Source organism: Mobiluncus holmesii ATCC 35242 (assembly GCF_000185445.1).
Classification (GTDB): domain Bacteria; phylum Actinomycetota; class Actinomycetes; order Actinomycetales; family Actinomycetaceae; genus Mobiluncus; species Mobiluncus curtisii.
On record NZ_GL622346.1, the window covers coordinates 369,388 to 427,058 of the forward strand.

General features: G+C 57.8%; 46 protein-coding genes (2 of these 46 only partly in view). 33 read left to right on the plus strand and 13 right to left on the minus strand.

Annotated features, from left to right (window positions below; genetic code table 11):
- On the plus strand, positions 1 to 3,068 hold the 3' portion of the coding sequence (locus tag HMPREF0576_RS01585) for an ATP-dependent helicase (RefSeq protein ID WP_004010436.1). 508 nt of this gene lie to the left of the window's left edge; 3,068 of the gene's 3,576 nt are visible here — the last part of the coding sequence; the start codon falls outside the window, past its left edge; its stop codon occupies positions 3,066 to 3,068.
- A gap of 316 nt (positions 3,069 to 3,384) precedes the next feature.
- Here the strand turns inward: HMPREF0576_RS01585 and HMPREF0576_RS01590 are convergent, their stop codons facing one another.
- Positions 3,385 to 4,482: a macrolide 2'-phosphotransferase gene (locus tag HMPREF0576_RS01590; RefSeq protein ID WP_004010437.1), complete on the minus strand. Its 1,098-nt coding sequence runs from the start codon at positions 4,480 to 4,482 to the stop codon at positions 3,385 to 3,387.
- A gap of 282 nt (positions 4,483 to 4,764) precedes the next feature.
- Here HMPREF0576_RS01590 and HMPREF0576_RS01595 point away from each other — a divergent pair, with 282 nt between their 5' ends.
- The 7 genes from HMPREF0576_RS01595 to HMPREF0576_RS01625 are packed head-to-tail and all read left to right on the plus strand — an operon-like array spanning position 4,765 to position 9,226.
- Positions 4,765 to 5,808: a TadA family conjugal transfer-associated ATPase gene (locus HMPREF0576_RS01595; RefSeq protein ID WP_425357317.1), complete on the plus strand. Its 1,044-nt coding sequence runs from the start codon at positions 4,765 to 4,767 to the stop codon at positions 5,806 to 5,808.
- Positions 5,801 to 6,688: a type II secretion system F family protein gene (locus HMPREF0576_RS01600; RefSeq protein ID WP_004010439.1), complete on the plus strand. Its 888-nt coding sequence runs from the start codon at positions 5,801 to 5,803 to the stop codon at positions 6,686 to 6,688. Before HMPREF0576_RS01595 ends, HMPREF0576_RS01600 begins: the two co-directional genes overlap by 8 nt.
- 3 nt (positions 6,689 to 6,691) lie before the next feature.
- Entirely contained in the window at positions 6,692 to 7,603 is a 912-nt protein-coding gene (locus HMPREF0576_RS01605) for a type II secretion system F family protein (protein ID WP_004010440.1), read from the plus strand.
- 32 nt (positions 7,604 to 7,635) lie between these two features.
- On the plus strand, positions 7,636 to 7,821 hold the full coding sequence (locus tag HMPREF0576_RS01610) for a hypothetical protein (protein ID WP_004010441.1): 186 nt from the start codon (positions 7,636 to 7,638) through the stop codon (positions 7,819 to 7,821).
- Positions 7,790 to 8,260: a TadE/TadG family type IV pilus assembly protein gene (locus tag HMPREF0576_RS01615; RefSeq protein WP_245527300.1), complete on the plus strand. Its 471-nt coding sequence runs from the start codon at positions 7,790 to 7,792 to the stop codon at positions 8,258 to 8,260. Before HMPREF0576_RS01610 ends, HMPREF0576_RS01615 begins: the two co-directional genes overlap by 32 nt.
- Positions 8,261 to 8,304: 44 nt before the next feature.
- Positions 8,305 to 8,721 carry a hypothetical protein gene (locus HMPREF0576_RS01620; RefSeq protein ID WP_004008150.1) on the plus strand — a complete coding sequence of 139 codons (417 nt, stop codon included), beginning with the start codon at positions 8,305 to 8,307 and terminating at the stop codon, positions 8,719 to 8,721.
- Positions 8,711 to 9,226, plus strand: a complete 516-nt coding sequence (locus HMPREF0576_RS01625; RefSeq protein ID WP_004010443.1) for a pilus assembly protein TadG-related protein — start codon at positions 8,711 to 8,713, stop codon at positions 9,224 to 9,226. Before HMPREF0576_RS01620 ends, HMPREF0576_RS01625 begins: the two co-directional genes overlap by 11 nt.
- 11 nt (positions 9,227 to 9,237) lie before the next feature.
- Here HMPREF0576_RS01625 and HMPREF0576_RS01630 read toward each other — a convergent pair whose 3' ends face one another.
- From HMPREF0576_RS01630 to HMPREF0576_RS01640, 3 genes are all read right to left on the minus strand, one after another.
- Complete coding sequence (locus HMPREF0576_RS01630) at positions 9,238 to 11,952, minus strand: FtsX-like permease family protein (RefSeq protein WP_004010444.1); 2,715 nt, start codon at positions 11,950 to 11,952, stop codon at positions 9,238 to 9,240.
- A 3-nt stretch (positions 11,953 to 11,955) separates the two neighbouring features.
- Complete coding sequence (locus HMPREF0576_RS01635) at positions 11,956 to 12,801, minus strand: ABC transporter ATP-binding protein (RefSeq protein WP_004010445.1); 846 nt, start codon at positions 12,799 to 12,801, stop codon at positions 11,956 to 11,958.
- A 190-nt stretch (positions 12,802 to 12,991) separates the two neighbouring features.
- Positions 12,992 to 13,972: a hypothetical protein gene (locus HMPREF0576_RS01640; protein ID WP_004010446.1), complete on the minus strand. Its 981-nt coding sequence runs from the start codon at positions 13,970 to 13,972 to the stop codon at positions 12,992 to 12,994.
- Positions 13,973 to 14,138: 166 nt separating this feature from the next.
- Here HMPREF0576_RS01640 and HMPREF0576_RS01645 point away from each other — a divergent pair, with 166 nt between their 5' ends.
- The 9 genes from HMPREF0576_RS01645 to HMPREF0576_RS01680 all read left to right on the plus strand — a co-directional run bounded on the left by HMPREF0576_RS01645 (position 14,139) and on the right by HMPREF0576_RS01680 (position 25,546).
- A complete protein-coding gene (locus HMPREF0576_RS01645; protein ID WP_004010447.1) occupies positions 14,139 to 14,618 on the plus strand; it encodes a ribosome maturation factor RimP in 480 nt (159 codons plus the stop codon).
- Between the two features lie 23 nt (positions 14,619 to 14,641).
- A complete protein-coding gene (gene nusA / locus HMPREF0576_RS01650; RefSeq protein ID WP_004010448.1) occupies positions 14,642 to 15,628 on the plus strand; it encodes a transcription termination factor NusA in 987 nt (328 codons plus the stop codon).
- Between the two features lie 286 nt (positions 15,629 to 15,914).
- The gene (locus HMPREF0576_RS01655; protein ID WP_004010449.1) at positions 15,915 to 17,174 is read left to right on the plus strand and encodes a cell wall-binding repeat-containing protein; all 1,260 of its coding nucleotides are present in this window, start codon (positions 15,915 to 15,917) and stop codon (positions 17,172 to 17,174) included.
- 341 nt (positions 17,175 to 17,515) lie between these two features.
- Complete coding sequence (infB, locus tag HMPREF0576_RS01660; protein ID WP_004010450.1) at positions 17,516 to 20,284, plus strand: translation initiation factor IF-2; 2,769 nt, start codon at positions 17,516 to 17,518, stop codon at positions 20,282 to 20,284.
- A 96-nt stretch (positions 20,285 to 20,380) separates the two neighbouring features.
- Positions 20,381 to 20,818 carry a 30S ribosome-binding factor RbfA gene (rbfA, locus tag HMPREF0576_RS01665; RefSeq protein WP_004008140.1) on the plus strand — a complete coding sequence of 146 codons (438 nt, stop codon included), beginning with the start codon at positions 20,381 to 20,383 and terminating at the stop codon, positions 20,816 to 20,818.
- Entirely contained in the window at positions 20,790 to 20,933 is a 144-nt protein-coding gene (locus tag HMPREF0576_RS09360) for a hypothetical protein (protein ID WP_169310016.1), read from the plus strand. The genes rbfA and HMPREF0576_RS09360 overlap by 29 nt, the downstream gene beginning before the upstream one ends.
- Positions 20,926 to 21,990 (plus strand): tRNA pseudouridine(55) synthase TruB, encoded by a 1,065-nt coding sequence (truB, locus tag HMPREF0576_RS01670; protein WP_004010452.1) that lies wholly within the window; start codon positions 20,926 to 20,928, stop codon positions 21,988 to 21,990. Before HMPREF0576_RS09360 ends, truB begins: the two co-directional genes overlap by 8 nt.
- Positions 21,991 to 22,044: 54 nt before the next feature.
- Positions 22,045 to 23,979, plus strand: coding sequence for a cell wall-binding repeat-containing protein (locus tag HMPREF0576_RS01675; RefSeq protein ID WP_004010453.1), 1,935 nt, complete (start codon positions 22,045 to 22,047; stop codon positions 23,977 to 23,979).
- 136 nt (positions 23,980 to 24,115) lie between these two features.
- Positions 24,116 to 25,546, plus strand: coding sequence for an alanine/glycine:cation symporter family protein (locus HMPREF0576_RS01680; RefSeq protein ID WP_004010454.1), 1,431 nt, complete (start codon positions 24,116 to 24,118; stop codon positions 25,544 to 25,546).
- Positions 25,547 to 25,590: 44 nt separating this feature from the next.
- On the opposite strand, the gene HMPREF0576_RS01685 is transcribed toward HMPREF0576_RS01680, so the two are convergent.
- Together HMPREF0576_RS01685 and HMPREF0576_RS01690 are read right to left on the minus strand one after the other, a co-directional pair.
- Positions 25,591 to 26,862, minus strand: a complete 1,272-nt coding sequence (locus HMPREF0576_RS01685) for a CapA family protein (protein ID WP_004010455.1) — start codon at positions 26,860 to 26,862, stop codon at positions 25,591 to 25,593.
- Positions 26,863 to 26,900: 38 nt separating this feature from the next.
- Positions 26,901 to 27,896: a bifunctional riboflavin kinase/FAD synthetase gene (locus HMPREF0576_RS01690; protein ID WP_004010456.1), complete on the minus strand. Its 996-nt coding sequence runs from the start codon at positions 27,894 to 27,896 to the stop codon at positions 26,901 to 26,903.
- Positions 27,897 to 28,017: 121 nt separating this feature from the next.
- Between HMPREF0576_RS01690 and HMPREF0576_RS01695 the strand changes: the two genes are divergently transcribed.
- The 4 genes from HMPREF0576_RS01695 (at position 28,018) to HMPREF0576_RS01710 (ending at position 33,539) form a co-directional block, all read left to right on the plus strand.
- A complete protein-coding gene (locus HMPREF0576_RS01695; RefSeq protein ID WP_004010457.1) occupies positions 28,018 to 29,016 on the plus strand; it encodes an NADH-quinone oxidoreductase in 999 nt (332 codons plus the stop codon).
- 240 nt (positions 29,017 to 29,256) lie between these two features.
- The gene (gene rpsO, locus HMPREF0576_RS01700) at positions 29,257 to 29,526 is read left to right on the plus strand and encodes a 30S ribosomal protein S15 (RefSeq protein WP_004008132.1); all 270 of its coding nucleotides are present in this window, start codon (positions 29,257 to 29,259) and stop codon (positions 29,524 to 29,526) included.
- Between the two features lie 208 nt (positions 29,527 to 29,734).
- The gene (locus HMPREF0576_RS01705; protein WP_169310017.1) at positions 29,735 to 32,113 is read left to right on the plus strand and encodes a polyribonucleotide nucleotidyltransferase; all 2,379 of its coding nucleotides are present in this window, start codon (positions 29,735 to 29,737) and stop codon (positions 32,111 to 32,113) included.
- 76 nt (positions 32,114 to 32,189) lie between these two features.
- Entirely contained in the window at positions 32,190 to 33,539 is a 1,350-nt protein-coding gene (locus HMPREF0576_RS01710; protein ID WP_004010459.1) for a carboxylate--amine ligase, read from the plus strand.
- Between the two features lie 12 nt (positions 33,540 to 33,551).
- On the opposite strand, the gene HMPREF0576_RS01715 is transcribed toward HMPREF0576_RS01710, so the two are convergent.
- Both HMPREF0576_RS01715 and HMPREF0576_RS01720 read right to left on the minus strand, forming a co-directional pair.
- Complete coding sequence (locus HMPREF0576_RS01715) at positions 33,552 to 33,821, minus strand: hypothetical protein (protein WP_004010460.1); 270 nt, start codon at positions 33,819 to 33,821, stop codon at positions 33,552 to 33,554.
- A 12-nt stretch (positions 33,822 to 33,833) separates the two neighbouring features.
- Positions 33,834 to 36,197, minus strand: coding sequence for a PspC domain-containing protein (locus HMPREF0576_RS01720; RefSeq protein WP_245527301.1), 2,364 nt, complete (start codon positions 36,195 to 36,197; stop codon positions 33,834 to 33,836).
- 113 nt (positions 36,198 to 36,310) lie between these two features.
- Here HMPREF0576_RS01720 and HMPREF0576_RS01725 point away from each other — a divergent pair, with 113 nt between their 5' ends.
- From HMPREF0576_RS01725 to HMPREF0576_RS01740, 4 genes are all read left to right on the plus strand, one after another.
- The gene (locus tag HMPREF0576_RS01725; RefSeq protein WP_245527302.1) at positions 36,311 to 37,570 is read left to right on the plus strand and encodes an ATP-binding protein; all 1,260 of its coding nucleotides are present in this window, start codon (positions 36,311 to 36,313) and stop codon (positions 37,568 to 37,570) included.
- Between the two features lie 28 nt (positions 37,571 to 37,598).
- On the plus strand, positions 37,599 to 38,300 hold the full coding sequence (locus HMPREF0576_RS01730; protein ID WP_004008126.1) for a LuxR C-terminal-related transcriptional regulator: 702 nt from the start codon (positions 37,599 to 37,601) through the stop codon (positions 38,298 to 38,300).
- A gap of 111 nt (positions 38,301 to 38,411) precedes the next feature.
- Positions 38,412 to 39,548 carry a sialidase family protein gene (locus tag HMPREF0576_RS01735; protein ID WP_004010464.1) on the plus strand — a complete coding sequence of 379 codons (1,137 nt, stop codon included), beginning with the start codon at positions 38,412 to 38,414 and terminating at the stop codon, positions 39,546 to 39,548.
- A complete protein-coding gene (locus HMPREF0576_RS01740; RefSeq protein WP_004010465.1) occupies positions 39,545 to 42,178 on the plus strand; it encodes an ATP-dependent helicase in 2,634 nt (877 codons plus the stop codon). Before HMPREF0576_RS01735 ends, HMPREF0576_RS01740 begins: the two co-directional genes overlap by 4 nt.
- 42 nt (positions 42,179 to 42,220) lie before the next feature.
- Here HMPREF0576_RS01740 and ppk2 read toward each other — a convergent pair whose 3' ends face one another.
- Complete coding sequence (gene ppk2 / locus HMPREF0576_RS01745; protein WP_004010466.1) at positions 42,221 to 43,255, minus strand: polyphosphate kinase 2; 1,035 nt, start codon at positions 43,253 to 43,255, stop codon at positions 42,221 to 42,223.
- 113 nt (positions 43,256 to 43,368) lie between these two features.
- Here ppk2 and sucC point away from each other — a divergent pair, with 113 nt between their 5' ends.
- From sucC to HMPREF0576_RS01785, 8 genes are all read left to right on the plus strand, one after another.
- Positions 43,369 to 44,529 (plus strand): ADP-forming succinate--CoA ligase subunit beta, encoded by a 1,161-nt coding sequence (gene sucC, locus HMPREF0576_RS01750; protein ID WP_004010467.1) that lies wholly within the window; start codon positions 43,369 to 43,371, stop codon positions 44,527 to 44,529.
- A gap of 15 nt (positions 44,530 to 44,544) precedes the next feature.
- Positions 44,545 to 45,468 carry a succinate--CoA ligase subunit alpha gene (gene sucD / locus HMPREF0576_RS01755; protein ID WP_004008121.1) on the plus strand — a complete coding sequence of 308 codons (924 nt, stop codon included), beginning with the start codon at positions 44,545 to 44,547 and terminating at the stop codon, positions 45,466 to 45,468.
- A 194-nt stretch (positions 45,469 to 45,662) separates the two neighbouring features.
- Positions 45,663 to 47,075 carry a cell division protein PerM gene (locus HMPREF0576_RS01760; RefSeq protein ID WP_245527303.1) on the plus strand — a complete coding sequence of 471 codons (1,413 nt, stop codon included), beginning with the start codon at positions 45,663 to 45,665 and terminating at the stop codon, positions 47,073 to 47,075.
- Complete coding sequence (gene purN, locus HMPREF0576_RS01765) at positions 47,072 to 47,716, plus strand: phosphoribosylglycinamide formyltransferase (protein WP_004008119.1); 645 nt, start codon at positions 47,072 to 47,074, stop codon at positions 47,714 to 47,716. Before HMPREF0576_RS01760 ends, purN begins: the two co-directional genes overlap by 4 nt.
- Before the next feature lie 111 nt (positions 47,717 to 47,827).
- Positions 47,828 to 49,672 carry a bifunctional phosphoribosylaminoimidazolecarboxamide formyltransferase/inosine monophosphate cyclohydrolase gene (locus HMPREF0576_RS01770; RefSeq protein ID WP_004010469.1) on the plus strand — a complete coding sequence of 615 codons (1,845 nt, stop codon included), beginning with the start codon at positions 47,828 to 47,830 and terminating at the stop codon, positions 49,670 to 49,672.
- A 90-nt stretch (positions 49,673 to 49,762) separates the two neighbouring features.
- A complete protein-coding gene (locus tag HMPREF0576_RS01775; RefSeq protein WP_004008117.1) occupies positions 49,763 to 50,122 on the plus strand; it encodes a hypothetical protein in 360 nt (119 codons plus the stop codon).
- Between the two features lie 51 nt (positions 50,123 to 50,173).
- Positions 50,174 to 52,075: an AMP-dependent synthetase/ligase gene (locus tag HMPREF0576_RS01780; RefSeq protein WP_004010470.1), complete on the plus strand. Its 1,902-nt coding sequence runs from the start codon at positions 50,174 to 50,176 to the stop codon at positions 52,073 to 52,075.
- A gap of 123 nt (positions 52,076 to 52,198) precedes the next feature.
- On the plus strand, positions 52,199 to 53,416 hold the full coding sequence (locus HMPREF0576_RS01785) for an NADP-dependent isocitrate dehydrogenase (RefSeq protein ID WP_004010471.1): 1,218 nt from the start codon (positions 52,199 to 52,201) through the stop codon (positions 53,414 to 53,416).
- Here the strand turns inward: HMPREF0576_RS01785 and HMPREF0576_RS01790 are convergent.
- The 4 genes in view from HMPREF0576_RS01790 to HMPREF0576_RS01805 are tightly spaced (at most 56 nt apart) and all read right to left on the minus strand, a layout consistent with a single transcriptional unit that may run on beyond the window.
- A complete protein-coding gene (locus HMPREF0576_RS01790) occupies positions 53,373 to 54,428 on the minus strand; it encodes an isopeptide-forming domain-containing protein (RefSeq protein WP_004010472.1) in 1,056 nt (351 codons plus the stop codon). The two genes, HMPREF0576_RS01785 and HMPREF0576_RS01790, sit on opposite strands and share 44 nt — an antisense overlap.
- Positions 54,413 to 55,384, minus strand: coding sequence for a class C sortase (locus tag HMPREF0576_RS01795; RefSeq protein ID WP_004010473.1), 972 nt, complete (start codon positions 55,382 to 55,384; stop codon positions 54,413 to 54,415). Before HMPREF0576_RS01795 ends, HMPREF0576_RS01790 begins: the two co-directional genes overlap by 16 nt.
- Before the next feature lie 56 nt (positions 55,385 to 55,440).
- Complete coding sequence (locus HMPREF0576_RS01800; RefSeq protein WP_004010474.1) at positions 55,441 to 56,940, minus strand: SpaH/EbpB family LPXTG-anchored major pilin; 1,500 nt, start codon at positions 56,938 to 56,940, stop codon at positions 55,441 to 55,443.
- A gap of 13 nt (positions 56,941 to 56,953) precedes the next feature.
- Positions 56,954 to 57,671: the end of a DUF5979 domain-containing protein gene (locus HMPREF0576_RS01805; protein ID WP_004010475.1), read on the minus strand. The gene runs 6,377 nt beyond the window's last position; 718 of the gene's 7,095 nt are visible here — the last part of the coding sequence; its start codon lies off the right edge, out of view — the gene reads right to left on this strand; its stop codon occupies positions 56,954 to 56,956.

The following is a 57,671-nucleotide window of genomic DNA, read 5'->3' on the forward strand; positions in this document are numbered from 1 at the left end:
AATCCGGTTTCACCACCATCACTGACGCCGCCAGGTATCAAATCATGACTGATGTGGTGCAAATCTGGACCGGAGCGTTAGGGACAAAACGTGAGGGGGAAAACGCTGAAAACCTGGTAAACATTCTGCTGTCTCTGGCTAACGACACGAATTCTCATCTCGTTGATTTGGCTGAGATGAAACAGACCTATCGTTCCTACCTCGCAGCTGCCAAACGCTTGCAAGATGCCGAAGGCGCCGACCTTAACAGCACGGCGTTACGTAATTTGGATACCATCATCGACACCATGGAATTCGGATGTAACGCTACTAACGTCATCCAGGCTTTCAACGAACGTAAACGGGAACTCCTGATGGCAGACTTTTCTGACCAAACTCGGGAAACGGTTCGTTTGGTGGAACAACTGTCGGCAGTCGGGGAAAGCCAGCGGGAACGATTCCAGCTGGTGTTCTTGGACGAATTCCAAGACACCTCAGTGGCGCAGATGCGTTTCCTGGCAGGAATTTTCCGCGATTGTGCGGTTACCGCAGTGGGGGATCCGAACCAAGCCATTTACGGTTGGCGGGGGGCTTCGGCAGCCTCAATGGAGGACTTTGGCTCGATATTTTGCACGGATCCCCACCAGTTACTCACCCGAACCTTGTCGACTTCATGGCGTAACGATGCCGTCATCCTCACAGTCTCGAACCGAATTTCTGCCGAATTGGCAGGAGCGCCGGCGGTGGCTGCGGAGAGGAACATACCCCGGAACCAGGACGTCCAGCCGGCAATCAGTAAACCCCTGCAAGCCCGGCCGGGGGCAAATCCCGGCATCGTTTACGGAATCCAGACGTTGACTGATTTACAGCAAAGTCAAGCGGTGGTGAACTTTTTCCGATTGTGGCAAGCCCAACGGGTGAAGCTGCAGAGTGAAGGGGTGCCTGCCGAAAAATTACCTACTGCCGCAGTACTGTGCCGTGCGAAAAATGCTATTCCTGGCTTGGTTGAGTCCCTGCGCCGTGCCGGAATCCCTTACCAGACCAGGGGTATGCAGGGAATTTTGGAAGATCCGGGAGTGCGCTTGGTGCGCGCCGCTCTGGAAATCACCGACAATCCCGAAAAAAGCGCCAGCCTGCTGCTTTTGCTCGATAGGTATCGGTTGGGATTGAGCGATTTACAGGCAGTGGGACAGAATCGGCACCGTTTCACCCCCTACCAGATAGTGATGGAGGGCGGGGCGCAAGTTTCAACTGAAGCTCAAACTCGACTGGAAAAACTACGCGGGATTCTGACGGAGCTAAAGGATAATGCCCCATTTGCGACCCCCCTGGTGTTGGCGCGGTTAGCACATCGACTGCTCGATTTAGATATTGAACAGCAGTTACCCGGTTCCCCCTGCCAAGCTGGGGCCTATGTGGAGTTCTTAAACCTGGTTCGTGATTTTGGACGGACTCCCGGAGCTACGCTGAGCGGATTTCTTAACTGGCTCAGCGCCGGTGAAGACGAAGAAGCCAGCTTTGCTGACCTAGACTTCGAGGTGGACAATGCGGCGGTGCAGATTATCACCATGCACGCCGCGAAGGGGCTCGAATGGGATTGGGTGGCGGTCCCAAACCTAAATAAGAGCACTTTTCCTTCTGTCAGAGGTGAAATTTGGGTAACGCAACGCGATGTGTTGCCCTATCCGCTGCGCAGTGATCGGGATCATCTTCCTGAGCTGGAACTGAAAACCCAGACCCTGCTGACTGCGACCGGAAGAGTATCAAAGAAAAAAGGGTTACTCGAAACGTTTAAGGAAGATGCCGAGCATTACGCACTCCGGGAAGAATCACGGTTGGCATATGTGGCTTTCACTCGCGCCAAGTCCCGGCTCCTGTTGGGACACTGCTGGTTCGAACGACAGACCAAGAAAGGTCGTCCGCCCAGCCAATTTTTCCTGGTAGAACAAGACCCGCAACAGCACATCTTTTCAGATGCTGATTCATTGGCGTCATCGGGCGGGGCAGACATTATCCAACCCGACCCGTCTACGGTGCCGGTGGTGGAATCCTCGGAGGAGGGTGCGGTCGGTGTAGCAAACCTGTTGACCCCGTTTAACGCGGAGACATTTGCGCAGGAGGTCGCCCGATTGGGGATTGAGACTCCCGACGTGGAATGGCCTGACACCGTAGTTACGTCCATTCCTGACAAAATTGAAAATCCGAATCAAGACCGGTTTGACGCTGGCATTTGGCCGGCGCTACCTCTCACTCAGACGCGCCCAGACTTTGCTCAGGCGGTGCAAGTCACTGAGGCTGCTTTGGATAGTGGCAAATTCTCTGGTGGAATCAGTCAAGACGCGGATGAAGAAACTGAGCGCCGCTTGAGCCAACTGCTGCATCAGCCACAAACACGTTTGGGCACCGGTGATTTGTTGGGACGAATTTCTGCTACCGGGATGGCACATTTGGCGCAAGATAGCGAGGGATACTTGCTCCAGCGTCTGCGTCCCCTGCCCCAACAGCCCAGTGTGGCGGCACGTTTGGGAACCTACATGCACGCTTGGATTGCCAGCCAGCTAGAAAATGAAGATACTTTCATTTTTGACGCCGGAACGGAAGACGGCTTCACGCCAGAACAGCGTGAACTGCTGCACAAGTGGCAGCAGCGTTACGAAGATTTAGAACTGCTGCGGCGACTGCGTGGTCCACAGGTCGAATTTGATGGTGAACTCTACGTTGCGGAAGCCGGCGGTGCCGTGATTCCATTGCGGATAGATGCGCAGTTTGAAGAGGTGCAAACTGGAAAAATCTGGATTATTGACTGGAAAACCGGTCGACGTCAGACTCCGGAAAACTACGCTCAGTGGCTGCACCAGCTGGGAATTTATCGGCTTTACTGGTTGCAGGAGCATCCCGAAACCCCGGCGGAGGATATTATCTGCGCCTATATATTCCTCAATGAGGACAATCCGGCGAAACAACTGCTCACCCTGCAGGACATCCTTGATGAGCTGGGCATAGCCGAATACAGTCGGAGCCTCTTGGTGAGTAACTTGACGGACCGGGGAGGGGAGGTTGACGCAGTTTTAGAAAAATTTGGATATTGAAGTTACCCCTAGGCGCTGCAGTCTGGTGCCGGGTGGTTTCGTGCAAGGGGTTTAGATCTGGCAGCGCTGCCCGTCCCGGCTTTATGCCCCTGCAGAAGCGGGAGAGGACGCGTTGTCATGGGTGAGAGCTTAGTGGCGCGACCCTCGTCTCAGCGCCGATACGGAGAGACAACAGCGGGTTGGGGCGGGACTGTGACTTTAGAAGACCCCGCGGGGTCTGTGTTTTGGGGTCGGTGTGTCGAGGAAACGTAAGGAACACCGAGAGATTCAGTGAGAACCCTTGTGCTCTCAGGGAAAACGCGAAATAATCCCGTCATTAGGAGGCGTCATCCGCAGGCGAGGAAGTGCTCTCGGAATCTGATTCGGTGGCAATTTCTGCAGCAATTTCTGCGGTAATTTCCGTGATGCCCTCGGTGGAGGTTTCACTCGTATCGGCGGTGTCGTCGGGAACATTTGCGCTCTGATCCTCATAGAGGGGGCGACCCGTTAACGACAGGTCTCCGTCCAATCGTTCCAGCTGTTCGTTCAACAGGTCCTGGGCATCGGCAATTATCGAGGCACTACCCTGGTTAACCCCCCAATTGAGCCAATTGACCAGCGCTAATTCAATATACAGGTCGGTACGTTGCCGCAAGAATGGGTCTGAGCCTTCCGCGCGTCCCAAATGGTAAGCGTCAAATACCAGGTCTACCGCCTCATCGGTCAGCTCAGACGCCACCCAGGATAAATCTTGGGAAGGGTCACCCACACTGACCTCGGCAAAACCAGAAATTCCCAAGATTCGGGAATCTGCGACCAGGACGTGCTCAGGATCCAGAGAGCCGTGGACAAACGTAGGATGGAAATGCCACCAGGCGTCTTCGTCGAGAGCTTGCTCCCAACGAGCTTGCAGCACCGGAGGCACCAATCCGGTAGCGACCGCTTGGGACAGATTTTTTCGCAAATCTGCACGGATATCATCTACGCTGGGAGTGGGGAAGCCAACATGAGCGACCAAGTTAGCGGGAATCTCGTGCAGTGCCGCGATGGCTTTACCCAGGGCGCGTAACAAATCCGGATTCTCTGCCAGTTCATTGAGATTCAAGGGATTGCCCGGCAGCTGACGATAAACAATCACCGAAGTTCCGTCTTTCGAAGTGGCGCTGCCTTCGACCCGGGGCACATCAAAAGGAAGCCGGTGCGCGTCGCGGTAGTTCGTCAGCATGGTTAAAATCTTTTGCTGCTTGTGCAGTGCCGTTTCCGCATCTGCATGCTTGGCACCAATGACGCTCCACCGGGCGGAGTGATTATCGAGGATTCCGGTCCAGCGGAAATCGCTGTCTTCGCCAACTGGCGGGCACAGAGACTCAACCTCAAGGTCTGGAATTGCCACGGTTGCCAAAGCCGCCAAGGTCAGAAAATCGGTATCGCTCATCTCTCAATTTTATGTCACCCTGGGAGGTAAACCGCCAGACCGCTCCGGAAAGCTGGAAATATCGCCATTAAATGTCTGCCTTGGACAGGGGGATGGATTTATCGAGAGGGGTCGGCACTGAACTTTGGCAAAACTATGGCAAAATCATAGAAGAACCTGAGAATTTCATGAACGTTAGATGGGAATTTTCCTTTCGGAGCCTACGGATTTGCACTGTAGCAGCAAAAAAGCGTTTAAACTAACCGTAATTTATTGGCTCTCAAGTACGAGGGAGTTATTGACTTGGGCCTAAGCTACGGGAAACTGCAGCCACTGATGGACGATCCAACGGTGGAAGAAATCTGGTTGAACAGTCCTTCCCAGGTGTTTTGTTCCCGTGACGGGCAAGCCCGCCTGACCAACCTGCTGCTGGCAGAAGACGAAGTAGAAGCCTTGGTAGAGCGGATGCTGCGAGCTTCGGGACGGCATTTGGATTTCGTCAACCCCTGCGTGGATGCCACCTTGGAAACCGGAGAACGTTTACATGTCGTCATCCCGCCCGTGACTGCTACCTGGTCCATCAACATCCGCAAGCACAGTGCGAAAGCCGTGAAAGTGCGGGATTTGGTCCGACTCAAGATGATGCCTGCCTGGCTGGCAAGTTTCTTGTCCGAAGCGGTGCGCATCGGCTTGAACATCGTGGTGGCAGGTCCGACCCAGTCTGGAAAAACGACTACGGTGCGGGCCCTGTGCGGGGAAATCCCTCCTGACCAACGTGTCATCACCTGCGAGGAGGTGTTGGAACTCAACCTGAAAGCCCCTGACACGGTGGCGATGCAGACTCGCAACGCCTCGATTGAAGGTCAAGGTGAGATTACCCTGCGCGACTTGGTTCGAGAAACTCTGCGGATGCGTCCCGACCGGCTAATCATCGGGGAGGTTCGCGGCGCTGAGAGCCTAGACATGCTCATTGCCCTGAATTGCGGGATTCCCGGTATGTCTACGATTCACGCGAACACCGCCCGGCAGGCGATTACGAAACTGTCGACCTTGCCGCTGCTGGCGGGAGAAAATGTGACCGCGGCATTTGTGATACCGACGGTAGCAGGTGCCATTGACCTGGTGGTGCAGCTGCGCGGAACGTGGCAGGGCAGCCGCGCGGTGACGGAAGTGTTGGCTTTGGACGGGACACTGCGCGACGGTCAAATCGTGGCACACCCGCTCTACAGCGTGCCGCCAGAAGGTACGCAACCTGTCAAGAACTCCGCGAATTTCGATTTCCTGTCCGCCTTTGGCTCACGGGCTGGTCAGTTGTCTGCCCTCTGGCGGGAGGCGCCCCATGAATAGCCTCTGGCTGACCTGGGCAGCGGCTCTCAGTGCCGCTTCCGGTATTTTCCTGGTGACGCTGAGCCCGAAACGGCGCTCGGTACATCGTGAAAGCTCCCTGAAACGCTATTGGTCACACAAATCTGCTCACTTCAACGACATCACCGCGGTAAGTGGAACGCGCCTCGGGTTGGGACAGTTCTTGGTGCTGTCCCTGTTGGCAGGGGTGTCAGCAGGGATCTGCCTCACCGTGGTGACGGGTTTGGTGATGGTCGGGTGGTTAGCAGGTCTGCTGGCTGCGTATCTGCCATTTTTGGGACTGCAGGGCAAACTGCATTCGGTGCAGGGGCAACGCGGCAAAGCCTGGCCAAACCTGGTAGATGACTTAGTTTCCGGGGTGCGTGCCGGGCTGAGCTTGGGAGAAACCCTCCTGGAGGTTGCCGCGAGAGCCCCGAAGTCTCTGCGGGTGCCTTTTGCGCACTTCGCAGCTGATTATCGGGCGGGTGGGAATCTCGACGCCTCCTTAAAAATCCTAAAACACGAATTGGCTGATCCAGTGGGGGATCGCATTGTGGAAGCGTTGCGCCTGGCTGCACAAGTGGGGGGCAACGACTTGGTAATTCTGTTGGAGGACTTGGGTGCGATGCTGCGCGCGGAGGAACGCACCCGCGGGGAAGTGCTGGCGCGCCAATCTTGGACCGTGACGGGGGCGCGTCTGGCGGCTGCCTCCCCGTGGATTATCCTGGCGCTGCTATTGAGCCGTCCGGGCACCTTAGAGATGTATTCCACCCCGGTAGGTTCCATGATTTTGCTGGTGGGGGCACTGGTGTCGGCGCTGGCTTACCTCATGATGCTGCGGCTGGGGCGCCTGGAAGTTAGTCCGCGCACGATGCGGGAGTAGACCGTGGAAAACGTGGCGCCCTGGATTGTTGGTGGTCTCGCTGTCTTGGTCGGGAGCGGGTTTATCGGGGTGTGTCTGGGGCCGTGGATTCGTCAAGGCGCCTTTCCAGCCTGGCGAATTACCCCTTATGTTCAGGCTGATCTCATTGGTATGGCGACTTACCGAGGCGCGGGCTTGCGGGATACTTCTTTTTCTCATAATGGCTTGACCAGGTTTCTTACGTTTATCAGTCCCTCCAAAGAATCTGTTGAGCGTCGGCTAGAACTGGCGGGTTTGCCCAGGGACCTGTGCGAATTTCGCCGCTCGCAGCTGCGGTGGGCAGCGTCTCTGGGCGTGCTGGCAGTGGTCTTGAGCATTATCGGATTCTGGGGGAGAACCTTGCCGATACCGGGAGCCTTCGTGATGCTGACCTGTTTTGTGTTGGCAGGACTGTTGGTTCCCGATTACCGGCTGACCGGTGCAGCACGGCGTCGCCAACTGCGTCTCAATCAAGAGTTGCCTGATGTCATTGAACTTTTGGCGCTGGCGGTGGGTGCCGGAGAACCTCTCTATGGAGCTTTGCATCGTGTCTCTGCCCGCTGCGCCGGTGTCGCCGGTCAAGAGCTGGAAAAAATCTTGGCAGCTGCAGATAATGGGGACTCTTTGGCTCCCAGTCTGACCGCGGCTCGAGCTCGCAATGATTCCGAAATTCTCGCGCACCTCATTGATGCCATTGTCTCCGCGTTGGAACGCGGCTCTCCCTTAGCGGGCGTGTTGCGGTCCCAAGTGGCGGATTCACGAGCGGTGGCGCGAACCCAGTTGCTCACGGAAGGTGGAAAGAAAGAAGTCCTCATGATGGTGCCAGTGGTGTTCTTGATTTTGCCGCTCACCGTGGTGTTTGCTCTGTATCCCGGTTTGGTGGCTCTGCAGCTGTAAATCGTTCGTATCGAAATCGAAAGGATAAAAACATGCAAAAATTCCGCACTTTGCGAAACTTTGTGTGCACCCTTCTGGGGGCTGAAGACGGTGACGTCCCCGGTTGGGTGATGGTGACTCTGATGACTGCGGGGTTGGTGGTGGCGCTTTCGGCAGTAGCTCTGCCCGCCCTCACGAATCTGTTTAATGACGCCATCACGCATGTCTCGGCTCTCTGAAATCCGTGCCTCGCTGCGTCATCGTCTCGGGCAGCGTTGGCGTGGAGAGTCGGGTTCGGAACCTGCCAGTTTCGCCCTCGTCATGCCACTGGTTCTAATTCTGGTGCTGGGGTTGCTGCAGCTGTCTTTGGCGCTGTGGGTGCACACGACTCTGATTGATGCGGCTGGGGCAGGGGCACATGCAGCAGCTCTGGCGGGGGCGCCGGAGAGCGCCGCCGATGAAACCGTGCGTGGCGTCCTCGCCTCGACTCTGGGTTCCGGCTATGTGCATACGGTCAGTGCCCAGCGGGTCGGCTTGGCGATGCTGCGGGGTCCCTTTGCCACCTCTGACCTGGAGGTTATGGAGGTACAGGTAAAGGCGCCGATGCCCATCATCGGACTGTTCGGAGTGGGGGATATGACCGCAGTGGGTCACGCGGTGATAGAGGAGGGACCGTGAAGTGCCCGTTGCGCCGAAATCGGTCGCGGTTCGTTTCTCGCTTGATGCGGGGGGAATCCGGGGAGGCTACGGTGGAGTTTGTGGGCATTACCATGCTGCTGCTGATTCCCCTGGTGTACTTGATTCTGGCTTTCTTTCAGATTCAATCCGGTCTGTATGCGGCAGAAGCGGGGGCGGCTGGGGCGGCGCGCATCCTCACGTTACATCCCGTCACCGGGGTTGACTCAGCCAGTTTGGCGGTGCAGCTGGCGGCCGCTGATCAGGGTTTACCGGCGGGGAAGGCGCAGTATTCTCTGGAATGTGTGACCGGACCGTGTCCTGCCGCGGGTTCGCGCGGTATCGTCCACGTTAGCCTGGAGGTTCCCCTGCCGCTGGTGGGAACCATTCTGCAGAGCTCTTTTCCGACGTCCTTGACGTTGCATGCGGATCATCCGATTCAGTGGGGTGATCATGGGGCTTAGGGGAGGGCACCAGGGCGGGGTGACGCCACACCGTTTTGCTGCCCGGTTCGAGCGTCTCGGTGACGAGGACGGGCGCATCATGCTGTTGGGACTCGCTGCTTGCGTGTTGCTTTGTGTGATTATCCTGATGAGTATGGCTCTATCCGGGGTGTATCTGGAGCAGCGGCGTTTGCAGCGCCTGGCAGATCAGACCGCCTCTATGGCGGCGGCAAACATGGCGGATACGGCGTATTACCAAAATGGCATCGTTGACGGTGTCCCCCTGGAAATCGAACCGTATCACGCCTCAGAGCGCGCTGCCGAATACCTATCAGGAGCGTCGATAAGCGCAAATTCCAGTCTGGATGGAATTGACCTGGTTGACGTAGATGTAGCTTCGACCCGGGTGCAGGTGACGCTGCGAGCAACCGGAAAAATTCCTTTGGTGCTCCCACTCGTCAGTTCCCTGACCCAGGTCGAACTCACCGCTACCGGGGCGGCTTCGCTGAAGTCCAGCTTCGGCTAGCCGCCCCACCTTTAGTCATGAGCCAGCGCCTCCACCGGCGTGACCCGCGCTGCGGCCCGCGCCGGACCAATGGATGCCAAGAGCGCCACCACGATGGTGAGTGCTGCGGCCACGATTGCTAACGGGGGTACCACAATGATTTGTGCGGACGCCAGTTCCGTCACAGGCAGGGCGTTGATGCCGGCTATCGCGTAACCTAAACCGGCTAATACGCCTACAATCAGCGCCCCGAGCGCCGTCAGCAGGGCTTCGAAGGCGAGCATTCCTTGCAAACGCCCCTTCGTCATGCCCAAGGCGCGCAGCATTCCATTTTCCCGCCGGCGTTCCATCACCGACAGCGCCAACGTATTCGCCACCCCAACCAGCGCAACCAGCACTGATACTCCCAGCATCGCGAAAGCGCCCCACATCAACCCTTGTGCAATCTGGGTAAACATGGCTCGATCGGGCGCGGAACCGGTGATGTGGGCATCCTGCTCGGAGGCAGCCGGAATATCCGAAGCGAGCTGCTCAATGTCAGAAAAGCTGCAATCCGAGGAAATCCGCATCAGCAAAACTCGGGGTGCCAGCACCGTGGCATTACGCTTGAGTTCCTGGTCGGAGTCGGTTTGTGCCGGACGGACCACCTGGGTAGAGCTGACCAGACCAGCCAAATCCTGAGGGTTCAGGGACACAAAATCCAGAGAAGTTTTCTCAGCCGTGAGTTTCAGCACCTTATCCCCGCTCCGGACGGCATAAGGCGTGCCAACTTCCTCCTCATTCAGCTGCGGGATTCCCACGTGACCGGGAGTAACCACGGGAATCCGGCTGTGCGAAACTGTCGAGAAATCTTTAGATTCCAACAGCAGTTCCTGAGTGTTCGCGTCGGGGTCACAAGGCTCGTTCGTTGCGGCAACGATACAGCCGCCGTTTTCGTCATGGGTCAGCTTTTCCGGCTGAGATAATAATTTCTGGGTTTTTTCGTATTCTCCCCAGGGGACAGCGCTTCCCAACAGCCCATTTACGGCGATGGTATGTTGCAAACCGGAAGTGGCTTTCACATTGGCAATGGTGGTTTGGCTCAGCGGTTCGCCCTCCGAAACGAGTTGCAGGTCTATCGGTGTGTGTTCGTCAATGACTTTTTTGCCGGTAGCGTCTACCGAGGCTGCCCCGACCAGCAGCAACACCAGCAGGGTAATACCGAGGGTCAAGGCTGCGCCGGTAGCTCCGGTACGCCGCGGGTTACGCCCCGTATTTTCCGCCGCTAAACGCCACGTCACCGCCGCGGGGGAACTAAACATGCCCAAAGCGGAAGTCACGTAGGGCAAGACGATGGAAGTCAGCAGGATTAGCCCCAGGAAGGAGATCATTCCGGCAAACATCGCTGTCAAGAAGTAGTTGGAGGTGTAGGCATCCATGCTCCACCGCTCCGAGATGTTCATCATCAACTGATGGTTCTTTAGGGTGGCGTAGACCATGGTGGCGGTGCCGCCAAAGAACAGAATGGAACCAAAAATGGCGCGAACCGTCCGGTGCTTGCGCCGCCGGCTGAGCTTGTCCTCCGTCGCCAGAGCCTCAATCGGGGTGACTTGGGCGACTCGGCGAGACGGGGCAAACCCTGCCAGGAAAGAAATCACGGTACCGGAGAGGAATCCCGCCAGCAGGCTTTGCCAGTTCAAAACGGTGAAAGCGTGACCCCAAGTGTCGGCGAGGTTGGCAATCCGGCACGCTATGGCTGAAAAAATCACGCCTGCCAAGACTCCAAGAATCGCCGAAACGGCACCAACCAGTAAGGTCTCGCGCGCCACCAGGGATCGGAGCTGACTGGAGGTGGCGCCGACCGCCCGTAGCAAAGCCAGTTGGCGTCGCCGGCGGGCAAACAGCACGTTGTAGGTCACGGACACCACAATAATCGCGGTAATGCCTGCGATAACCGGGAAAATCAGAGCTAAGACCAACAGAATGTCCTGTCCGCCCATCAGGTTATCCACGGCACGATTCAGGTATTGATCCGCGGTGAACACTTCATTGTAATCTCCGTCGGTAAGGTCGGAGGACAACTTTTGCAGTTCGGCGCGGGCCGCGTCCAGGTGTGTGGCGCTAACTCCCGAAATCAGCAAGATATCAGCCAAATAATCGTCCCCAGCCCAGGTTTTCACCAGGGAATCGGTAACGTAGCTGGTGGGGAACGCGCCGGGGCGCGCTTTGTAGATACCGCTGACCTTGAGTGGCACCGTCTTGGTGTCATCGGTGGCAGAATCGTAGATTCCCACGTTGAGGGTGTCCCCGACTTTAACCCCGAGGGTCTTGGCGTTGGACTGTTCGATACCGATTTCTGATTCAGAGCCGGGACGCTTTCCCTCCACGACCGAGCTGGGGTCGAACACCGGATCAGCCAGCCCTAATAGCGCAGCAGTCACCGTTTTACGATTTTTGGACAAATCCACGCTCATGGCGGACCGAGTCAGGATTTTCCACTCCGGGTGGACCTTATGGGTTTGATCCGCAATCTTTTGCAGGTAGTCAGGTTCGGGTCCCTCACCGTCGTAGGGAACCCCGTGCGGCGCCGTAACAATCAGGTCAGCGCCGGCGGCTTCCGCGGTAAGGTTACGGGCTAAAGTCAGCTTGAGCCCCTCTGCCAATCCCAGGCAGGTCAACAGGAACGCTACCGCGAGGGCAATCGCCAAGGCGGTGGCGGTGTAGCTTTTCAGATTTTTGCGCAAATCTGCGCGCAGAATTCCTTTCATCGCTCACGCCACCTTTGCGATATCTGCGGGTTCGGGGTGGTGCAAATCTTGCACAATCATCCCGTCGCGGACGATTAAGACCCGATCTCCGGTCGCGGCGGCGTGCTGATCGTGGGTCACCATCACCACGGTTTGCCCGAAGTTATCAACTGCCGCGCGCAGCAGATTCAGGACCTCGGCAGAAGACGCCGTGTCCAGGTTTCCAGTCGGCTCGTCAGCCACCAACAGGGCGGGGCGGGACAGCAGAGCCCGAGCGACCGCGACGCGCTGCATTTGGCCACCGGACAGTTCGTAAGGCTTGTGGTTTAGCCGGGTGGCGAGGTCCAGCCCGGTGACGATTTGGTCGAACCAGTGCCGGTCTATCGGCTTATTCGCCAGGCGCAGCGGCAGTTCGATATTGGCTTGCGCGTTCAAAGTGGGAACCAGGTTAAACGACTGGAACACGAACCCCACGTTGTCGCGGCGCCACAGGGTCAGGGGCTTGTCTTTCAGCTTGGTGATATCTATGCGGTTGACCGTGATGGAACCGGAAGTGACCGCGTCCAAACCGGCTAGGACGTGCAGCAGCGTGGATTTGCCGGAACCGGAGGGACCCATGATAACCGTGAATTCGCGGGCGTTAATGTCGACGTTAACTCCGCGCAGAGCCTCCACGCGCGTGCCTTTTTCGCCGTAAACCTTGGTGACTTCACGCAGCTCGGCGACGGGGGCGGTCGGCAGGTCCGTCTCTGCACTGGTCACAAGGGAGGAAGGGGAAGTTCCGGGGGCAGTTGCGTTTGGCGGGGTTGGGGGCGTTACGGGGGTAAACGGTGTTTCGTCTGAGGGAACGGAGCTATTTGGGGTAGACATGGCTAACCTTTCGCTAGATTTCTTACGTGTAATCCAGCGTAACCAGCCCGAAACTCACCGGCTATAGGGGTTTACCCTGAAAAAACCCCGAGCCATCCCTGAGCCGGTGAAAAAGTCTCTAGTGGTCCAGTTTTCCTGGTGACCGCGGCGTTAGACTGGGCAAACCTACCAGAACTTGTGTCTGATTCGGTTAGGGCCACAGTTGCGCGAAAATCTGGGAAGGCGGTATGCCGAAACGGTTTTGTGAAGTGACGTCATCTTTTACAGCCCTTATCCAGGGTTGGCGCAATGCTGACAGGGTCTGGTCTGGCGCTTGCTTCGATGCGGCATCGGGAGACGAAATCATCGCGACTATCTGGAGGTGTGCGGCGAATGCGTCAGCATCAGCCTGATTGATGAGGTGAATTGCGTCTGCAGCGGACTTAATTTGTGGAAAATCCAGGGCATATTGAGAGGCTCGCACATCCTCAACCCCCCCGTCTACCAGCGACTGTACGTCCCAAGCCAGGGAACTCGCCCTTTGCAAAGCCCACTTCCGGTTATCACCGTTGAGGTGCGCTGCTGCCACTTCCATCCGGAATCGCGCAAAATCCAGGGCGGTTTGCGCTGCGGTAAGGTCTTGCAGATTTTTCCGGTCGGCTATCGGTTCGGGGGAGCCTTCCGGGTTCGTTCCTGCCGGTGCGTCGACCGGCACTTTTGACTCGGGGAGTGGACTTCCCGAGGCTCCTGCTAGGTGGGATGCATCCAGCTGTTGTGCGGCACACAGTGCCGTGAGCAGTTGCGCGTCCTTAGCCTGGGGTGCCCGCGCTCCTGCTTGACAGGAAGTCGCCGCGGCATCCACCAGGAGTTGTAACAGATCCTCCATGTTGCCCGGAGCGGAGGAAGGCTGCGGACCGGGGTCCGCCCCCTCCGGCATACCCTGAGGCCACGGCTGCCAGACCCCGCCCATTGCGGCTAAACGGGTGGCGGAAAGGTCGCGTACCGTCCCTATGGCAGCGCGTAGCCCAGGGGCTAGCGAGGCATCGTCAGCCATCTTTTCACTGCCGGCATTGATAGCGGCTTCTGCCCGAGAAACAGCGGAAATTCCTGCTTGCCCGGCATCCAGTTTCGGCAGGGCATCGGGGGGCGTGTCCAGGCGCAGTCCACACCCGGTCAGCGCGAGACCCGCCATAAGCCATAGACTTAGTCTCAGGAAATGGGACGGGCGAAAAAACATAGACCCATTGTTTCATACCCCCGTTCCATTCACGCGCTCAGACAACTCTGAGAAAACGAAAAAGGGGAGACTATTGCAGATAACAACAGAGGCCCAACCGCATACCTCAACGGATCCGAGTGTGGAGGCAATTATCCAGGTCGTGAACCCGGTCGTGGAGGCAGCCGGTCTGTATCTGGAAAAAATTGCCGTGACCGGTCCGAAACACCAGCGGGTTGTGGCGATTAATTTAGATTTACCTGATGGCGTAGACAATCTGGGCAGCGCGCAACTAGAGGACGCCAGCCGCGCTATCGGCGCTGCCTTAGACGCCGCCGATCCGTTATCGGGAGCCTATACACTTGAGATTTCCACGCTTGGTGCCGAACACGAGCTGACGAACCTGCGGTTGGCACGTCGCGCCTTGGGCAAAGACGTAGAAGTGCGCACTGGCGGGCAGGTTCGTGCCGGAATCTTGACTGAAGTCACGGAAACCGGGTTGAGCGTAAATGATGACGGAGACGTTACGGTTTATCCCTTCGAGGACATAGAATCGGTACGTACCGTTATTTTGTTTGGGAAGCCTCGGGGGTCCCAGCGCAACGGGCGAAAAAATAAATAGCGACAAATCAATACGGAGGAATCATGCAAATTGACATGTCTGCATTGCGCCTGGTGGAAGCCGAAAAGGGCATGGATATGAACTCGCTTATCGACACGGTCGAGCAAGCGCTTTTGAAGGCATACCGCAACCAGTCGGGTGCTGAAAAGGAACATTCACGGGTTGAGGTTGATCGCAAGACCGGCGAGGTGCGGGTTTTGGTAAAGGAGCTGGACGAGGACGGCACTGAGCTGGGCGAGTCCGAGATAACTCCTAAAGATTTTGGGCGCACCGCCGCGGCTACGGTGAAATCTGTAATTATTCAACGTTTCCAAGAGGAAGAAGACAAAGCTGTTCTGGGCGATTTTAAAGATCGTGTCGGTCAAGTCGTTTCCGGGGTGGTGACTGCCGGGCGCGATCCGAAGCTGGTGACCGTGAACCTGGGAGATGTGGAAGGCATTATTCCGCCAGCAGAACAGGTCCCCGGCGAGAAATACCAGCACGGAGTGCGTCTGAGCGTTTATGTTCTGGCGGCATCGCGTGGTTTTAAAGGTCCGCACATTGAACTGTCTCGGACCCATCCCGGTTTGGTGCAGGGCTTGTTTAAACGCGAAGTTCCCGAAATTGACCGGGAAGAAGTCGTCATCGAATCCGTGGCTCGTGAACCGGGACATCGTACCAAGATAGCCGTGCGTCCGACTGAAAAAGGTATCAATGCCAAGGGAGCCTGTATCGGTCCGAATGGTTCCCGGGTCCGGGCAGTCATGAACGAGCTGAACGGAGAAAAGATTGACATCGTGGATTGGGCGGAAGACCCTACGGTTTACGTGGCAAATGCTTTGAGTCCTGCCAAAGTTATTTCGGTGCGAGTCATTGATGAAGCGAAGCGTTTGGCACGCGTGGTGGTCCCGGACTTCCAGCAGTCGCTGGCTATTGGCAAAGAAGGTCAAAATGCCCGCTTGGCTTCGCGTCTGACTGGTTGGGGGATTGATATCCATTCCGACACGGAAAATGGTGGCACTCCAGCCTAGATTGGCAGCTTTTACGAGGCGTGCGTGCAGCCCTCCGAGGTGCTTCCTCGGGGGGCTGCGTGTTTTTTGCACAAGGGGTGACCACGCGTTTCCGGGGTGGCACGGTAACGTCTGGGACCGCCCTTGTGAAAGTATGTCCGCAGGTCGTAGCTCTAAAAAGTGACCAAATGGACACGGTTGTTACCAAAACGTTATAATCAAGGGTCGCGGCGTAGGGTCGCGAATCGCTTGGAATAATGAGGAGGGCATTTGGCTGGGTCAAATGAGCCGGTCGAATATTTGAGTTATGCGTATTTCTAAACTGATGGCAAGTTCATTTGCAATTGCTGGAATCGGTGTAGCGGGCGTTGCTCCGATTGCCAATGCGGAAGATGGGGGTTCCGCAACCATTACAAATCAAACTGTCAGTGCCAAGGTTCGCTTGGCGGGTGTTGATCGTTACGAGACTTCTCAAGCTGTGTCCGCGGCAACTTCGTTGGACTCCGTGTTAGTCAGTGATAAGTCTCCTGATGGGCTCATTGCTTCCCTGCAGGCTGCTAATGATGACAAATCTGCGGTGATGAGTCCGAAGGCGCCCTCTCTGGGAGGCGTCAACCGTTACGAGTCTGCCGCAAATGTGGCTCTGGCAGGCGACGCGGATGCCCCCTTGGTCATCGCCAATGGTCGCTCAGATGTAGATATTTTGGCAGCTACATCCTATGCGGCGAATCTGGAGGCAAACCTCTTGCTGTCCGAGCCGAATCAGCTGGGTGAATACGCTGCAAAAGCTCTCTCCGAGTTGAATCCGGAGAATATCACGATTATCGGGGGGACCGGGGTCGTGAACGAACAAACTCAAACTCAGATTGAAGAACTGACTGGGAAAAAGGTTTCCCGGATTGCGGGAGATAACCGATACACCACCGCGCTGGCAGCCGCGCAGGTTATGGGTTCTCATAACTACCTGCTGGTTAATGGCAAGAATCCGGTCGATGCGCTGACTTTGGCTCCCTTGGCGAAACGGAATAACGCCTCGGTTGTGTTGATTCAGACTTCTTGCGTTCCGCAAACCGTGCTGGGGGCTCTGGCGGGCAAGCATCTCACCGCTATCGGCGGGACGGGCGCTATTGCCGACAATTTCGCGGCGAAGACCTGTGAACAGCAGGCGGCTGAGGAAGCTGCGGCAGCTGCGAAGGCTGCCGCAGAAAAGGCAGCGGCAGAACAAGCAGCACGGGAAGCCGCCGCGCGGGCAGCTAATCCGTGGGGAGCTGGCACTCCGCAGGGTATCGCCTACGACATGCTGGGCGAGTACGGCTGGGGACCCGATCAGATGCAGCCCCTGGTGAACTTGTGGAATCGGGAATCCGGATGGCGTACGAATGCCGGACGTCGCGGTGGTCCCTACGGTATCCCGCAGGCTAACCCCGGTCGCAAGATGGCTTCTGCCGGTGCGGACTGGGCCACGAACCCGGCTACCCAAATTCGCTGGGGTTTGAGCTACATTAAGGGACGCTACGGCAGTCCTGCTGGAGCTTGGGCGAAATTCTGCGCCCGCGGCTGGTATTGATTTTTGCCTATAACTTAGGGGTGGGGCTGTCACGGACGGCTCCACCCCTAAGTTTTGCCTGATGAGAGGGTTCGATTCAGGTGCATAGAGAAAAGTCGGGTATAATCAAAAGCGGTGCTTTTCGCGACTCCAACAGTCGCGCTTGGGCACAGGAACTTATCAGCTGAGGATACTTTGCGGCTTGCGGTTTTTCATTAATCCGGCGGCACTGTGTTCGCAATGACCTAGGAGCGGGTTGGAAGATGTTGGGCACCCGATGAGTACCCGATGAGTACCAACGATTAATCCATTCTCACCCTTCGCCGGGTGGAGTGGCGAAGGACAGGAGAAAAGTGGCACGAATGCGCGTGCACGAGCTTGCGAAAGAGCTCGGTATTGAATCCAAAGAAATGCTGGCGTATCTGAAAGACGCTGGAGAGTTCGTAAAATCTGCATCCTCCGTGGTGGAAAGCCCCGTAGTGAAGCGGATGATGGAACGCTTTGCAGAGGAAAAACTGGGCAAGTTCAGCCCGGAAGCCGCTGAGAAAGCCGAAAAAGCGACCGCGAAAGCGAAGAAGCCAGCTGTCAAGACGACTACAAAGAGTGAAACTGCGGATGCGTATCCTGCGGAAACAGAATCTTCATCACCCGCCAGTCCTGTTGAGCCAACGGCTCCAGAGACGGCGGTCACTCCGGATGACGCAACTCCAGAAACACCCGAAGCGCCGGAGACTCCCGCAGCCCCTCAACCGACCCCGGAGAAAACAGACTCGAGTCCCAGCCCTGCCAAACTGCAGGCGAAACCGAGTGCTCACCCTGATATTCCCAAGCCAGGAGCCGGGATTCCCAAGCCGGGCGCGCGTCCGGGTAACAACCCGTTCGCTTCTGCGCAGGGAATGCCACGTCCCGGTGGTACCAGTGGGATTAAAGCCAAGCCGGGTCCGCGCCGAGGGCGGCTGGGCAATAACCCGTTCGCTTCTGCGCAGGGAATGAGCCAAGGTATTCCCCGTCCCGGTCAGGGCGGCGGTCCGCGTCCCAAGCCGGGAGACCGCATGGGTTCCCCGCGCGGTGACTCCGGTCCCGCGGGTCGCGGTGGGCGTGGCGGGCGTGGTTCTCGCCCCAGCCCTGAAGCATTAGCAGGGGGCGGTTTTGGCGGCGCTCCGGCTTTTGGCGGTCCGCCTTCGCCACCTCGCGGTCGCGGTGGGCGCGGCTTTACCCAGGGCGCTTTCGGTCACGGCAAGTCCCGGAAAGGCAAGAGTCGTCGGGCTAAACGTCAGGAAATCGAAGAGCAAAATGCACCCGTCATTGGCGGTGTCACCGTCCCGAAAGGCAACGGTCAAGAGGTTCGGATTCGTTCCGGAGCGTCGGTTGCCGACTTTGCAGACAAGATTCACGTCAATCCTGCTGCGTTGGTGACGGTGCTGTTCCACATGGGCGAGATGGTCACTGCCAATCAGTCCTTGGACGAAGACACTTTCAAGCTGCTGGGAGCGGAACTCGGCTACGAGATTGAGGTGGTTTCACCGGAGGATGAGGACCGCGAACTGCTGGAATCCTTCGATATTGACCTAGAGGCAGAAGAACTCGATGACATCGAGGCAATGGAACCCCGACCCCCGGTGGTGACGGTGATGGGTCACGTCGACCACGGTAAGACCAAGCTGTTGGACGCCATCCGCAATACTGACGTGATTGATACCGAGTATGGCGGGATTACCCAGCACATTGGCGCTTACATGGTCACGTTGAAAAAGGCCGATAAGGGTCGCAAACTCACCTTTATTGATACGCCGGGTCACGAAGCCTTTACCGCGATGCGTGCCCGTGGTGCTCAGGTCACTGACATTGCGATTATTGTGGTCGCCGCTGATGACGGCGTGATGCCGCAGACCGTGGAGGCAATCAACCATGCCAAGGCTGCGAACGTGCCGATTGTGGTGGCAGTCAACAAGATTGATAAACCGACCGCTAACCCAGACAAGGTCAAAGCGCAGATGTCTGAATATGGGGTGCTGCCCGAAGAATACGGCGGTGACACCATGTTTGTGCCGATTTCGGCTAAGCAGCGGATGGGCATTGAGGACCTGCTGGATGCGGTGCTGTTGACTGCTGACGCAGTGCTGGATTTGCAAGCCAATCCGCACGCTCCCGCCCGCGGTGTCGCTATTGAAGCGAACTTGGACAAGGGACGCGGTACGGTTGCCACCATGCTGGTGCAGCGTGGTACTTTGCGCGTCGGTGACGCTATTGTGGCGGGAACTGCCTACGGTAGGGTGCGTGCCATGTTCAACGAACGTGGTCAAAATGTAGAAGAGGCCACCCCCTCCACACCGGTGCAGGTGCTGGGGCTAACCTCGGTGCCGCGAGCTGGTGATAACTTCCTGGTCGCTGAAGACGACCGGACAGCGCGCCAAATTGCGGACAAACGCGCTGCTGCGGAACGTGCAGCACTGCTGGCCAAGCGCCGCAAGCGCGTGACGCTGGAATCCTTCGACGAAGCCCTAAAGGCCGGCAAGGTCGACATGCTGAACTTGATTATCAAGGGCGACGTGTCCGGCTCGGTCGAAGCTCTGGAAGACTCCCTGCTAAAGATTGACGTGGGCGAGGAAGTCGGTTTGCGTATCATTCACCGCGGTGTCGGTGCGATTACCCAAAACGACGTCAACCTGGCCACCGTGGACAACGCCATCATTATCGGATTCAACGTACGTCCTGCCGAGCGCGTGGCGGAGTTGGCAGATAGCGAAGGCGTGGAGATGAAGTTCTATTCCGTCATCTACCAGGTCATTGAGGATGTCGAGAACTCCTTGAAGGGTATGCTAAAGCCGATTTATGAGGAACACGAACTCGGTACCGCCGAGATTCGCCAGGTCTTTAAGTCCTCCAAGTTCGGCAATATCGCGGGCTGCTTGATCAAGTCGGGCACCATCAAGCGTGGCGCCAAAGCCCGCTTGGTTCGCGATGGTGTGGTCGTCAACGGAGAGCTGGAGATTCATTCCTTGCGTCGCGAAAAGGACGATGTCACCGAGGTCCGCGAAGGCTTCGAGTGCGGTATCGGTCTGGAGTTTAAGGACATCCAGGTGGGCGACCGCATCGAGACGTGGGAAATGCGCGAAATCCCGCGCGACTAATATTCCTAATCAACCCGGTGTCCCGGTCGGGCTGCGGCGGTTTACCTCCGGGGCTCGGCTGGGGCGCCGTGATAACACAGCAGATTGAGAGAAACAATGGACGATACTCGGCGCGAAAAAGTCGCCGCAAACATTTTGACCACGGTGGCCAGCATGTTGGCCGGCAAGATTAAAGATCCGCGATTAGGCTTCGTCACCATTACTTCGGTCGAGGTCACGGGGGATTTGCAGCACGCCAAAGTTTATTACACGGCTTATGGTAGCGACACGGAACGCACCGCTTCGGGGGCGGCTTTGGAATCTGCCAAAGGATTGATTCGCTCCCGCGTCGGCAAGAATTTGGGCACCCGCCTGACTCCTACCTTGGAATTTGTCTCCGATCCGGTGCCTCAGCAAGCCGCGGCTTTGGAATCAGCCCTCGCGGAGGCTCGCGCGGCAGACGCCGAGTTGGCAGCGCGCAAAGGCACCCAGTATGCCGGAGAGGCTAATCCTTATAAGACTCCTCGTGAAACTGAAGATGACCAGGACTCCTAACCTGGCGGGGCAGGGGACTGTCCGCGGGGAAACTTTCGTCGGGCGCGGTCCGGAGGACACCTTTGGTGGGGGACGGCTGGTTCACAAGGGTTCCGGGGCAGGTTACGATGTTTGACGCGCCAGACTTTTTGCCTGACTGCCCTGAGGATTTACCTCGGGGTGAAACTTGCCCGCCCGGACTGGTCATTGTGGATAAGCCACGGGGGTTGAGTTCTAACGCGGTAGCGTCACGGATTCGCCGGTTGGCAGGTCAAAAGAAAGTCGGTTACGCCGGCACCCTTGACCCGCTGGCCACGGGAATCCTGATCTGTGCCATCGGCAAAGCCACCCGCCTGCTGCAATACCTGACGGCTCATGACAAGGTCTATACCGCGCGGGTGCGATTCGGTATCTCTACAGATACCGATGACGCGCTGGGACAGGTTCTATCCCGTGCGGGAGCCGCCTTATCCACGGCGGAAATCACGGCAGCGCTGGAACCGTGGCGCGGAGCAGTCGACCAAATTCCAGCCAAGTTTTCTGCCATAAAAATTGGTGGAAAACGTGCCTATGACTTGGCACGTGCCGGAAAAAACGTGGAAATACAGCCCCGTCCGGTGACCATTCACCGGCTCGAGCTGCGCGGTGCACCAGTTCTCGAAACGGTGGCAGGAGACGACTCTAACCCTCCAGTGCAGGTCACCGATGCGGACATCGTAGTGGGCTGCTCGGCAGGAACCTACGTGCGTTCCCTGGCTCGAGATCTCGGCGCGGACCTGGGCGTGGGGGCGCATTTGACTGCATTGCGACGTATTTCGGTCGGGTCATACGGACTGGACCAAGCACACAGTCTATCCGAGTTCGAGACCGAAGTTCGCCGTTACGGAGTGCTGCGCCCCTTGGGTTTGGACGCCGCGATATTGGGAATCTTCCCTGAATTTCTCGGAGACGAAACCCAGGTGCGGGCGTTGTCTTTCGGACAATCCCCAGCGCTGCGGGACTCGACCCATGCTGCCCCAAACATCCCCCTTGAGACAGCAAATTCGTGCCCCAATGCGTCCGACGGTGCGCTGGTTGCAGTAACCGAACCAGTAACTGAGACAAAAGCTGGGGATAAACGCGTCGTGGCGCTGGCGGAGCGAAATCGTGACAGGCTGAAACCAATCTGGGTGCTGAGACCTGCAAAATCTTGAGTTGTCGAGACATAAAATAGTTAAGAGCTGATTTTATTTTGGGAAAGTGAAGAAATGAAACAAAACGCGTCTCTCAAATCATGGTGGCCGATGGTTACACTCGGTTTGTTGGGATTTGTAGGTCTGCTCGCCGGACCCGCGGAAATGAGTCTCGCCAGTCCGGTTGCACCAGCGGATACTCCCGCAATTTCCAGCACGGCGGCGGCGACAGTTCCGGCTGCGGATGAAACCGGTGAATTTCCTGAACTTCCGGAGAACTTCACTTCTCTCACCGATTCCGAACTGCCTGCCGGTAGTGAGCCCTCCGGGGGTTCTGACTACGGTGATTTGATGATTGGAGGGGGAACCCCCGCCAGCGCGGCACAGGCCGATTGGGTCGCATATATCAGTATCAGCAATCGGGACAACACCGGCGCTATCTGTACCGGTATGCTCATTGACCCCTCCTGGGTTTTGACCGCGGGTCACTGCGTCGCCAACGGTCCTAAATACATCAACGTGACTTTTGGACCGACCCGGCAGGCAAATACTGCCGTGAATGACTACAAGATCAATCCCCAGTACGATGCGACGCTGTTGCATCTAAAAGACCCGGTATATGGAATCACCCCCATCACCCTAGCCTCTGGTCAAGCCAAAGTTGGCGATGTGGCAGTGGAATATGGTTGGGGTGGCACCTCGAAGGCTCTCATGTCATCGTCGCAGCGGATTGTGGCGACCTGTTTCACCGTGGTACAGGGAGCTAGACAGGGTGAATTCTCTGCGAACTGCGGTGTCGCAAACGCCCCCGGTCAGCTCAGCTACAAGACTTCTTGGCCGGGAGTGAAAACTGAACACGGTGACTCCGGCGGTCCCCTGGTGGTGGGTAATCAAGTCATAGGTACGTTGATTGGGGGCAATGATCAGGGTGCCTACTTTGGATCCGTGATTCCCTTGGCTTCTTGGCTAAAAGATATTACCGGCTTGACCTTGGGTTCGCCTGCTCCACAAACGGCTGAATATCCTTATGAATCGCGATTGAACCGAATTGCGGGAGCTGATCGTGTCTCGACGGCTTTGGCATTGCACGCGGCGAGTGGCACCAGTGGGGACGCAATGGTATTGACCACCGGTCGTCTCGCTCCAGATGCGTTGAGCTCAGCAGCTTTGGTGGGCGCGCGCGGAGCGACGGTGCTGCTCACCGTGTCCAGCCCGGTGGAACCGGCAGTAATTTCTGCCATTAAGGCTTCCCCGCGTAAGACTCTGTACGTGGTCGGCGGGGGAGTGAAACTCTCGGCTGCTCAACGCGCGGAATTACAGCAGGCGGGAGTGACCATCACCGACCTGGCGGGATCCGATCGCTTCGACACGGCGGGTCGAGTCGCTGCCCGTACGGTGCGGGAAAATGCCTCAGTGATTGCCCACACGAAAGTCCTTGACGTGTTCCTGGTCGACGCCACCAGCGACCCGAACATTCCTGATGCGATTGCTGCCGGTCCTGCTGTGGCAAACGCGCACGGGGTCATTCTCTTTACACGCGCAAACAACATCCCTACCCCCACCCAGAAAGCGATTTCTGACCTAGGGCGCACCGTGACCCAGCAGGGGGGCAAACTGCGCTTGTGGGGTATAGGTGGCGGGGCTGCCACAGCCGTTACCACTCAAGCCGCTCACGCGGACGCGGCGTGGAAAGGTGCCGTCAGTGAGGTAAAGACTATCGTGGGGCAAAATCGTTTCCAGACCTCCACCCAGTTGGCACAGAATTTCTTCCCTAGCGCTGGGGGATACCTGGTTGCTTCCGGTATGATTTTTGCTGACGGTTTGGCAGGCTCGGGCTATGCGCACGCAAATCATCAAGCTATCCTGCTGAGTCGCCCTGCCACCCTGGACTCGAGTCTGCAAAGTTTCGTGCCGGCTCATCCCCAAGCTTCCTACACCATCGTTGGTGGTGCCGGGGCGGTGTCTCGTGGCGTGGCAAACCAGATTGGCGCCCTGCTAACGTCGCGGTAACCGACCTAAATACCGAATTTTACCGGGTCTGTTGCTCGTCTCCAATCTCGAGCAGCGGCGTCAAATTATGGATAACGTGGGCTGACTCGCTAAACTTGCCACAAGTTCGTTTCCGACAACATTGAGGCAATAGACCATGGACAAGCTTTTAGAGGTACTCAGCACGGTAGATTCTTTCGTTTGGGGTCCGTTTTTCCTGATCCCCCTGCTGCTGGGGACCGGGTTGTGGCTGACTATCCGCCTGGCAGGACTCCAATTCCGCAAGCTGGGACCCGCCATGCACCTCGCCTTGCTGAAACGTGATGAAGCAGCCGGGGAAAGTGCCGCGGGGAAACAACCGCTCGATGACACTATCGAGGGCGACATTTCCCACTACCAAGCTCTCACCACTGCTCTGGCAGCTACCGTTGGGGTCGGAAACATTGCCGGTGTCGCCACTGCCATCCACATTGGTGGGCCGGGGGCAGTGTTCTGGATGTGGATTACGGGGCTGCTGGGGATGGCATCGAAGTATTCCGAAGCCTTCATGGCGGTACGTTTCCGCACTAAGGATGCCAAGGGAGAGATGAGTGGCGGTCCGCAGTATTACCTGGAAAAAGTCACGAATGTGAAGTGGCTGGGGCGGACTTTAGCGGTTGCTTTTGCGGTTTTTGCGATTATTGCCTCGCTTGGCACCGGTAACCTGACCCAAGCAAACTCGGTCGCGACCCAGCTGCAGGCTTCTTTCGGGATTAACCCCTGGATGACAGGGCTGTTCATGGCGGCGCTGACCGGCATTGTGCTGCTGGGAGGAGTGAAGTCCATCGGTCGGGTGACTTCGGCTTTTGTCCCGATTATGATTATTCTCTACGTGGGAGCCGCACTGATTGTGTTGGGGCTGCACCTGGCGGAAATCCCTGACGCGCTGGCTCTGATTTTTCACGATGCCTTTACGGGTACCGCTGCCACAGGCGGTTTTGTGGGTTCCACGTTCATGATAGTGGTTCAGTACGGGGTAGCTCGAGGAATCTTCTCAAACGAGTCCGGGATGGGCACGTCTGCGATTGCTGCAGCTGCGGCACGCACTCGCGAACCGGTTCGGCAAGGTCTGGTGTCCATGACGCAAACTTTCATCGACACCATCATTGTGGTCTCCATGACGGCACTGGTCATCGTGGTCACGGGAGCTTGGAAAGCCACCGATGCGGACGGTAACCCGCTAGACGGTTCGCCTCTCACCGCTGAGGCATTCAACCTGGGATTCCCCGGCGGGCAGGGTCACTTTGTGGTCGCAATTTCCCTGGTATTTTTCGCATTTTCCACGGTGCTGGGCTGGGCGTATTACGGGGAACGTTGTGTAGAACGTCTGTTTGGTTTAAACGCTGTCACCGTCTACCGCGTATTGTTTGCCATAGTTATTTTCGTGGGCTGCATCACCGAGCTGAAAGTGGCGTGGACACTAGCGGATATTACGAACGGGTTGATGGCTCTGCCGAACTTGATTGGGCTGATTCTCGCTTCGGGTCTGATAGCTCACGAAACCAGAGCCTACCTAAAGCGCGACCCGAAACTGCGAGAATCTCGGTAAACTTTCCGCCCCGCCCTTGTGCCCCCGACGGAGGGCGCGGACGGTTATTGCTTTGGCAGCGCCTTAATCTGGGCAGGGGAGGGGGTTGAGGGCGGTTCGGTCAGCTCAGGAGTTTCGGGACCTACCAGGGACTGCAAAAACTCCCGGTATTTTGTGGCTTTGCTCGCACTCATGGCACTGCCGGGCGGGATCTGTCCTCGCGCAGCGGCAGCTAGCGGTACCACCATATGCGAATCGGGTTCCAGACCAATCCCCACCCACTGGGCAGAAATGACTTCGGCGTTGCCCTGCGCGGGAACCTTAATCGTCGCCCAGGCGATTTGTTCCGAGTCAGTGTGCATCGTAGCCAGGGGACGCATGTCCGAAATGACATTCCCCACGCTCCAATATGTCCACATGCCTTTGCCGTCCACGCCACCGGGTAGTTTCTCAATGCCTTGGGGCACGTGTGGATGATGACCGATATAGAGGTCAATCAGCCCGCTAGCCGCAGCTTCTTGTGCCCATTGGCGCGCCCAGCTGGAGGGCTGCAGCTCGTATTCCAGCCCGTTATGACCGGACAGAATCACCACCTTAGCGCCTTCTTGGCGAGCTTCGGCCGCCCACTTGAGGATTTCACTCATGTTGTCCACATTGACCAACCAAGGCTTTTCTCTAATGTAGGGCATCCCGCCCAGTTTCCCCCACGCCAGGGACAGGTGCGCAATTTTGATGGTGCGACCGTCTTTCGTCAGCTGATACATCTGGTAGGGTTTTTCTGCCGCACTGCGCCGGGAACCGGTAGCTCCCAGACCGGCTTTTTCCAGCACGTTGAGCGTCTGATACACGCCTTCGATGCCTTGGTCAGTAGTGTGGTTCGAAGCGGTGGAACAGCCGTCGTAGCCCAAGCCTTTCATGTCTTGCGCCCAGCCCGTCGGCATAGCGAAGTTAGGAAACCCCTGGTAAGCGGCCCTGTCTGCGGCGAAGGCAATTTCTTGATGGCAAATCGCCAGGTCAGCCCCCTCGAGAAACGGTTTGATCCCTGCCATCAGATTGGTGAAGTGCGTATTTCCCGCGGCATCACGCGACACGTCTGGCATGAGGGCGTCGTGTGTCAGAGCATCGCCCGTAGCGGCAACCGTAAAGGTCATTTCCGCGGGTTGGATGGCGGTTGGTTTTGGTTTGACCTTCACCAGGGAGGTCTTGGTGGGTACATCTTTGGCGGCAGTTTTACCGGCTGCACCTTCGCAGCCCGTCAGCCCCCAGGTGCCGCCCAACACCAGCAGGGTAGTCGCGGCAGCGTAGCTAATTTTGCGGGTAATCTGTCTGTTTCCCATGGTACTTTTATATCAACACCACGGCGATTCAGCCATGCTCAGGCTGTGACCGCGGCGGGGTCGATGCGCTGAGCTTTGGGAACCCCCAGAACTACGGCAGTTTCCCACAAGTCACAATCCATGCGTTCCAGCAGCGCGTCCAAAGAATCAAAAGCCAAGTTGTCACGAATCCGATGGACGAACTCGATTACGACTTCTTCCCCGTACAAATCCAGGTCCGCACGCCCTAAAACGTGAGCTTCCACGGTACGTCCCACATCGCCGAAATGCGGGGAAGTCCCCACCGAAATCGCGGCGGGCACCACCTCTAGGGAACTTGGTGTTTTTGAGTGGGGAGGGTAGGGCATCCGCAGCCAACCCGCGTAAACCCCGTCAGCGGGAATTGCCTCTATAAAATCCGCATCCAGGTTAGCGGTGGGAAATCCCAGTTCGCGTCCGCGACGCTTGCCGTGAACCACCGTGCCTCGCACCGAGTGAGCGTGCCCCAACACGTAAGCTGCCTGGTCGACCCGCCCTTGTGCCAGGAGCTCACGCACCCAAGACGAGGACCAACGGCGTCCAAATATCGGATCGACAATGTTGGACACCGTTTCGACAGTGAAACCGGATTCCTCGCCCAGTTCCCGTAAAGTTTGGGCATCTCCGCTGTTTTGGGCGCCAAAACGCATATCTTCCCCGATGACGACCACTTCCGGACGCAGCGGAGCGACCAGGTAGTTGTGGACAAATTCAGCGGGGGATTGGGCGGCAAAATCAAGGTCATACTGTTGAACCCAGGTCGCATCCACCCCTAGCTGTTCAATGCGGGTCAAGCGATCTGCCAGGGAACAAATCAACTTGTTCTTCGGGTCGGGATGGTGAACCTGTCGTGGCAGCGGGTCGAAGGTCAACACGACGGATGCCACCTCGTGCTGGTGAGCCAGTGTCACGACCTTTTCAATGATTCGTTTATGTCCGGTGTGAACCCCGTCAAAAGTACCGATGGTTACGATACTCGGTCCGAAATTTGACGGTTTGTCACGAAATATTTGCACCCCCCAACCTTAGCATGACGCTATCCTCCCGGATTCTGTCTCTCCCGGTCCTACCCGGGCTGAATGCACACCGGCGTACCCTTGTTCTACACTGGCTTTACACGAAATAGAAGGGGGATTTATGTGGAGCGTGCAGGGCGTTGACGGCGTGCCAGCTCTGGTTGAGGTCGAACGTCCCCCGGTCGGAGCCGGTGAGATTCTGCTTGAAGTAGTGGCGGCGGGAGTGAACCGGGCAGACTTGCTGCAGGTCGCGGGTCATTATCCGCCGCCTGCCGGAGCTCCGCAGACGCTTGGTCTGGAGGCTGCTGGCACCGTCGTGGAAGTCGGTCCAGGTGTTGACCCGGTGTGGCTGGGGCGCGCCGCGGTGGCTTTGGTCGAGGGCGGGGCACAAGCCCAGTTCTGTGTCGCCCATGCGGATTTGGCTTTGCCTCTACCTGTTTCCGGGCGACTCAACGGCTATGTTGCGGGGGCTGCCTTGCTGGAAGCGGCGGTGACTGCGTGGCACAACCTGGTCGACTGCGGATTCCCCGCTGATTCGGGGGCGAGGCGTGCCGTGCTGATTCACGGCGGTTCGGGGGCAGTGGGCACGGTAGCGGTGCAGCTAGCTAAGGCTTTGGGAGCCACCGTGGGGACGACCGCGGGAGAACCCGACAGATGCCACAAACTGATCCTTTTGGGGGCAGACGCGGCTGCGGATTATCACGACCTGGATGGGCTGTTGCGGATGAAACAGGAACTGACCGCAGGTCGTGGCTTTGACCTAATCTTGGACGTAGCCGGGGCGGGAGGCTTGGAGACTAATCTGGAGCTGCTCGCCCCATCCGGAATCCTCAACATTATCGGTCTGCAAAAGGGGCGTCATGCCCAGCTGGATTTGGGTCAAGTTTTGTCCAAATCAGCGCGGATTCAGGGTTCTACCATTCGTGGTCTCGATGTGGCGTCAAAAGTCAGGTTGGTGCGTGCTGTGGGGACACACGTCTGGCCGCTGGTACAGGCGCAACGGATACGTCCGGTTATCGCTCATACGTTGGCATTTTCCAAAGCGAAACGCGCGCACAAATACCTGGCCAAAGCCACGGCACGACCCTTGGGAAAAATAGTGCTCTTTACCGAGGCATGAACACGGGCTCGTCAATAACCGGCTGTGGCTCCGGGGCTGGAATTTGGGCGCTACGGCAACCTGCCACCTGCCTGATGAATTTGTCGTCTCTCCCGTAAAAGTCGTTCGTTCAGAATCTGTGTAATTCGCGGGAGTTGCGGGTTTTTGCTAGACTTATACAGCCGTCATGTCGGCCGCGCTACCGATGGTCCAGGAAAAGCCTGGGCGCTGCGCGCAACGAGTTAGTAAAAAGGAGAACCTGTGGCTCTGACCAAGGAAGAAAAGCAAGCAATCATCAACGAATACGCGACTCATCCCGGGGACACGGGATCCCCCGAAGTGCAAATCGCTCTGCTGTCCAAGCGAATCAAGGACTTGACCGAGCACTTCAAGACTCATCAACATGACCATCATTCCCGTCGTGGTTTGATGCTGCTGGTTGGTCAGCGCAAACGTCTGCTGGGCTACTTGCAGGACATTGACATCGAACGCTACCGCAGCCTCAAAGAGCGCCTCGGTTTGCGTAAATAGCAACTAAGCTGGCCGGATACCCGGTCAGCTTTCTTTTCATGCCGGTATTTCCGGCTGGTATATGTAGGAACCCAGCGTTAATCGGTCCTCGGTAGTGGTCTCCTGGACCTTTCGCGAGTGTCTCGGTCTGTCCGGTGAGATTTGCGGAGAACCAGCCCAGTGGACCTCGATCGATGACCGCCGCGCTGAACAAAGAGAGGGGGATCCCTTGGAGGGACCCGAAATCACGGCGGCAGAAGCCGTCATCGACAATGGTAAATTTGGCAAGCGCGTCCTGCGCTTTGAAACGGGTCTTTTGGCTCAGCAGGCTGCCGGTTCGGCAATGGTCACCCTCGATGGTGAGACCGTTGTGTTCGCAGCCACCACGGTTGGCAAGCAACCGAAAGATCAATTCGACTTTTTCCCCTTGACCGTAGACGTTGAGGAAAAGCAATACGCCGCGGGACGTATTCCCGGATCCTTCTTCCGTCGCGAAGGTCGCCCCGGTACCGAGGCAATCCTGGCGGCGCGCCTGATTGACCGTCCGCTGCGCCCGGCTTTCGTAAAAGGGCTGCGCAACGAGGTGCAGGTCGTCGACACCGTCCTGTCAATCCACCCCGACCACGCTTATGACGTAGTGGCGATTAACGCCTCCTCAATGGCGACCCAGCTGGCTGGGCTGCCTTTCTCCGGTCCTATCGGTGGCACCCGCCTGGCTTTGATTGATGGGCAGTGGGTGGCATTCCCGACCTATCCCGAGATGGAACAATCCACATTCAACATGGTCATTGCCGGTCGCGTTGTCAATGAGGGTACCCCCGAAGAGGACGTCGCCATCATGATGGTGGAAGCCGGCGGTGGTGAATACGCTTGGGATTTGATTCAAGAGGGCAAACAGGCTCCGACCGAGGACGTCGTGGCCAGCGCGCTGGATGCCGCCAAGCCCTTCATTAAGGAACTGTGCCGCGCCCAATCCGCAGTGGCCGCCAAGGCTGCCAAGGAAACTCAGGAATATCCGCTGTTCCCCGACTATGAAGACAACCACTTCGAGGCGATGAAATCCGAGGTAGAAGCGGATTTGCTCGCGGCTATTCAGATTGCTGACAAGCTGACTCGAGAGAATCGCGAGACTGAAATCCGCGATGCCGCCATCGAGAAACTCGCGGTAGAAGGTGGCGAGTTCGAGGAGCAGGAAAAGGAACTGAAGGCCGCATTCAAGGCTTTGGAAAAGAAGCTGGTGCGTGCCCGGGTGCTGCACGAAGGTAAACGTATTGACGGACGCGGGCTGAAAGACATCCGTTCCCTGTCCGCCGAGGTCGAGGTGCTGCCTCGGGTTCACGGTTCGGCTCTGTTCCAGCGCGGGGAAACCCAAGTTTTGGGTGTGACCACGCTCAATATGCTGCGCATGGAACAGCAGTTGGACAACTTGAGTCCTGTCACGCACAAGCGGTACATGCACCAGTACAACTTCCCGCCCTACTGCACCGGTGAGACGGGTCGAGTTGGTTCGCCTAAACGCCGCGAGATTGGTCACGGACACCTGGCAGAGATGGCTCTGGAGCCGGTCATTCCGGCTCGTGAGGAGTTCCCCTACGCGATTCGCCAGGTCAGCGAGATTATGGGTTCAAATGGCTCATCCTCGATGGGTTCAGTTTGTGCTTCTACACTGTCCCTGTTGAATGCGGGTGTGCCACTGCGCGCCCCGATTGCCGGCATCGCTATGGGTCTGATGAGTGAACCGGGTGAAAACGGCACCCAGTTTGCGACCCTGACTGACATCTTGGGAGCGGAAGACGCTTTCGGCGACATGGATTTCAAGGTCGCCGGTACCCAGGACTTCATTACCGCCCTGCAGCTGGATACGAAACTTGATGGCATTCCTGCCGATGTCTTGAAGGGTGCCCTGGGTCAGGCTCGCGACGCTCGCCTGAAGATTCTGGATGTGATGCACGCCGCTATCGACGGACCCGATGAGCTGGCTCCGACCGCGCCGCGCATCCTCACCGTGAATATCCCGGTGGACAAGATTGGAGAGGTCATCGGACCGAAAGGAAAGATGATTAACCAGATTCAAGAGGACACCGGCGCCGAGCTGACCATTGAGGATGACGGCACGGTCTATATCGGGGCAGATAACGGTCCGGCGGCAGAAGCCGCTCGTGATGCCGTGAATGCAATCGCGAACCCCCAGATGCCCGAGGTCGGCGAACGGTTCGTGGGTACCGTGGTGAAAACCACCACCTTTGGGGCGTTCATTTCCCTGACCCCCGGCAAGGATGGTCTGCTGCACATCTCCCAAATTCGTCGCCTGGTCGGCGGCAAACGCGTGGAAAACGTCGAGGACGTGCTCCAAGTCGGTCAGCAAGTTCAGGTCGAGGTCGCCGAAATTGACCAGCGCGGCAAGCTTTCCCTGCACGCCGTGGTAGACGATGAGGACGGCGAAGCCGTAACCGATTCGGAATCTGCCTCCTGCGCAGCTTGTGCAGAGGACCCGCGGGACCGTGAACACCGTGACCCTCGTGATAGCAGCGAACCGCGCCGTCCACGGGAACGGGCCCGCCGGCGGACACATCGTTCTCGCGGCGAGGACGATCGCGATTTCTCATAGAGTAACGCTATTGAAAACTACGGTGGCTCGGCGGGGGACATTCCCTCGCCGGGTCACCTATTAGAGGAGAGTCTCAATGAACACAGCTGAAAAGTCCGGTGCACCATTTTTGCCAATTATCCTGTCCGGCGACATTGGAACGTATGCGTTTGCGCGGTCATTTTATGAGCAATGGCATGTGAAATCTCTGATAATTACCCCTCAGGTGCTGGGACCGATTCGCCACTCCCGGCTGCTTGACGCGATAACGATAGATGAAAGCAAAATTGACCCGAACCTCAGTGTATTCATTGAAAAACTCATAGAGATGGGTCCCGAACTGGCGGCGCGTTACCCGGACACCCCGCTGGTGCTGGTGGCGAACCAAGATACCCACGTGGTCAATATCCAAAAGAACGCTTCCCGGCTGGCTCCTTACTATCGCTTTGCTTTCCCCAGCGTGGATGCCATCGAGCTCACCAATGATAAGGCGCATTTTGCGCAGGCTGCCGAAAAGTACGGTTTGCGGGTGCCCACGACTGTGGAACTCCATCTTGATTCCGGCACGGACACGCTAATGGATGCTATTACCGCAACCCTGGGTGACAAATACCCACTGATTATCAAGCCCTGCCAGTCATACGGCTATGAGCGGCTGCGCTGGCCGGGTAAATCTAAGGTTTATACTGCGGAGAACCCGACCCGAGCCAGAGAAATCCTGCAGGATTTGGAAACACACACTGCTGGTACCCCGGAGGCGCGTCGGTTCGTGGCGCAGCCCCGGGTGTCTGGAAACGACACGCACAGCTTGTCCATCACCGCTTATGTAGATTCAGAAAAACGGGTCAGCTTTCTCGGCTCGGCGCATGTGTTGCTGGAAGACCACGTTCCGACCGCTTTGGGTAACCCGGCGGCGATGATTACAGAAAGCTATCCGGACCTGTATCGTCAGGTCAGCGATTTCCTGGTTGGCATCGACTGGCACGGTTTCGCGAACTTTGATGTCAAGGTCGACAGTTCCACCGGTCAGGCCTATTTCTTTGAGGTGAACCCCCGTATCGGCAGGAATCTCTATTACAACACCGCCGCCGGGAACAACCCGCTGCCGGCTTTGATCAATGACATTATCTATCACCAGCCTACGGAGCCGGCGCGCCACTTTGACACGATTCTCTATACCGTGTTGCCCATCCGCCTGATTTTGAAGTACACGACGGGTCAGGTGCGACACCAAGTCCAGTCGCTGCATCGGGCAGGTAAAGTATTTAATCCGCTGCTGGCTCCGGCGGAGAGACAGTTTTCCCTGCGATACCTGCGGCGGCGTCTCTATGTGTGGCTGTCCACTCAGCGGCATTGGTCTAAGTTCAAGCGCTATTATCCGCTGGACGCCTTAGAGGCAGAGGGGCGTGATTCTTTCGATACCGTTCAGCTGCGCGCGCAACGCTAGACTCTGCGCGCCCTAGCGACGTGATTCCGCCAGGGCGCCGATGAGCAAGGCGATTCCGGACGTTCCAAAAATCAGCAGGATTAGCGTCCACAGCGACACGATGACGCCCAAGGCAGACCCGACGACGATTAATCCAATCAGGATAAATACCACGCTGAAAGCGATGGCTGCCAGGCTGCGATGTTCACGGCGGGGTTCCAAGGGTGGCTTCGAGAGAGTCTCCGCAGCGTTTTCTTCCTTTAGGTTGGCAGTGAGGGGGATAGTTTCTGTAGTGTTTTCCATAGTTTTCACCTGTTAGTTGTTCTCAATGTCGGGAGCGCGGTATGGGGAAGGCGTTGTGGATGAATCCGGGGGAACCGGTGTCGCAGATATGCTCGGTGTTCCGTTGGACATCCCCGCGGAACGCGGGGTTCCGTTTACCGGGTCAAACAGATTATCGCCGGGTTTCCACAAGCTGCCGCCGGGCTGGAACAGGTCATTGAACCCGTCTTGATTGACATCCGTCCACTTTCCGGCCTTGCCCGCCTGCACGTCAGCGAGAGTCAAAGTGTTGTTTAGGTCTAATTCCGATACATCTTTTCCGTTCAGTGCCAGAGCTACGCTTTCATCTCCGTCTGCAGTTTTGACGTCTATAACCCCGTCCCCGGATACGGCACGGCGGCGAAACTCTTGCAACGCGGTCCCGCTCTCACCCTCGGCGCCAGTCTCAGTGCTGTTATATTCCTCCAATTCGTCAGTCATCAAAGTCCGACCGTTCAACACGTAGTTGACCAGGAAATGCCCGTCAGGCAGCACCGCACCGTTCCATAAGTCCATGGCGGGACGTTCATAGAGCGACACACTTCCTTGTGCCAGGTTGATTTCGATAGTTTGGGATTTCGTCTTAATGTTTCGCGAGCCGTCCGACAGCGGGACGTGGTGACGAATTTGCAGTTTCGTCACATCCGAACTGCCCAGACTGATACTGGCAGCCTCATATTCCTTGGTTCGATCTATGAATTCCACGCGCTGATTGCCATCCATCGTGAAGTATTGCGGGCGGTGCTTGTCTCTGGACGAGGACTTGAGGAAGGCTTCACTCATGTTCCATTTGCTGTTTTTGAGAGTAGATGTCCGCACCTTGCCCTGTGCCAGGTCGATTTTCAAGTCAACGTTTTGCTCCGGGAGCGTATAAATCGAAACATCCCCGTTCGCCAGATTGACTTTGATGGGTTTCCCTGGGGTGGCGGCACGCAGGTCGATGTCCGCGCTGCCCCGCATGGCGCTGAGTTCATCGCCGGGGTGTAACTCATTGCTTTGGTAGCTAAACATTTCGGGAAAATCGCCCCAGTCAATGCTGGAACGCAACACGCGCAGCTGGGGCATCACGGACATTCCCACTGTTGCCAGAGGCAGCGTCACGAACAAAATCACCAACGGGGTGACGACGGCGAGCCAGCCCGTCCGGCGCTTTTGCAGGGCGGCTATCAACATGCCACCCCCCAACACCATCGTCATCAGCCCGACTGCCAAAAGCGCGGAACTGAGCGGATCGAGTACTCCAATCAGAGGCAACAAGACGCCGGTGAAAATCGACAGCAGCGCCAGTCCGCAAACCGTGAGACTGAGGGCGCGGCTCGGTCCGGGAATCAACGGCTTGAGGGGAGCGCCCGGTCGCGGATACGGTGGCGCAGACATAGTTGTGGCGCTGTTGAAGGGTGGCGTGACAGCAGCCGGGGGGACGGTAAAGTCGGCACTGGGAGTCGCAAATCCGGTGGTTGGTTGTGTAAAGCCAGCGGCGGACGTGGCGGGAGAGACGGGGGTGTTCATAAGCCCGTCTGTGGGGTTGGGCATGGCAGGCGTAGGTGCCTGTGGGGTGGGAACGAATCCGGTGGGTCCGGGAACGTAAACGTTCGCGACTGGTGGGGTACCGGTCTTGCTCTGGTTTACAACGTGAACGATGACCAGCACTATCACTACTAGAGGAGCCAGCATCAGGCACAAGACCAGAGCTATGAAAAAGAAAGCGAGTAAATCGTCGAATCCGCCCCCGCCGTCCCAGATGTCAAATATGTTGAACAGAAAAATGCCCTGAGGCAGCATCCGCATCGCCCCGAAACACATCAACACAATCGCACCGGTGACGGCACCGCCCTGGTTGAGTAAGCCGGCGCGCCAATCGGTCCACAAGCTGCGTCCGGTGGTTTGGTTGGGCATCCACAACCATAGCGTCCCATAGAGCAGGGGAATAAACCCAAAGAACAGCAAACCGACCACTGCCAAACCGCGTACAATTACGGGGTCGATGTTCAGGCGTGAGGCAATTCCTGCACAAACTCCGCCGACGACCCGGTTGGGGGACCGCATCCATGCCGATCCGGCGGAATCTGGACCTCCGGGGTAGCCTCCCGCGCCCGTGGTGCCATAGTTTGCGCCGTTGTTGGAAAAATTGCCGGAACCGGGGTGGTCCGCAGGGCGGTAGCTTGTACCGTCTGGGCTAGGCGCACCCTGATAAGGTGCGCTAAATCCGGTGTTACCAGTCCCGTTTGGCGTCGTGGCACCAGGTGAGGTTGCGCCGGCAGCAGGGGTTGCGCCGGCAGTTTCGCCGCCATTGCGAGGTTCGCCCCCGACGGGGGGAACTGAGTTTGAGAGATGCTCTGAATCCATATTTTCGTTCATGATTCCATCATGGTCGCAGTGTCGCGCAGTGGCTATGGGGGTTGTCCCTGATTTATCCCTGATTTATCCCTGAAGCCGGGTGAAACCCCGCTAAACCGTGGCAAACTGGACTTATGTCAACATCTGCTGCCGCCCCCCGTATGCGGCTTCCCCTGCGACGTCCGGTGTCCGGGACGGTCCCGCCTGGTAAAGACGGGGTTCTGGCTGGGGTCGCCGCGGGATTGGCTCTGCATCTGGGAATGCCGCTGTGGCTGGTGCGACTCATTCTGGTAGTTTTAGCCCCTACCGGAGTCAGCATTTTGCTGTACGCCTGGTTGTGGATTTTTGTGCCACGCGGTAATCCTTGGGGTGCGGCGGGGCTACCGTTTCGCACAGATTCGCGGCTGGCAACCTCTAACGCGCCGCTCGAGGGGCACTTTGGTGGCAATGAACGCTGGCGAAATGTGACCGTTCCAACAATTTTGCTGGCGCTGGGATTAATCGCCATAGCTGGGGTCGGTGCTTATTCCGGACCGAAAATCATGAGCGATTTGCGTCCCCTCATCGTTATAATCATTCTCATCACCGGTATCGCCCTGATTTGGGCGGGGGCTTCGGCGGGTTCGTCTCCGTCCGAGCTGCGGATGGGAAGATTCCTGGGGTTTGCCATTCCCGGTGCCCTCCTGGTGATTTTTGCGGTTATGTTTGGATTCTCTGGAACTATCAGTCTGCGGGACGCGCTGCGCGGGGGACTCATTACCCTGGTCGTTATCGCCGCGCTGAGCTTGGCAGTTTTGCCGCTGTGGGCGCGTTTCTGGATGTCTTACAAGGCATCTCTGGCGGAGCAAACTCGCCAAGCTGTCCGTGCTGATATGGCTGCCCACCTGCACGATTCGGTGTTGCAAACCCTCGCGTTGATTCGTACTCGGGTTGATGACGCTGCAGAGGTGGCGAAATTGGCTCGCGCCGAGGAACGTCAGCTGCGTGCTTGGCTCTATGAAGACCGCGGACATGTGGACTCGTCGCTGTCCCAGATTATCAAGGAGTTGGCAGGCGAAATCGAGGATCGTTACGGGGTGGTTTTAGACACCGTCACGGTGGGAGATGCCGTTCCGGGAGCGTGGTCCGAGCCGCTGGTGGCGGCGACCCGAGAAGCCCTGACGAACGCGGCACGCCACGGTGCGCCACCGTTTTCGGTCTATCTGGAAGTGGGGTCGGACGCGGTGGAATGTTTCGTGCGCGACCACGGCACTGGGTTCGACCTCGCCGCTATTCCGCAAGGACATCAGGGCGTGAAACATTCCATCATTGAGAGGCTGGAGCGTCACGGTGGCAGTGCGACCATCCGGTCGGGACCCAGTGGCTGTGAAGTCGCGATGAAAGTGCCCCGCTAAACTGGGCAAGACTAGGGAGGAAACAAAGATGAGTGACAGAGACGGGAGCCCCCAGAATGGTGGGGAACATCCAAAATGTCCCATTTCGGTGCTGGTCATTGATGATCACGGACTGTTTCGGGCGGGAGTGATTGCGGAACTGAGCAAATATCCTGACGAAGTCCAGGTCGTGGGAGAGGCGGACAGCGTGGAGGATGCTGTTGCCGCAGTGCGTCAGAACGTTCCCACGGTGGCGCTGCTGGACGTGCATCTGCCAGGTGGTCACGGTGGCGGGGGCGCCGAAGTCGCGGCGGCGTGTCTGGGAGTGCCGACCCGGTTCTTGGCGCTGTCGGTGTCTGACGCGGCAGAAGACGTGGTGGCGGTCATTCGGGCAGGGGCTCGTGGCTACGTGACCAAGACTATTGCGACACCTGACCTGGTCGATGCCATCGTCCGGGTGGCGGGGGGAGACGCGGCTTTCTCGCCGCGGCTGGCAGGTTTCGTGCTGGATGCGTTCGGGGCGGCGCGCACCGATATGGTGGGTAATGATTCCGAACTTGATTCGCTCACTGAGCGCGAGTTCGAAGTCATGCGCCTCATTGCCCGCGGTTTTGCTTACAAAGAAATCGCCTCTGAGCTGTATATTTCTGTGAAAACTGTGGAAACGCACGTTTCATCCGTGCTGCGCAAACTGCAGCTGTCCAACCGCTATGAACTGTCCAAATGGGCCCAGGATCGTCGGATTAGCTGACCCGCGGGGAGCCTGCGGAGCGCCTGTGGAAAGCTCACCGAAGGTGAAGCAAACGGCTGCGAGATGATAACGTAAAGGCGCAATTATTTTCGGGTCAGAAAAGGAACAATCATGCAGCGCACCGTGGTAGCCCCGCACGCTTCAGCAGGCTTCATGCAGGCGCGCTATCCCGCTATTGCGCGCACTTCCAGCCGGGTGCTGCTGATGATTTGGGAGGCATTGCCCTCCGAGTGCGCCGCCTCTGCCCGGATGGAGCAAGCGAGAGCGAAATCTGCCAGCTTAGAGGAACCTCATTACCGTAGGCTGTGCCCGACCAGTCTGCGGCTGTCACGGTCTTTTGATAACGGTCTGACCTGGGAAGAACCTCGCACTTTGGCAGCAGGCAGCCCGCAGGAATTTCTCGGATTTCATGTCCCCTCGTTCCTACATGACTGCGTAACCGGGCGCATGTTTTGTTTCTATACCCGTTCCCTGGTGCCGGATTGGGACTTGCGACAGGTGCAAACGGCACTCTTTGTGGCGTGGACCGATGATGATGGCTTGAGCTGGGAACACCAAGATATTACTTCCATGATTATTGCCGGTCGGGACTTTTCGAAGGCGTATATCCCGCGCGGGCGGGGCACGCAGCTGACGAGCGGGCAATGGGCGCAACGCCTGTGCCACGCGGGAGTAGTTGTGGACGAATCGGGGGATCGCAAAGCTGTGTTTATCGGCTCGGATGACCACGGTGCCAGCTGGTGGGCGTCATCTCCGGTGGGAGCAAACGTGGATTATTGCACGGCGGTGTCCAACAGTGACGGAACTGAAGTCATGCTGCTGATGAAGACCCAAGACTCGACGGTAAAAACGTGGGCGAAATCAGCCGATGCCGGTCGCACGTTTGGACAGCCCACCGCCGCAACAGATTCCCGGCTGATTAACATCATGAGTCCGTTGGAAGAAGTGTTTCACGGAGCTTGCCCGGGCACTCCGCATGCGGACGTGTTCAGCTACATCGGTGAACGCACCACGGACCAGGGAGACTGTACGGTGTTGATGCTGTCTACCGATGGTGCCAAGTCATTTCGAGAAGCCGAGACGTTCGATGTGCGAACCTACGGTGCTCTCGACATTGTTTCAGTGGCAGACCAAGCCAAGTTTGCCATCGCCTTCGAGAGCACTGACGGCGTGGTCTGCGAAATCTTGCCTTTCTCTCAACTCGGTAACATTGATGCACTAGCGGAACAGTGGGCTCACCAAGCATGAATGATTTGTTTTCTTCCCTCGCAGAAGGTTCTGGCGGCGAAATTCCCGTGTCGGCAGTCTTGCCGCGCGGAGCGGTCGCGCATTTTGAAACTCCCGACGCTACCTCTGATTTTGCAGGCTGGTCCGAGGCGGACGCGGCACAGCGCGAGGACTGGCGGACGCGCAAAGTTGCCGCAATCGTGGACGGGCTGAACCCGGAACAGCACGCCGCGGTGACCCACGAGTCCGGTCCGCTTCTGGTCATGGCAGGAGCCGGCTCGGGCAAGACCCGCGTGCTGACCCGGCGGATTGCGTGGCTGCTGGCGACCGAACGAATTCGCCCTTGGGAAGTCCTGGCGATTACTTTCACCAACAAGGCTGCCGCCGAGATGCGTCAGCGTGTCGAATCCCTGGTCGGCAACGCCGCGAAATACATGTGGGTGTCGACTTTCCACAGCGCTTGCGTGCGGATTCTACGTGCCGAGGCTGACACCCTGGGGGTGACCCGGTCCTTTTCTATCTATGACACTGCCGACACGAAAGCCCTGCTGAACCGCATCATTAAAGGGCGAGGTTTGGACCCGAAACGTTTCCCCCCAAAGTCTTTTGCTGCCAAAATTTCCCAAGCCAAAAATGAGCTCATCACCCCCGAAGTCTTTGCTCTCGGTGCGGGGGTCGACAAAATGAGCCAGCTCACGGCGGAAATCTATACCGAGTACCAGCAGCTGCTGCGTCGCGCCAACGCGTTCGACTTTGACGACCTCATCGCGTCCACGGTCTATCTGTGGAAAGCACATCCCGATATTTTGGCACGCTATCGAGCCAAATTCCTTCATGTTTTGGTAGATGAATACCAGGACACGAACCCGGCGCAATATGAGCTGATACGCTTGCTCACGGTGGGCGCGGCGGGCGATGCCCAGCCTCCTGCCGAGCTGACGGTAGTGGGGGACTCGGATCAGTCAATTTATGCCTTCCGCGGCGCGACTATCCGCAACATTGAAGAATTTGAGTCGGATTTCCCCGGCGCCACCACGGTTTATTTGGAACAAAATTACCGTTCTACCGGCACGATTCTGTCGGTCGCCAACGCGATTATTTCGGAAAACGAGGGGCGGCGGAAAAAGAATCTGTGGACTGACGCCGGTCAGGGCGTGCAGGCGGTGCTGTATGCGGCTGACACCGACCGGGACGAGGCCGCTTTCATCGTCCGCGAGCTGCAAAAGCTGCGTCAGGAAGGCTCATCTTGGGACGAATTCGCGGTGTTTTACCGAACCAATGCCCAGTCGCGTTCCCTGGAAGAAATGCTGACGCGGGAAGGCATCCCGTACCGGGTCGTGGGCGGCACTAAGTTCTATGATCGGCGCGAAATTAAAGACGCTATCGCTTACCTGTGCGCCGCGGCGAACCTTGCCGATGACGGAAACCTGCTGCGGGTGCTGAACGAACCGAAACGCGGCTTGGGAGACAAAGCGGTGCAGACCATCCGGGAGGTTTCGCTGCGTGAAAATCTCGATTTCGGTCAGGCTCTGCGCCAATTCCTGCCGGGGGGAACCCATCACGGCGACTTGAGCGCGAAAGCCAGCGCGGGGATTGCCGAGTTCGTGGGCGTTTTGGATGCAATGCGGGCTTTGGACGCGGCGAGCGCCCCCCTGGACGAAATCTTGGACACAGCCCTGGAGGACAGCGGCTACCTGCCGAAACTGCGGAAATCCAATGACCCTCAGGACGATGCGCGGGTGGAGAACCTGGCGGAGCTGCGTAACGTGGCGCAGGATTTTTCCCTTTCCGAGCCGGATGCCCGCCTGGCGGATTTCTTGGAGCGGATTTCCTTGGTCGCTGACGCCGATCAGCTTCCTGACACCGCCGCCCAACCCGAACGCCCTGCTGACCCGGCACACCCCGCTGCACCTCCGGAGGTGACTTTGATGACGGTGCATACCGCGAAAGGACTGGAATTCAACACCGTGTTCGTGACCGGGATGGAGGACGGTCTGTTCCCACATTCGCGTTCTTTGGAGAATCCTCAGGACATCGCGGAGGAACGTCGGTTGGCTTATGTGGCAGTCACGAGGGCGCGCCAGCGGCTGTATCTGACGCGTTGCGCCGCCCGTACGGTGTTTGGTGAGACGGTAACTATGCCGGCTTCGCGTTTCTTGGATGACATCCCTGCCGAACTGGTGGATAACCGGCGCGAAGCCACCACTGTGGACTATTTCGGCGGGTTGGCGTCCCGTGGCTACGGTGAACCGACCAGCTCCGCTTATGGTTACGGCGGGCGTGGCGGACGCGGGGGAGCCACAGGTAGCTACGGAACGTCTCGCTTTGGTCAGGGACAATCTGGGTCACGAGGGTCTAGCTCCGCGTTCGGGGGCAAGTTCGCCAACTCGCGGATAGGACTCACCACGGCACGCGACTTGGCGGGCGGCAAGGACTCGGCAGCCGCACCGGCGAAAAAGGCGAAAGCGAAACCGGCGGGCAAGATTCCTGAACTTCACGTCGGTCAGCGGGTCCATCACGATATTTACGGGGAAGGCAAGGTTACTGGCTTGGAGGGGCAAGGCAAAGGCACTATTGCCACCGTGAAGTTCCGCACGGGTGCTGCCAAGCGGCTGCTGTTGAACTTTGCCCCGCTCACTCCGGTGGATTAAACGGTGCAGACCGGCGGGATGCCGGTCTGCCGTAAAGTTCAGCTACTTTTTCTTTTTCTTTTTCTTCTTTTTGGGTTTGTTATTGACTCCCGGCGCAGGATTGCCCGCGGTCGGCAGTTCTGTCCCTTCCGGCAAGGCGTCCAAGGTCACGAATGGGATCTTGCCGGATTTGGCGCGTGCCACCACCTCGGCGGCATGATTGGGCACCGAACGCACCGTCTCAAACGAGGTGCGCACGTATCCGCTCGAGGGCGGACGTGCAGGCAAGGTAATGGGGGCAGTATCGCTGGGCAGGTCCGTATAGGGAATAGTGGACAGGAAGTGGGCAATCATATTCAGCCGGGCGGATTTCTTAGAGTCTGAAGACACCTGATACCACGGGCATTCCGTGGTGTCGGTATGCACCAGCATTTCGTCTTTCGCTCGTGAATAGTCCTCCCACCGAGTGATGGACTCCAAATCCATGGGCGAGAGTTTCCACTGGCGCAAGGGATCATGTAAACGCCGGGAAAACCGTTCGTACTGCACTTTGTCGGATACCGAGAACCAGTATTTGCGCAGCATGATGCCGTCTTCGACCAGCATCCGCTCAAAGGTCGGGCACTGCTGCATAAACTTTTGCACCTGAATAGGGGTGGCGAAGCCCATGACCTTTTCGACCCCGGCACGGTTGTACCACGAGCGGTCAAAAATTACGATTTCTCCGGCGGCGGGCAGGTGAGAGATGTAGCGCTGGAAATACCACTGGGTTTTTTCGCGTTCCGTAGGGGTGGGCAACGCCACGACTCGGGCGACACGCGGGGAAAGGTACTCGGTCAGGCGTTTGATGGTGCCGCCTTTTCCGGCAGCGTCACGACCTTCGAAGATGACCACGATGCGAGCTCCGGTTTGTTTCACCCACCGCTGCAGTTTTGCCAGCTCGGTTTGCAGGCGATACAGCTCAGTTTCATAGATTTTATTGGGGACTTTGAGGGGTGGTTCCGGTTTAGCCGTCGAGAGCTTGTCCGGGTTATCGTGGTTTTGCATGGCGACGCTCCTTTGCTCCGCTAACGCCCTACAGAGATATACCTCCAGCATAGACGGAAATTGCAGGACGGGGCGGTAATTATCGGGGTGGAAAATCTGATATTTTTCGATACACTAGAAATATCTTGATATCGAGACATAATTTCTAGACCGAAAGGAACAGCGTGGACCTCTACGAGTACCAGGCGCGTGACCTGTTTAATAAACACGGAGTCCCGGTTTTACCGGGTAAAGTCGCAAGCACGGTGGAGGAGGCCAAGGCTGCTTTCACCGCCTTGGAGGTTCCGCTGGCAGTGGTAAAAGCCCAGGTTAAGACGGGCGGTCGCGGTAAGGCGGGTGGTGTAAAGCTGGCTCGCAGCGAAGAGGAAGCCGCAGCCAACGCCCAGGCGATTTTGGGTATGAACATTAAAGGTCACACGGTTTACCGCGTGATGGTGGCGGCTGGCACCGACATCGATCGAGAGTTCTATTTCTCGATTCTGCTGGACCGCGCGAACCGCCAGAACCTGGCGATGTGCTCGGTCGAGGGCGGCATGGAAATCGAGCAGCTTGCCAAGGAAAAGCCCGAAGCACTGGCAAAAGTCCCGATTCCTGCTTCCGGCATGGACACGACCGTGGCGCGTCAGATTGCCGACGAAGCCGGGTTTGATTCGGAAACTGCTGCCAAAGTCGTGCCGGTTTTCCTGAAACTGTGGGATGTTTATACCGGTGAGGACGCCACCCTGGTGGAAGTGAACCCGCTGGTGGCGACGCCCCAGGGGGACATCATCGCTCTGGACGGCAAAGTCACTTTGGACGATAACGCCCGGTACCGTCACCCCGAACACGCCGAACTGGTCGACCAACGGGCGGCTGACGAGCGCGAACTCAAGGCTCAGGAGGCTGGGTTGAACTACGTACGCTTGGAGGGTCAGGTCGGCATTATTGGTAACGGCGCCGGTCTGGTCATGTCTACCCTGGATGTGGTGGCGTACGCCGGCGAAAAGTACGGGACGAAACCCGCGAACTTCCTGGACATCGGCGGGGGCGCTTCGGCTGAGGTCATGGCGAAAGGTCTGGACGTAATCCTGACCGACCCGCAGGTCAAATCCTGTTTCGTCAACGTGTTTGGTGGTATCACCGCCTGCGATGAGGTTGCCAACGGCATCATCGGTGCGCTCCAGATTCTCGGCGACCAGGCGACGAAACCCCTGGTGGTGCGCTTGGACGGCAACAAGGTCGAGGAGGGGCGCGCGATTCTAAAAGCTGCCAATCACCCCTTGATCACCATGATGGAAACGATGGACGAAGCCGCCGACAAGGCTGCGCAGCTGGCAGCGAAGTAAAGGAGGAGCACTACCATGTCGATTTTTCTTGATGAAAACTCCAAAGTAATTGTCCAGGGCATGACCGGTTCAGAAGGTCGCAAACACACCACTCGGATGCTCGCTTACGGCACCAAGGTGGTCGCCGGCACGAACCCGAAAAAGGCTGGAACCACCGTCGATTTTGACGTGGTTCCTTACGGTCCGTTGGCTGACTCGGTCCAGGGCGGTACCGTCAGCGTTCCAGTGTATGGCACGGTCGCCGACGCCAAGGCAGCGACCGGCGCAAACACTTCGGTCATTTTTGTGCCCCCCGCCGGGGCAAAAGGCGCCATCATTGAGGCGGTAGATGCCGGCATGGAGCTGGTGGTGGTTATCACCGAGCACATTCCCGTCCAGGACACGAACGCCGCTTTTGCCTACGCGAAGTCTCACGGGGTGCGCATGATTGGTCCGAACTGCCCCGGCATCATCAGCCCCGGCAAGTCGAACGTGGGCATCACTCCCGGCGACATTACCCCGCGCGGCAAGCTCGGCTTGGTGTCCAAGTCCGGCACCCTGACCTACCAGATGATGTATGAACTGCGCGATTTGGGCTTCACCACCTGCATCGGTATCGGCGGGGACCCCATCATCGGCACGACCCACATCGACGCTCTCGAGGCTTTTGAGCAGGATCCCGAGACTGAACTGATAGTAATGATTGGCGAAATCGGTGGCGACGCCGAGGAGCGCGCCGCCGCTTACATCAAAGAGCACGTCACCAAGCCTGTGGTGGGTTACGTGGCGGGCTTCACCGCTCCCGAAGGCAAGACTATGGGGCACGCCGGCGCTATCGTCTCTGGTTCTTCTGGGACTGCGGCTGCCAAGAAAGAAGCGCTTGAGGCGGTGGGAGTGCGCGTCGGCAAGACACCGAGCGAAACCGCGCGCATCGCCCGCGAAATCATGCAGAGCAAATAGGACTGCCCTAGCTTTTTTAGGGGGCGCGGTCGGAACTGATTTTGACCGCGCCCTTTTGCCTGGTCACGGGGATATTGGGTCGGTTCACAAGGGCGTTGCGGCGGGTCGTACCGGTGTGGCAAGTCGGCGCGGTTCTGAGGGTTTCTTATACTTAAATGGGACGAGGCGCGCTCAATGCGCCAGGGAGGAGAGTTATGGACGCACGGTCTAACCGTCCCGGTCAACGTCCCCCGAGTCGACCGGGGAGGCGTCAGCGTCGCGTCAATACTGCTCCGGAAGGACAAACCCTGCCGGTCGAGTCCAGCGAGGTAGGTTCCGGTTTGCCGGCGCCCGCAACCGGCACTGCGGGGCTGAACACGGCAGAATCTTTCCGCCATCCCGACTTCCGCTCCGCATTCCGTGCGGTTTTCCACAAACCAACCCGCGCCGAACTGTTCCCTGCCGGAACTTGGCGCTCACTGTGGTTGGGGTTTCAAGCGTGGGCGATTAGCTGGGCGGTGCTGGTGCTGTTGGCGATTGCGGTGTGGACGCCTACTGCCACTACTCCTTCGGAAAAAGGCACGAAGTGGAGCGACGCCCTGGCAGTGGGCAACGCTATTTTTGCGGTTGCGTTCCGTGCTGAGTTTTCCAGCGAAACCATGCGGTTTTCCCTCACCCCGTGGGGGCTCACTCTGCTGCTGGGGCTGCTGCTGGCAGCGAGTTTACGGACGGCGAAACCGTCGAATCCTGCGGCTTTGGGTTGGGGGCTGGTGGCTTTCCTGATTCCCTGCTGGGGGTGTTTGTGTTTTGCTGCGATTTCCCTGGTGGTGTGGCGCGCGATCATTTTTTCGCTGTGCTTTGCCGCAATTGTGTTCTTTGTCGTCGCCAGGCATCAGACCTGGTGGAATGTGACCGCGTTCTTTCCTGAAGGTGAGCCGTGGCCCTGGCTGAGTCTGGCAGGTCGCTGCCTGCGCGTGTTGGCTCGAGGGGTCATGGTTCTCTCCGCGATTTTCCTGGTAGCGGGTATATTTACCGGCTGGGAGCAGATGCGCACTATCTGGATTGGTCTCAAACCGGACGCTTTGGGTTCTGTCGCGATGGTCTTGGCTATCCTGGCATACTTGCCGACTTTGCTGGTGTGGGGAGCCGCGTGGATTACCGGCCCGGGGATTACCTTGGGACAAGGGACGGTGTTTTCTCCCGGTCAAGTCATTGGGGGTGACCTGCCGCCGGTACCCGTGCTGGCGTGGCTACCGGACGGACCGGTAGGATGGTGGCCCCTAATCTTTCCGGTGCTGTTAGCCATTGGTTTGGGACTCTACCTGGGTGGACGTCACCAGCTCGGACTGGCTGACACCGCGTTGTCTCTCGCCCTGTTCCTGGCAGGATTGCTGCTGGGAGGGCTGCTCATCGTGTGGTTCGTGAGCGGTTCACTAGGTCCAGGTCGCTTGGTCAACGTGGGTCCCCTCGGTTCGACTCTCTATGCGGGAGTGCTGGCTTGGGGGGTACCTTTTGTGGTGACAGCCCTGCTGAACCACCCCTGGACACGCGAAGCCACTCGGCGCTTCGCGGTGCGAGTCTCGGGCAAGAATCCGCAGGCTCTGCCCACTGCTAGAATCGACTTATGAAAAAGCGAGTCTTTACGCTACCCGATGATCGCCCCTCCCGTTTGGTGGTGCTGATTTCCGGAGTCGGCACTAATCTGCAGGCGCTCTATGCGGCGACCACTAACGCGGCTTACGGTGCGGAAATAGTCGGGGTTGTCTCTGACCGGGACACTGCTGAGGGATTGCGTTGGGCACAATCACGAGGAATTCCCACCGCTACGGTCTGCATGGGGGACTTTCCTGACCGGGAATCCTGGGATGTCGCTTTCACGGCAGCGGTGCAATCCTGGGAGCCAGACTTAATCGTCAGTGCCGGGTTTCTAAAAATTTTAGGTCCGAAATTCTTAGCCCAGTGGCCTTCCCGCGTGGTCAACACCCACAATTCACTGCTGCCTTCTTTCGTGGGCATCCACGGTCCGCGCGATGCCCTGCGAGCCGGTGTGAAGTTGGCGGGGGCGACGCTGTTTATCGTTGATCCAGGCATGGACACCGGTCCGATTCTGGCTCAGGTGGCGGTTCCTGTCCATGATGATGACGACCTGGAAACCTTGACCCAGAGAATCAAAGTTGCCGAACGCGCCCAGCTGGTCGCCAGCGTGGGGCGGATGGTGCAGCACGGCTGGTGGATTGACGAAGTTCGTGCCGGTTTTGAAAGTGACTAGGATTGAATCGCGGGTTTCTGGCGACGGGATTGCGCTCAAGACCCGAAAACGCCCAATTACTGTTGATTTTTAGAAAAAAGCAATAACCTGAATTAAGGAAGGCAAGACAAGGTGGCGGAAACGACAAATCGGAACAAGGATACTCAGATTCCTGTCAAACGGGCTTTGATTAGCGTGTGGGACAAAACCGGACTGGAACAGCTGGCACAGGCTCTGGTCGAAGCTGGCGTGCAAATCATTTCCACTGGCTCCACCGCAAAAAAGATTGCGGCCGCGGGTTTGCCAGTCACTCCGGTAGAGGACGTGACGGGTTTCCCCGAATGCTTGGAAGGTCGGGTTAAGACTCTGCATCCGCACATCCACGCCGGTATCCTCGCGGATCGGCGCAAACCTGACCACGTCAAGCAGTTGCAAGATTTGCAGGTCGAGCCGATTGACCTAGTGGTGTGCAACCTTTACCCCTTTGAGGATACGGTAGCCAGCGGCGCTGACTTCGATGCCTGCGTGGAACAGATTGACATCGGCGGGCCTTCCATGGTGCGTGCCGCCGCCAAGAACCACCCTTCCGTGGCGGTCGTGGTGTCGCCCTACACTTATGAAGCCGTTATCGAAGCAGTCCAGGCAGGTGGCTTTGACCTGCACGAACGCAGGCTCTTGGCGTCGCAAGCTTTCGCGCATACCGCTGAATATGATGCTGCTATCGCCACTTGGCTTGATGACCAGATGACTCGTTTCGCGATGGAAAACGTCGGGGATCAGGCGTCGGCAGACGAATCGGATGAGGATTCTGCGATGCCGGAATGGGTGGAACTTTCCGGGGAACGGATTGCCTCCCTGCGTTATGGAGAAAACCCCCATCAGTCCGCGGCGCTCTATGTTGATTTGGAACAGACTGCGGACCAGATGGAAGAAAATGCAGAGGGAGAATGCAACTGTCCCGCTTGCACGCATTACCCCGAGCTGGATGATATTGAGGCTTGCGACCGGGCAGGTTCGGACCCCCACTCCAAGCCGGCTCCCGGCATCGCCAACGCGATTCAGCTGCATGGCAAGGAAATGTCGTTTAACAACTACACGGACGGAGACGCGGCGATTCGGGCAGCTTATGACCACGCTGAGCCTTGCGTGGCGATTATCAAACACGCCAATCCGTGCGGGATTGCCGTAGCCGCTGACGTCGCGACCGCGCATCGTAAAGCTCACGCCTGCGATCCGGTCAGTGCTTTCGGTGGGGTGATTGCGGTAAACCGTCCGGTGACGGTGGAACTGGCGAAACAGATTGCCCCGATTTTCACCGAAGTGGTGCTGGCTCCTGCCTATGAGCCAGGAGCGGTGAAAGCCCTGGCATCCAAGAAAAATCTGCGCGTGTTACGCGTTACCCCGCCAGCCCGAGGGGCACTGGAAGTGCGCCAAATCAGCGGGGGATACCTGGCGCAGCAGCGGGATGATGTGGCGGAGTCAGGGGATTGCTCCAGCGGATGGACCAAAGTGTGCGGTCCTGATGTTGACGAAGCGACCTTGCATGACCTGGAGTTTGCGTGGCAGACTATCCGCGCCACGAAGTCTAACGCTATTCTCTTGGCACATGACGGCGCGACGGTCGGTATCGGCATGGGGCAGGTCAACCGGGTGGATTCTTGCAGACTGGCGGTGGAACGCGCCAACACCCTGGGTGGACGCGAGACTGGAGACGCCGCCGCGAGCCAGAGCGATACCGCCGGGGGAGCGCGGGCTGAGGACTTGGCAGTGGCTGCTCCGCCCGAGCGAGCTCGGGGCGCAGTCGCGGCGTCCGATGCGTTCTTCCCGTTTGCCGATGGGCCACAGATTCTCATCAACGCAGGTGTGAAAGCTATCGTGCAGCCCGGCGGTTCTATCCGCGACCAGGAAACTATCGACGTGTGTGAAAAGGCCGGAGTCGCGATGTTTACCACCGGGGTGCGTCACTTCTTCCACTAGACGTGCTGGCGGGACCGGTAATCTGGCGATTTCTGGTCCCGCCGTGACTCCGAAACCGTAACCGACTTCAGAAAACGTCAAGGGAACCTTTTGAACACCCCAAACCCGCAAGCTCCCGAACCTGCCGCGCCGGACTGGCAGGCGTTGGACTCCGTGACGCCTGATCAGCCCACTTTGGTGCCCGACTCGGCTCCGCATCCGTTTGATGCCCCCAGCCGGGTTCAGGTGCTGCTGTTGGGGGCAGCGGTAGTGGCTCTGTTGGTGTGTTCCGTGGTCGGATGGTGGCAAGCGGCAGTTTGGGGCTTAGTGGTGGTTTTGTTGGCACTGGCAGTGTTTCGCCTGACCAACCGCCACGCGTGGACTCGGGCGCGCGGGACCATCTTTGATGTGACGGTGTTGGTCGCGGCGGCAACAGGAATTACCTTGGTGATGCTGGTATTACCAGGGTGAACTGCGATGACTCAATGGCAGGATATTTCAGAAAGTTGGTAAGCTAACCCTATGGCTGATGAAAAACGTAACAATCGAGACGAGATTTCCACCCATGCACAGAACCCGATGGATAAGCCTGGATGGGTGGAAATAGACGGGGAGCGATTCTGGCATTGCCCCCGATTGTTTACCGCTGAACAGCATCAAACTTTGCCTTGGACACTGGCAGACCGGGTGCGTCGCCTGCCCAACGCGAAACTGCTGGATCGAAAGACCGAGCTCGGTGGGTGGCGTTCGATGACGGCAGTGGAGTTTAACGAAGACGTTCACTCGGTCGCGCGTGGCTTGATTGGGATGGGGTTACAACCCGGAGATCGGTTCTCTATCATGGGGCACACCTCGTATGACTGGATGCTGTTGGAATACGCGGGATTTTGCGCCGGACTGGTGGTGGTTCCCATTTATGAGACGGATTCTGCGGAACAAATCGCGTGGATTCTGGAGGACGCTGACCCGGCATTGGTGGTGTGCGAAACGAACGCAATGCGTGAGCTGGTCAGCTCGAAACGGGGTTGCGGTCGCAGCCTGAAACACGTGTTGTGCCTGGAAGATTCCGCGGTGGTCAGGATTAAGAAAGCCGGGATGGACGTTCCCGATTTTCAGGTTGACGAGCGTTCCCGCGCGGTGACTATCGACGATGTTGCCACGATTATTTATACGTCCGGGACTGCCGGAAAGCCCAAAGGCGTGGAGCTGACGCACGGGAACTGGATTGAGTTGCTGGCGAACGGCATGAGGTGGATGCCGGAAGTCGCAGGGTATCCGTCCTCTCGGCTGCTGGTGTTCTTGCCTTTGGCGCACGTTTTGGCTCAGTATCTGCAGTTCCTCCAGCTTTGGGGCGCGGGCACCCTGGGTCATGCTCCCAATATCCGCAACCTGATTACGGACCTGCAAGAATTCGCCCCGTCTTATGCGATGGTGGTGCCACGGGTACTGGAAAAGATTTACAACACGGCTCAGGTTCAAGCCCGAGCGCACCGGATTTCGCGGATTTTGTTCTCTCGGTCGGTGAAAGTCGCCGAGGCGTATTCGCGCGCTTTGGATACCCCCGAGGGACCCAACCGGCGGCTGCGGGCGAAGCGTCTGGTCTATTGCCAACTGGTTTACCGCCGAATTTTGTCTCTGTTTGGTCCGAACCTCAAGTTTGTGATTTGTGGCGGAGCGCCGTTGAGCGAAGAATTGGGGCATTTCTTTCGTGGCATTGGAATGCCGGTGCTGGAAGGCTACGGCTTGACCGAGACCTGCGCGCCCCTGTGCTTTAACAACCTCAGGACCAACCGCATTGGCACGGTCGGTCCTGCCGTTGCAGCTACTGACTTGAAAATTTCTTCCACCGGAGAGCTGCTGGCAAAGAGTCCCGCGATTTTCCATCGCTACCATAACAATCCCGAACAAACCGAGGCAGCTTTTGAAAACGGCTGGTTTAAGACCGGTGACTTGGCGACTATCGACCAGGATGGCTTCGTCCGGATTACCGGGCGCGCCAAGGACATTATCGTCACCGCCGGGGGAAAGAACGTGGCGCCTTCCGTGTTGGAAGACCCGCTGCGCCAGTATGCTTTGATTAACGAAGTGGTGGTGGTAGGCGAGGGAATGCCGTTCGTGTCTGCCCTGATTACTCTGGATGCGGATATGTTGCCGACCTGGCTAAAGAACCACGGTATGCCTACGATGGACCCGCTGACCGCTTCCAAGAATCCCCAGGTGTTGCAGGCAATTTCACGAGCGGTGGAACGGGTCAATGCCCGGGTGTCTCGCGCCGAGTCCATCCGTAAGTTCAAGGTCTTGCCGACCGCCTTTACCGTCGAAAACGGTCTGCTGACCCCGTCGATGAAAGTCAAGCGCAAGCAGGTCGCCGAGGCTTTTGCTGCCGAAATCGAGGAACTTTACGCCGACAAACTGGTGAAGTAAGACCGCCGGCTCGAACCCGGTGCTCCCGCCCTAGGGGCAATTTCCTGGAAATTTATCTCGATATCGAGTAAAATTTCGATAGTGGCGCTAAGCCCGGAAAATTGACCTCTACAAGGAGCAAAAATGGCGAAAATCAAAGTGGAAAATCCGGTGGTCGAACTCGACGGCGATGAGATGACCCGCATTATTTGGCAACAAATTCGCGAAAAACTCATCTTGCCTTACCTGGATTTAGACCTGAAGTACTACGACTTGGGTATCGAAAATCGCGACCGGACTGAGGATCAGGTCACGATTGATTCCTCCAACGCCATTAAGAAGTACGGGGTGGGGGTGAAATGCGCGACCATCACCCCTGATGAAGCCCGCGTAGAGGAGTTCGGGCTAAAGAAAATGTGGAAGTCCCCCAACGGCACTATCCGCAACATTCTGGGCGGGGTCATCTTCCGGGAGCCAATCATCATGCAAAACGTGCCGCGTTTGGTCAAGGGTTGGGACAAGCCGATTGTGGTGGCGCGGCACGCGTTTGGTGACCAGTACAAGGCGACGGACTTTAAGGTTCCCGGTGCTGGCAAGATTATGTTGAGCTGGGTGCCTGACGACGGTAGCAAGCCCATCGAGCACGAGATTATTCACATGCCCGAGGCGGGCGGTGTCGCCATGGGCATGTACAACTTTAACGACTCTATCCGCGATTTCGCCCATGCCTGCTTTAACTATGCCCTGGCGCGGAAATACCCGGTGTACCTCTCGACCAAGAACACAATTTTGAAAGCCTACGACGGGGCGTTCAAAGACATTTTCGCCGAAGTCTATGAATCCGAATTTAAAGCCAAGTTTGAAGCTGCTGGTTTGCTCTATGAGCATCGTTTGATTGATGACATGGTCGCCAGTTCCCTCAAGTGGCACGGCGGCTACCTGTGGGCGTGCAAGAACTATGACGGCGACGTCCAATCCGACACGGTGGCGCAGGGCTTCGGCTCACTGGGGTTGATGACTTCCGTGCTTATGACCCCGGATGGACGCACCGTTGAGGCAGAGGCAGCGCACGGCACGGTGACGCGCCACTATCGGGCTTGGCAGCGGGGGGAACAGACCTCTACGAATCCGATTGCTTCCATCTATGCCTGGACGCGCGGGCTGGCGCATCGCGGCAAGCTCGATAACACCCCGGCGGTCATTGAGTTCGCCGAGACCCTCGAGGATGTCATCGTAAAGACTGTCGAGGGCGGTCAGATGACCAAGGACTTGGCGCTGCTGGTCGGCGGGGATACCCCGTGGTTGACCAGCGACGAATTCATGAACGTCCTGGATCAGAATCTGCAGGCTCGCTTGAGTTAGAGCGCCGGCGCATCAGCACCAGCCCCACCACAATGAGCCCGGCGCTGAGCGTCATGGCTCCGGCTATCTGCACCCCAGTCTTTGCCAGCGCACCGGCGACTTTGCCGGGCAGCGACTGACTGGGTGGGGTCAGACCCCATTCTTCCCAAGTGCCAGCCACCCGCGGGTCGTCCGGGTTGGGGATGTAGGTGTTCGTCTTTGGGTCGTAAATCCAGCCGGGGATGTCATAAGGGTCGGTGACTCGGTTCGGGTCGACCCCTTTCGGCAGCTTTGGCAGCGGGGTATTGCTGGGGGAGGGGACCGGGCTAACGCTGGGTTTCGGGCTCTGACTGGGGGTGGCGCTCTGGCTGGGCGTGGCGCTCTGGCTGGGCGTGGGAGCGAATCCAGGCGTACCTCCGCCACCGCCAGTGCCGCCTCCGGGCTGGGGCGCTGCGGTCGCTACCGGTTTTGGCACCAGTCCCAGTCCGTAACTCCATTTGGGGCTGCCAGACGACGTGTCGCCGTAGGGTAGAGTCACCAGGGAGGGGCAGAACTTCAGGAAGTTCGTGTTAGGTGTGTTTGGTGGGGTGGACTCGATGAGGTACACGCCCAGTGCTAAGTTCTTAAACTCCACCACACCGGCGTAGTTCGTGGTGCCGGTTTGGGGGCTTTCCAAGCCTTTTTTGCGCGCTTGGGTGACAGTCAGCTGTGCCAACTTGCGGTAATCCACGCCTGTCCCGGTGGTGGCGACGTCTTTTACTTTCGAAATCTTTACCGTGTAGTTTGCGGTGGAACCATTGGGTACGGTCGGGTTTTTCGGGTCATCATTGGGGTTCTTGCGGGTCAGATGCACTTCAATAGTGCCGGTCTGGGAGCCAGCAATGGCGTTTACGTTCAACCCGGTGGTGGTGCCGGTGACGGCATGAATGTGGTCCTCTTCGTTGCTGGCCAGGGCGGGCACGGCACCCAGGCTGAGAGCCAGCGCAAATCCTGCCCCCAGCGCGGTCAGGCGCATTTTCAGTTTCGTTTCCATGACTTCATCTCCCTGGTTTTTTCGGTTTCACGCGGTGCGTCACCTTTAAAGTTTTCGTTTCGTCGCCGACGTAGTTGCCCCCACACCCACACTATTGCCAGCACTCCTGCCGCGGTGGCGATAGCGACCAGCACCCACATCCACCAAGACAAGGTCTGCAGCGGAGCCTGCACCGCGGGGAAGTCCTCGGAGGGCAGGGTGGTGCGTTCCCCGGTGACCAGCAGGCGGTGGGAGTTGATTCCATAAGGGGTGCAGGTCAAGACCGTCAGCAGGTCGCGTCCGCCCTGGACTTTGAGGGTCTTTATTTCGTCGGGTTTCACCACGCGGATGTCGTAAACCCGGTAAGCCATCTTGCGTCCCATCACATCCAGGAACATCAAATCGCCTTTTTCCACGTCTACCAGGTGGTCCAGCAGGGTCGCGGTGGGCAGTCCGGTGTGTCCGGTCAACACGGCGTGGGTGTCATTTCCGCCCACCGGCAGGGACGAACCGTAGAGGTGACCGATCCCGCGCTCCAGAGTCTCCACTTCGGAGCCGTGATAAATCGGCAGGTCGACCCGCGCTTTGGGGATAATCAGGCGTCCCATTTCGGGCAGCAGGTCCAGCTGGTGCAGATACCCCTGATAGGGATAGTTGTTCTTGGACACGCGCGCCATCCACGGGTCCAGCACGGGGGTGCCGGGGATGCTTCGGTTGTATTCCTCGGCTTTCGCGAGCATTTCGTCCAGTACCTCGGGTCGGCTCTGTTCGATTTGTTCGCTGTAGGTCAGGGTGTGGCGGTGCTGCACATAATTGTTGAAGTTTGTTGCCACCACCGGGTAGAGCAGTACCCCTACCCCGATGATGGTCAACAGCACAGGAATCCACAGGCGGGGGCGTGAGTGGACGACGTTGATATGTTTTGGTGCGTTCGCGACCGAGCGTGGCGCCAACACTACAGAGTTCTTTCCGCTCACGTTTACCCCTCCTTTCGGCTAGTTGAGTTTAATCCCGGTACTGCGGGTGAGCGCGCTTAGGAGCGCTGGCGACGCATATAGACGGCAGCTCCACCCAACAGCACCAAACCGACGATGACGAACAGGATGATGCCCTTGCCACCGGTATTTGGCAGCAAACCGGTAATGGAGCTGGTGGAGGTGTTCTTTACCGTCACCTCTAAGGTGTTGCCAGCGGCGCCGGTAATCTTCGCCTTAGTGAATTCGAACTTTTGTGGACCAGCCAGCTGCTGGTAGCCATCGGGTGCCTTGGTCTGGACCAGGCAGAGCTCTCCCTCAGTGGCGCCCAGCGGACCGACGATCACACCGTTAGCGGCATCGGTAATCTCGAACTCACTGTTGGCGCCGATGGTCAGCGCGTTCCCGGTCGTTTTGGTGCCCAACGGGTCGCCCGCGCACTGGTAGATTTTAAACTTCGCTCCGGAAAGTTTGGTGCCGGTAGCGTTTTCGTTCAAAATCTTTAGCTTGCCGAAAGTGGTCTTGGCAGGGTTATCCGGATCGGACACAATAGTCGTTTCGCCGCCGCCGCCGTTTGCCGTGGTGTAGATAGCCTTCGCGGCGTTGGTGACCCCGTCGGTAGTATTGACCGAGTTCAACACTTCGGTTTTGACAATCAAACGCATGGTTTTGCCCTTGGCAGCGTTAATTTTAGTTAGACCATTGGGAGTAAAGGTGACCTCCAGCTGGTTAGCGGTCGGTGAGTCAGTAGCCACGGTGTAGTCATTGGCATTGCCAGCAGTCAAACCGGTATTCGCGTGTTCGGGGTCGATGGTAACGGAGGAGACGATTGTAGCTTTCATATTGGTCGGCAAATCCTGCACCTTAAACGTCGCGAAGGTGTCGTTGGTGTCGATATCTGGAATCGGCACGTCCATTTGCCAAGTCATTGTGGAACCGACCGTGATAGGAGTACCTGCCGGAGTAATGTCCGTCTTTTTAATCTTGCTGGCATCCCCATTCTTGGGATAGACATGGATGTCATACACCCAGTTGGCAGTGTTGGCTGGATCCGTCATGGGGACAAACACGACCGCCGGAGCCATCAGGGTTTTCCCCTCCGGGGCAGCCGTCTGCGTGAGTCGATACACGCCCGGCTTTAGACCCTGGAATTTATGGGTACCGTCTGTTGTAGTCTTGCCGGTTTGTGCCGCGAAGGTCGGATCCAGGGCGCCGAAATTTTTTGCTGTCAATCCGAGGGCACTCGAATATCCAGCATTGGTGGTGATGTCAATGTTGGATTTCTCGAGTTTAAAGGTGGCGTTTTCGATTGCCGTTGCACCTGCCGGTAACGGAGTCGTTTCCATACCAGTGGGGGTTGCCGTCCGGCCGCCGGTGGGCATAGTCAGAGCGTGCACCGTGATTGAGCCGGTAGCGTTACCGTTAATCGCTGCGGCGGAGGCGACCGGCGCGTTGAGCATTCCCGCAGCCCCCAGCAGGGCGACCGCTCCGGTGGCAAAAATCGCCACAGTGCGACGCCAAATGGGTATTCCTATGGATTTCATATTAACTAACCTCATCTTCCTGTGTTTATTAATGGTTTTCTTTGAGTAAAGTCTTGCGTCGGTAAGTCAGGGCGAGCCCGCCTGCCAGAATCAGCAGTCCCGTCAGCTCAATCCAGAGACGTGCCCCACCGGTCTTGGGCAAATATCCGGAGGAAACCTCCGCCACATCAATAGACCACGGCTGGGTATCGTTTGCGGGGGTCCGCACGGCTACCATCCCGGTGTGGGAGACATAGCCTGCCAATTTGACCTCGAGGTCCTGACCAAAGTCGGTGTACGGGTCGAATTTCCGGTTGCTATCGAGGTGATTCTGAGGACTGACCGTGAAATTCCAATAGGTCGGCAGCATTTCGCCCATCCCGGACTTGGTTTCCTCCAGCGCATACCCGCCGGGTGCCAGCGTGGCCGTGAATACGCCGGGTATTGTGTTGCCGTTCACGTCCGTTTGCGCGCTTACCTCGATGCCTTGATTTAAATCTGGCTGACCGTTCGTGTCGACGGGGTAAATCTTGAACTTAGCCCCGGTATCGATTGCTGTCTGGAAATCCTTATCCACCTTGCGGACCTGGACTTTTGCCTTGTCTCGATAAATCGTGTGCAGCACCACGCGCGGGTCGTCGCCAGCATTCATCGGGAAACCCGCCGAGGGTACCTCCGCGCGGTTAGCTGCCGACCATTCCACGTTGCCTTCGGCGGTGAGCACGTCACTAAACTTCGGTGCGGTGCGGGGCGTTCCGGTGGCAGGG

Bases quoted from the DNA above. Each gene is read 5' to 3' on its own strand.
- HMPREF0576_RS01710 (WP_004010459.1), top strand. From the start codon at position 32,190: ATGAACACAGCTGAAAAGTCCGGTGCACCATTTTTGCCAATTATCCTG.
- HMPREF0576_RS01790 (WP_004010472.1), bottom strand. From the start codon at position 54,428: ATGGAAACGAAACTGAAAATGCGCCTGACCGCGCTGGGGGCAGGATTT.
- purN (WP_004008119.1), top strand. From the start codon at position 47,072: ATGAAAAAGCGAGTCTTTACGCTACCCGATGATCGCCCCTCCCGTTTG.
- HMPREF0576_RS01720 (WP_245527301.1), bottom strand. From the start codon at position 36,197: ATGAACGAAAATATGGATTCAGAGCATCTCTCAAACTCAGTTCCCCCC.
- HMPREF0576_RS01600 (WP_004010439.1), top strand. From the start codon at position 5,801: ATGAATAGCCTCTGGCTGACCTGGGCAGCGGCTCTCAGTGCCGCTTCC.
- HMPREF0576_RS01685 (WP_004010455.1), bottom strand. From the start codon at position 26,862: ATGGGAAACAGACAGATTACCCGCAAAATTAGCTACGCTGCCGCGACT.
- infB (WP_004010450.1), top strand. From the start codon at position 17,516: ATGCGCGTGCACGAGCTTGCGAAAGAGCTCGGTATTGAATCCAAAGAA.
- rbfA (WP_004008140.1), top strand. From the start codon at position 20,381: ATGGACGATACTCGGCGCGAAAAAGTCGCCGCAAACATTTTGACCACG.
- nusA (WP_004010448.1), top strand. From the start codon at position 14,642: ATGCAAATTGACATGTCTGCATTGCGCCTGGTGGAAGCCGAAAAGGGC.
- ppk2 (WP_004010466.1), bottom strand. From the start codon at position 43,255: ATGCTGGAGGTATATCTCTGTAGGGCGTTAGCGGAGCAAAGGAGCGTC.
- HMPREF0576_RS01715 (WP_004010460.1), bottom strand. From the start codon at position 33,821: ATGGAAAACACTACAGAAACTATCCCCCTCACTGCCAACCTAAAGGAA.
- sucD (WP_004008121.1), top strand. From the start codon at position 44,545: ATGTCGATTTTTCTTGATGAAAACTCCAAAGTAATTGTCCAGGGCATG.
- HMPREF0576_RS01740 (WP_004010465.1), top strand. From the start codon at position 39,545: ATGAATGATTTGTTTTCTTCCCTCGCAGAAGGTTCTGGCGGCGAAATT.
- HMPREF0576_RS01675 (WP_004010453.1), top strand. From the start codon at position 22,045: ATGAAACAAAACGCGTCTCTCAAATCATGGTGGCCGATGGTTACACTC.
- HMPREF0576_RS01760 (WP_245527303.1), top strand. From the start codon at position 45,663: ATGGACGCACGGTCTAACCGTCCCGGTCAACGTCCCCCGAGTCGACCG.
- HMPREF0576_RS01800 (WP_004010474.1), bottom strand. From the start codon at position 56,940: ATGAGGTTAGTTAATATGAAATCCATAGGAATACCCATTTGGCGTCGC.
- HMPREF0576_RS01630 (WP_004010444.1), bottom strand. From the start codon at position 11,952: ATGAAAGGAATTCTGCGCGCAGATTTGCGCAAAAATCTGAAAAGCTAC.
- HMPREF0576_RS01695 (WP_004010457.1), top strand. From the start codon at position 28,018: ATGTGGAGCGTGCAGGGCGTTGACGGCGTGCCAGCTCTGGTTGAGGTC.
- HMPREF0576_RS01730 (WP_004008126.1), top strand. From the start codon at position 37,599: ATGAGTGACAGAGACGGGAGCCCCCAGAATGGTGGGGAACATCCAAAA.
- HMPREF0576_RS01615 (WP_245527300.1), top strand. From the start codon at position 7,790: ATGACGCCATCACGCATGTCTCGGCTCTCTGAAATCCGTGCCTCGCTG.
- HMPREF0576_RS01655 (WP_004010449.1), top strand. From the start codon at position 15,915: ATGCGTATTTCTAAACTGATGGCAAGTTCATTTGCAATTGCTGGAATC.
- HMPREF0576_RS01725 (WP_245527302.1), top strand. From the start codon at position 36,311: ATGTCAACATCTGCTGCCGCCCCCCGTATGCGGCTTCCCCTGCGACGT.
- HMPREF0576_RS01680 (WP_004010454.1), top strand. From the start codon at position 24,116: ATGGACAAGCTTTTAGAGGTACTCAGCACGGTAGATTCTTTCGTTTGG.
- HMPREF0576_RS01590 (WP_004010437.1), bottom strand. From the start codon at position 4,482: ATGAGCGATACCGATTTTCTGACCTTGGCGGCTTTGGCAACCGTGGCA.
- HMPREF0576_RS01780 (WP_004010470.1), top strand. From the start codon at position 50,174: ATGGCTGATGAAAAACGTAACAATCGAGACGAGATTTCCACCCATGCA.
- HMPREF0576_RS01620 (WP_004008150.1), top strand. From the start codon at position 8,305: ATGCGGGGGGAATCCGGGGAGGCTACGGTGGAGTTTGTGGGCATTACC.
- HMPREF0576_RS01735 (WP_004010464.1), top strand. From the start codon at position 38,412: ATGCAGCGCACCGTGGTAGCCCCGCACGCTTCAGCAGGCTTCATGCAG.
- HMPREF0576_RS01785 (WP_004010471.1), top strand. From the start codon at position 52,199: ATGGCGAAAATCAAAGTGGAAAATCCGGTGGTCGAACTCGACGGCGAT.
- HMPREF0576_RS01635 (WP_004010445.1), bottom strand. From the start codon at position 12,801: ATGTCTACCCCAAATAGCTCCGTTCCCTCAGACGAAACACCGTTTACC.
- HMPREF0576_RS01610 (WP_004010441.1), top strand. From the start codon at position 7,636: ATGCAAAAATTCCGCACTTTGCGAAACTTTGTGTGCACCCTTCTGGGG.
- HMPREF0576_RS01640 (WP_004010446.1), bottom strand. From the start codon at position 13,972: ATGGCGGGTCTCGCGCTGACCGGGTGTGGACTGCGCCTGGACACGCCC.
- truB (WP_004010452.1), top strand. From the start codon at position 20,926: ATGTTTGACGCGCCAGACTTTTTGCCTGACTGCCCTGAGGATTTACCT.
- HMPREF0576_RS01625 (WP_004010443.1), top strand. From the start codon at position 8,711: ATGGGGCTTAGGGGAGGGCACCAGGGCGGGGTGACGCCACACCGTTTT.